The sequence below is a fragment of the Arthrobacter sp. MA-N2 genome, from assembly GCF_000517125.1.
GTDB lineage: Bacteria > Actinomycetota > Actinomycetes > Actinomycetales > Micrococcaceae > Arthrobacter > Arthrobacter methylotrophus.
Genome location: NZ_KI912155.1, coordinates 1,996,084 through 2,053,754, shown reverse-complemented (window position 1 = coordinate 2,053,754; position 57,671 = coordinate 1,996,084). Strand labels below are relative to the sequence as shown.

Annotated in this window: 44 protein-coding genes and 1 riboswitch (2 of these 45 only partly in view); of the genes, 19 read left to right on the top strand and 25 right to left on the bottom strand. The window is 63.4% G+C overall.

Annotated features, from left to right (window positions below):
- From A3M3_RS0110310 to A3M3_RS0110265, 9 genes are all read right to left on the bottom strand, one after another.
- Positions 1 to 375: the start of a DUF5107 domain-containing protein gene (locus A3M3_RS0110310; protein WP_231497225.1), read on the bottom strand. It extends 1,557 nt beyond the left edge of the window; the window shows 375 of its 1,932 coding nt (coding positions 1-375); it begins with the start codon at positions 373 to 375; the stop codon falls past the left edge of the window.
- Between the two features lie 385 nt (positions 376 to 760).
- Complete coding sequence (locus A3M3_RS0110300) at positions 761 to 1,177, bottom strand: acyl-CoA thioesterase (RefSeq protein ID WP_028266254.1); 417 nt, start codon at positions 1,175 to 1,177, stop codon at positions 761 to 763.
- Between the two features lie 95 nt (positions 1,178 to 1,272).
- The gene (locus A3M3_RS0110295) at positions 1,273 to 3,378 is read right to left on the bottom strand and encodes an ABC transporter ATP-binding protein (protein WP_028266253.1); all 2,106 of its coding nucleotides are present in this window, start codon (positions 3,376 to 3,378) and stop codon (positions 1,273 to 1,275) included.
- Positions 3,375 to 5,108, bottom strand: a complete 1,734-nt coding sequence (locus A3M3_RS0110290) for an ABC transporter ATP-binding protein (protein ID WP_028266252.1) — start codon at positions 5,106 to 5,108, stop codon at positions 3,375 to 3,377. Before A3M3_RS0110290 ends, A3M3_RS0110295 begins: the two co-directional genes overlap by 4 nt.
- Before the next feature lie 182 nt (positions 5,109 to 5,290).
- A complete protein-coding gene (locus tag A3M3_RS0110285) occupies positions 5,291 to 7,330 on the bottom strand; it encodes an MFS transporter (protein ID WP_028266251.1) in 2,040 nt (679 codons plus the stop codon).
- Positions 7,331 to 7,341: 11 nt separating this feature from the next.
- Positions 7,342 to 7,824, bottom strand: coding sequence for a MarR family winged helix-turn-helix transcriptional regulator (locus tag A3M3_RS0110280; protein WP_028266250.1), 483 nt, complete (start codon positions 7,822 to 7,824; stop codon positions 7,342 to 7,344).
- A gap of 179 nt (positions 7,825 to 8,003) precedes the next feature.
- Positions 8,004 to 9,689 (bottom strand): thiamine pyrophosphate-binding protein, encoded by a 1,686-nt coding sequence (locus A3M3_RS0110275; RefSeq protein WP_028266249.1) that lies wholly within the window; start codon positions 9,687 to 9,689, stop codon positions 8,004 to 8,006.
- Positions 9,686 to 10,750, bottom strand: a complete 1,065-nt coding sequence (gene speB, locus A3M3_RS0110270; RefSeq protein WP_028266248.1) for an agmatinase — start codon at positions 10,748 to 10,750, stop codon at positions 9,686 to 9,688. The genes A3M3_RS0110275 and speB overlap by 4 nt, the downstream gene beginning before the upstream one ends.
- 184 nt (positions 10,751 to 10,934) lie before the next feature.
- The gene (locus tag A3M3_RS0110265) at positions 10,935 to 13,667 is read right to left on the bottom strand and encodes an exo-alpha-sialidase (RefSeq protein WP_081736901.1); all 2,733 of its coding nucleotides are present in this window, start codon (positions 13,665 to 13,667) and stop codon (positions 10,935 to 10,937) included.
- A gap of 218 nt (positions 13,668 to 13,885) precedes the next feature.
- On the opposite strand from A3M3_RS0110265, the gene A3M3_RS0110260 reads away from it, so the two are divergent.
- A complete protein-coding gene (locus A3M3_RS0110260; RefSeq protein ID WP_028266246.1) occupies positions 13,886 to 15,859 on the top strand; it encodes an APC family permease in 1,974 nt (657 codons plus the stop codon).
- 137 nt (positions 15,860 to 15,996) lie between these two features.
- Here A3M3_RS0110260 and A3M3_RS0110255 read toward each other — a convergent pair whose 3' ends face one another.
- From A3M3_RS0110255 to A3M3_RS0110245, 3 genes are all read right to left on the bottom strand, one after another.
- Positions 15,997 to 16,338: a P-II family nitrogen regulator gene (locus tag A3M3_RS0110255; protein ID WP_028266245.1), complete on the bottom strand. Its 342-nt coding sequence runs from the start codon at positions 16,336 to 16,338 to the stop codon at positions 15,997 to 15,999.
- Positions 16,335 to 17,747: an ammonium transporter gene (locus tag A3M3_RS24640; protein WP_051423104.1), complete on the bottom strand. Its 1,413-nt coding sequence runs from the start codon at positions 17,745 to 17,747 to the stop codon at positions 16,335 to 16,337. The genes A3M3_RS0110255 and A3M3_RS24640 overlap by 4 nt, the downstream gene beginning before the upstream one ends.
- Before the next feature lie 248 nt (positions 17,748 to 17,995).
- On the bottom strand, positions 17,996 to 18,571 hold the full coding sequence (locus tag A3M3_RS0110245) for a helix-turn-helix domain-containing protein (protein WP_028266244.1): 576 nt from the start codon (positions 18,569 to 18,571) through the stop codon (positions 17,996 to 17,998).
- A gap of 293 nt (positions 18,572 to 18,864) precedes the next feature.
- On the opposite strand from A3M3_RS0110245, the gene A3M3_RS0110240 reads away from it, so the two are divergent.
- Complete coding sequence (locus A3M3_RS0110240; RefSeq protein ID WP_028266243.1) at positions 18,865 to 20,397, top strand: sodium:solute symporter; 1,533 nt, start codon at positions 18,865 to 18,867, stop codon at positions 20,395 to 20,397.
- 126 nt (positions 20,398 to 20,523) lie between these two features.
- A riboswitch (SAM riboswitch) is annotated at positions 20,524 to 20,643 on the top strand.
- A gap of 15 nt (positions 20,644 to 20,658) precedes the next feature.
- A complete protein-coding gene (locus A3M3_RS28050) occupies positions 20,659 to 20,982 on the top strand; it encodes a hypothetical protein (protein WP_051423103.1) in 324 nt (107 codons plus the stop codon).
- 52 nt (positions 20,983 to 21,034) lie between these two features.
- Here the strand turns inward: A3M3_RS28050 and A3M3_RS0110230 are convergent, their stop codons facing one another.
- Positions 21,035 to 21,223, bottom strand: coding sequence for a hypothetical protein (locus A3M3_RS0110230; RefSeq protein ID WP_028266242.1), 189 nt, complete (start codon positions 21,221 to 21,223; stop codon positions 21,035 to 21,037).
- Between the two features lie 236 nt (positions 21,224 to 21,459).
- Here A3M3_RS0110230 and A3M3_RS0110225 point away from each other — a divergent pair, with 236 nt between their 5' ends.
- From A3M3_RS0110225 to A3M3_RS0110215, 3 genes are all read left to right on the top strand, one after another.
- Entirely contained in the window at positions 21,460 to 22,701 is a 1,242-nt protein-coding gene (locus A3M3_RS0110225) for an integrase catalytic domain-containing protein (RefSeq protein WP_081736900.1), read from the top strand.
- Between the two features lie 154 nt (positions 22,702 to 22,855).
- Positions 22,856 to 24,019, top strand: a complete 1,164-nt coding sequence (locus A3M3_RS0110220) for a VIT1/CCC1 transporter family protein (RefSeq protein WP_028266240.1) — start codon at positions 22,856 to 22,858, stop codon at positions 24,017 to 24,019.
- Between the two features lie 47 nt (positions 24,020 to 24,066).
- On the top strand, positions 24,067 to 24,981 hold the full coding sequence (locus A3M3_RS0110215; protein WP_442853100.1) for a matrixin family metalloprotease: 915 nt from the start codon (positions 24,067 to 24,069) through the stop codon (positions 24,979 to 24,981).
- Positions 24,982 to 25,282: 301 nt separating this feature from the next.
- On the opposite strand, the gene A3M3_RS0110210 is transcribed toward A3M3_RS0110215, so the two are convergent.
- Complete coding sequence (locus A3M3_RS0110210; protein ID WP_028266238.1) at positions 25,283 to 26,809, bottom strand: purine-cytosine permease family protein; 1,527 nt, start codon at positions 26,807 to 26,809, stop codon at positions 25,283 to 25,285.
- A 109-nt stretch (positions 26,810 to 26,918) separates the two neighbouring features.
- On the opposite strand from A3M3_RS0110210, the gene A3M3_RS0110205 reads away from it, so the two are divergent.
- Positions 26,919 to 28,439, top strand: a complete 1,521-nt coding sequence (locus tag A3M3_RS0110205; protein WP_028266237.1) for a PucR family transcriptional regulator — start codon at positions 26,919 to 26,921, stop codon at positions 28,437 to 28,439.
- Positions 28,440 to 28,570: 131 nt separating this feature from the next.
- Here A3M3_RS0110205 and purU read toward each other — a convergent pair whose 3' ends face one another.
- The 7 genes from purU to glyA are packed head-to-tail and all read right to left on the bottom strand — an operon-like array spanning position 28,571 to position 37,375.
- Complete coding sequence (purU, locus tag A3M3_RS0110200; protein ID WP_035741596.1) at positions 28,571 to 29,470, bottom strand: formyltetrahydrofolate deformylase; 900 nt, start codon at positions 29,468 to 29,470, stop codon at positions 28,571 to 28,573.
- A gap of 2 nt (positions 29,471 to 29,472) precedes the next feature.
- The gene (locus A3M3_RS0110195; protein ID WP_028266235.1) at positions 29,473 to 30,864 is read right to left on the bottom strand and encodes an L-serine ammonia-lyase; all 1,392 of its coding nucleotides are present in this window, start codon (positions 30,862 to 30,864) and stop codon (positions 29,473 to 29,475) included.
- A complete protein-coding gene (locus A3M3_RS0110190; protein WP_028266234.1) occupies positions 30,864 to 31,508 on the bottom strand; it encodes a sarcosine oxidase subunit gamma in 645 nt (214 codons plus the stop codon). The genes A3M3_RS0110195 and A3M3_RS0110190 overlap by 1 nt, the downstream gene beginning before the upstream one ends.
- Entirely contained in the window at positions 31,501 to 34,446 is a 2,946-nt protein-coding gene (locus tag A3M3_RS0110185; RefSeq protein ID WP_028266233.1) for an FAD-dependent oxidoreductase, read from the bottom strand. Before A3M3_RS0110185 ends, A3M3_RS0110190 begins: the two co-directional genes overlap by 8 nt.
- Positions 34,443 to 34,757: a sarcosine oxidase subunit delta gene (locus A3M3_RS0110180; protein WP_028266232.1), complete on the bottom strand. Its 315-nt coding sequence runs from the start codon at positions 34,755 to 34,757 to the stop codon at positions 34,443 to 34,445. Before A3M3_RS0110180 ends, A3M3_RS0110185 begins: the two co-directional genes overlap by 4 nt.
- Positions 34,758 to 34,781: 24 nt before the next feature.
- Positions 34,782 to 36,002 (bottom strand): sarcosine oxidase subunit beta family protein, encoded by a 1,221-nt coding sequence (locus tag A3M3_RS0110175; RefSeq protein WP_028266231.1) that lies wholly within the window; start codon positions 36,000 to 36,002, stop codon positions 34,782 to 34,784.
- Positions 35,999 to 37,375, bottom strand: coding sequence for a serine hydroxymethyltransferase (gene glyA, locus A3M3_RS0110170; RefSeq protein WP_028266230.1), 1,377 nt, complete (start codon positions 37,373 to 37,375; stop codon positions 35,999 to 36,001). Before glyA ends, A3M3_RS0110175 begins: the two co-directional genes overlap by 4 nt.
- Before the next feature lie 154 nt (positions 37,376 to 37,529).
- On the opposite strand from glyA, the gene A3M3_RS0110165 reads away from it, so the two are divergent.
- On the top strand, positions 37,530 to 38,201 hold the full coding sequence (locus A3M3_RS0110165; RefSeq protein ID WP_028266229.1) for a GntR family transcriptional regulator: 672 nt from the start codon (positions 37,530 to 37,532) through the stop codon (positions 38,199 to 38,201).
- A 265-nt stretch (positions 38,202 to 38,466) separates the two neighbouring features.
- On the opposite strand, the gene A3M3_RS0110155 is transcribed toward A3M3_RS0110165, so the two are convergent.
- The gene (locus A3M3_RS0110155) at positions 38,467 to 39,204 is read right to left on the bottom strand and encodes a VOC family protein (protein ID WP_028266228.1); all 738 of its coding nucleotides are present in this window, start codon (positions 39,202 to 39,204) and stop codon (positions 38,467 to 38,469) included.
- A 132-nt stretch (positions 39,205 to 39,336) separates the two neighbouring features.
- Here A3M3_RS0110155 and A3M3_RS0110150 point away from each other — a divergent pair, with 132 nt between their 5' ends.
- Positions 39,337 to 40,161: an IclR family transcriptional regulator gene (locus tag A3M3_RS0110150; RefSeq protein ID WP_028266227.1), complete on the top strand. Its 825-nt coding sequence runs from the start codon at positions 39,337 to 39,339 to the stop codon at positions 40,159 to 40,161.
- Between the two features lie 30 nt (positions 40,162 to 40,191).
- On the opposite strand, the gene A3M3_RS0110145 is transcribed toward A3M3_RS0110150, so the two are convergent.
- Both A3M3_RS0110145 and A3M3_RS24630 read right to left on the bottom strand, forming a co-directional pair.
- Positions 40,192 to 41,328, bottom strand: coding sequence for an aromatic ring-hydroxylating oxygenase subunit alpha (locus tag A3M3_RS0110145; protein WP_028266226.1), 1,137 nt, complete (start codon positions 41,326 to 41,328; stop codon positions 40,192 to 40,194).
- A gap of 45 nt (positions 41,329 to 41,373) precedes the next feature.
- A complete protein-coding gene (locus A3M3_RS24630; protein WP_197023189.1) occupies positions 41,374 to 42,570 on the bottom strand; it encodes an NAD(P)/FAD-dependent oxidoreductase in 1,197 nt (398 codons plus the stop codon).
- A 234-nt stretch (positions 42,571 to 42,804) separates the two neighbouring features.
- Between A3M3_RS24630 and A3M3_RS0110135 the strand changes: the two genes are divergently transcribed.
- The 10 genes from A3M3_RS0110135 to A3M3_RS0110090 all read left to right on the top strand — a co-directional run bounded on the left by A3M3_RS0110135 (position 42,805) and on the right by A3M3_RS0110090 (position 57,142).
- Positions 42,805 to 43,155, top strand: coding sequence for a bifunctional 3-phenylpropionate/cinnamic acid dioxygenase ferredoxin subunit (locus A3M3_RS0110135; protein ID WP_028266225.1), 351 nt, complete (start codon positions 42,805 to 42,807; stop codon positions 43,153 to 43,155).
- A gap of 136 nt (positions 43,156 to 43,291) precedes the next feature.
- Entirely contained in the window at positions 43,292 to 45,799 is a 2,508-nt protein-coding gene (locus tag A3M3_RS0110130; protein ID WP_028266224.1) for a GcvT family protein, read from the top strand.
- A 57-nt stretch (positions 45,800 to 45,856) separates the two neighbouring features.
- Positions 45,857 to 47,617: a choline dehydrogenase gene (betA, locus tag A3M3_RS24625; RefSeq protein ID WP_051423102.1), complete on the top strand. Its 1,761-nt coding sequence runs from the start codon at positions 45,857 to 45,859 to the stop codon at positions 47,615 to 47,617.
- An 8-nt stretch (positions 47,618 to 47,625) separates the two neighbouring features.
- Positions 47,626 to 49,146 (top strand): aldehyde dehydrogenase family protein, encoded by a 1,521-nt coding sequence (locus A3M3_RS0110120; protein WP_051423100.1) that lies wholly within the window; start codon positions 47,626 to 47,628, stop codon positions 49,144 to 49,146.
- Entirely contained in the window at positions 49,143 to 50,177 is a 1,035-nt protein-coding gene (locus A3M3_RS0110115) for a quaternary amine ABC transporter ATP-binding protein (RefSeq protein WP_028266222.1), read from the top strand. The genes A3M3_RS0110120 and A3M3_RS0110115 overlap by 4 nt, the downstream gene beginning before the upstream one ends.
- Entirely contained in the window at positions 50,177 to 52,210 is a 2,034-nt protein-coding gene (locus A3M3_RS24620) for an ABC transporter permease (RefSeq protein WP_051423098.1), read from the top strand. The genes A3M3_RS0110115 and A3M3_RS24620 overlap by 1 nt, the downstream gene beginning before the upstream one ends.
- Positions 52,211 to 52,266: 56 nt before the next feature.
- Entirely contained in the window at positions 52,267 to 53,241 is a 975-nt protein-coding gene (locus A3M3_RS0110105; protein WP_081736765.1) for an ABC transporter substrate-binding protein, read from the top strand.
- Positions 53,242 to 53,520: 279 nt separating this feature from the next.
- The gene (locus A3M3_RS0110100) at positions 53,521 to 54,927 is read left to right on the top strand and encodes an MFS transporter (protein ID WP_028266220.1); all 1,407 of its coding nucleotides are present in this window, start codon (positions 53,521 to 53,523) and stop codon (positions 54,925 to 54,927) included.
- Between the two features lie 31 nt (positions 54,928 to 54,958).
- Positions 54,959 to 56,215: an aminopeptidase P family protein gene (locus A3M3_RS0110095; protein ID WP_028266219.1), complete on the top strand. Its 1,257-nt coding sequence runs from the start codon at positions 54,959 to 54,961 to the stop codon at positions 56,213 to 56,215.
- A 123-nt stretch (positions 56,216 to 56,338) separates the two neighbouring features.
- Complete coding sequence (locus A3M3_RS0110090) at positions 56,339 to 57,142, top strand: IclR family transcriptional regulator (protein WP_028266218.1); 804 nt, start codon at positions 56,339 to 56,341, stop codon at positions 57,140 to 57,142.
- Positions 57,143 to 57,340: 198 nt separating this feature from the next.
- Here A3M3_RS0110090 and A3M3_RS0110085 read toward each other — a convergent pair whose 3' ends face one another.
- On the bottom strand, positions 57,341 to 57,671 hold the end of the coding sequence (locus A3M3_RS0110085; protein WP_028266217.1) for an LOG family protein. It continues 803 nt past the right edge of the window; 331 of the gene's 1,134 nt are visible here — the last part of the coding sequence; its start codon lies beyond the right edge, outside the window; its stop codon occupies positions 57,341 to 57,343.

Here is a 57,671-nt window from a genome sequence, read left to right as displayed (position 1 = left end):
CCAGACCTTTCGCAGCGCGATATTGGCGAACTGCATGGTCCCGTGGGTGTGGAGGAGATGCTTTCCCGACGCCTTGTCGAAGAGCTCCCACAGCCGGCCACCCAGGGTGGGAAGCACAACGGCACGCAGTTTGCTGTTCTCCAGCACCACCGCGGGCACTTCGCGGGCTGTCAGCTCCCGCGAGTACCCGTCCTGCATCAGGTACGGGAACATGTTCGGCACTTGCCCGTAGCGGGCCGCGGCCTGCAGCTCTTCGGGGACATCGTCGCCGATTCTGTATGGCTGGTCCAATTCCGCGATGACCGCCGGCAACGGGTTGCGGGAGCCCAACTCCGCCATGTTCAGGGTGATAGTGGAGAAGCTCAGGATTTGCATCTTTATGACTCCTAGATGGCATTTTCAATCGTGATGTTTCATCTACCTTAACCCAAGGCGCTGCCGTGTAAAGGGTTATTGCGAATCGCAATCCGAGTCTTTCAGTGGCGATCGCCCTTTACACGGCGCTGGGAGGCCTACTTGTGGATGGGCTTGGTCAAGGCCAGGCCGATAGTCTGGCCGGGCAAGAGCTCACCGGACGGTGGGTCGGCGAATTCGTACCAGACCGAGGCGGTCCCTTCGCACCCGTGATCGGAACCGGAGCGGGGATGAGGCGAAGCTTCGTAGGGGACGTCACTAGCGACCCCTACGAAGCCCGTTGAATTCGGCAAGAGTGGGTCCCCGGCCACCGAAGGTTTTCCCAGGTCAGCCGAGCGGGCGCGCCCTAGGCGCGATAGGGCTCCAGCTGCTGTTTTTGCTCCGGAGTGAGCCTGCGAACCCTACCCGTGGACTCATCCACAAAGGCTAAATGCGTGCTGGCTTTGACGCAGTCCTGGTCCGTCACCGGATCTTTGATGAGGTAATGGAGGTCAAAGCTGGCCCCTTTCAGGGCGCCGACCCAGATCTCAACAACTGCCGGAATGTTCCGGTATTCCAAGGTGCGGATGTACCGGACCCTGTGCTCCACCACAAGGGTCATGACCCCATCTTCGACATCGTTGAAGATCGAAACCGGTGGTTCCGCCCCGGGCAATCCGGCACCACGGGGCGGACCGAAGGCCGCGATACGGGCCTCCTCGAGCATGCGCACGATCTGGACATTGTTGATGTGCCCGTAGGCGTCCATGTCTCCCCAACGCATGGGCACGAGCACCTTAATGCGCTGGCCCGGGGCTGGCTCCCGCGTTTGCGTAGCGCCCGGCTCCTGGGTCGTCGCTGCAACTCCGGAATCCGCGTTCAGCTGTGCACCGCCGTCGAATCATCCACAACGGCTTCCTCAGCATCCTCACCGGCAAACTGCGACATGTACAGGCGATAGTACGCGCCCTGCAATGCGAGCAGTTGGTTGTGGTTGCCCTGCTCCACGATGCTGCCGTCTTCCATCACCAGGATAGTGTCAGCGTCGCGGATGGTGGACAAGCGGTGGGCGATGACAAAGCTGGTGCGGTCTGTGCGGAGAGCGGCCATGGCTTTCTGCAGCAGCAGTTCGGTTCGCGTATCAACGGAGCTCGTGGCCTCGTCGAGGATCAAGAGCGAGGGATCAGAAACGAAGGCCCGCGCAATGGTGATGAGCTGTTTCTCGCCCGCGCTGACGTTGTTGCCTTCCTCATCAATAATGGTCTGGTACCCATCCGGCAAGGCCCGTACGAAACGGTCCACATAGGTGGCCTTGGCCGCTTCCATGATCTGTTCCTCGGTGGCGTCGAGGTTGCCGTACTTGATGTTGTCGTAGATAGTGCCGCCAAACAGCCACGCGTCCTGGAGCACCATGCCCACCTTGGAGCGAAGCTCGGAACGGCTCAACTCCTTGATGTCCACGCCGTCCAGGGTAATTCGGCCCGCGTTGAGTTCGTAGAACCGCATGACGAGGTTGACCAAGGTGGTCTTACCCGCGCCCGTGGGTCCGACGATTGCCACCGTGTGTCCTGGCTCAGCGCTGAGGGAGAGGTTCTCGATCAGCGGTTTGTCGGCAACATAGCTGAAGGAAACGTTCTCGAATTCAACGTGACCGTCCGTGCGCGGGGGCAGGTGACGGGCTGCGTTCTCCGGCATCTCCTCATCGGCATCGAGGAACTCGAAAACGCGTTCAGCCGAAGCCACACCGGACTGGAGCATGTTGGCCATGCCCGCGATCTGGCCGAGGGGCTGGGTGAATTCACGCGAGTACTGGATGAACGCCGTGGCATCGCCGAGGCTCATGGAACCGGAAGCCACCCGCAAACCACCGACGACGGCGATGCCCACGTAGCTGAGGTAGGAGACGAAGTTCATGGCCGGGAAGATGATGCCCGAAACAAACTGCGCCCCGAACGAGGCCTTGTAGAGGGCTTCGTTGCGCTCGTCGAAGCGTTCCAGCATGTCAGCATCGCGCCCGAAGACCTTGACGAGTTCGTGGCCCGAGAACGATTCCTCGATCTGGCCGTTGAGGGAACCGGTGTTCTTCCACTGGGCGGCGAAGAGCTTCTGGCTGCGCGAGCCAATCACGCCGGCAAGGACGCCCGAAAGCGGCAAGGCAACCAACGCGATCAGTGCCAGCTGCCAGGAAACAATGAACATCATGATGGTGATGCCGAAGACCGTCAGCACCGAGCTGACCAGCTGCGCGAACGCCTGCTGCAGTCCTTGCTGGACGTTGTCGACATCGTTGGTCACGCGGGAGAGGATGTCGCCGCGCTGGCGGGTGTCGAAGTAGTTCAGGGGCAAGCGGTTGAGCTTGGCTTGAACGTCATTGCGGAGGCGGTTGATGACCTTCATGACGATCTTGTTCAGGATGAAGCCCTGGGCCCACAGGAAGATGTTGGCCACGAAGTACATCAAGAGCACGATCGAGATCAGGAACGTCAGCTTGGAGAAGTTGATCCCGTTGGTGAGCTCCATCTTGGAGACCATGTCCGCGAAGTTGTTCTGGCCCGCTTGGCGGAGGCCTTCTGCGAAGGCCTCTTGGCTCACGCCGGGGGGCAACTGCTTGCCCATGACCCCGCCGAAGATCACGTCCATGGCGCTGCCGAGGATCTTCGGAGCGATGACGTTCAGGACCACCGAGACCACCACGAGGCCGATGACAAAGACCACGCCCGCGGCCTCGGGCTTAAGCAGTCCCAGGAGCCGCTTGGCCGATGGCCCGAAAGCCTTGGCTTTCTTGGCCGGCAAGTTGCCGAACATGCCGCCGTCGGCCTCACCTGGCGTGTATTCGGTTTCTTCGATGTCGTCATCGTCTGCCACGATCACGGCACCGGCCGCGTCTGCGTCCTTCGCTTCCGCAGTTTCCCGAGCCGACCGTGCCGCTTTCGCTGCTTCGGCTTTCGCGGCCCAGCCACGCTTTTGCTGATTCTGTTCGCTCATGCCACTTCCTCCGCGCTCAGCTGGGATTCGACGATCTCCTGGTAAGTCGGTGACGTGTCCAGGAGCTCCTCGTGCGTGCCCCGGTCAACGATTCTCCCGTTGTCCAGGACCAGGATCTGGTCCGCATCCGCAATGGTGGAGACGCGCTGCGCCACGATGATCACCGTAGCGTCCTGCGTCTTTTCCTTAAGGGCCCGGCGAAGGCGGGCATCCGTAGCCACATCCAGGGCCGAGAAGGAATCGTCAAAGAGGTATACCTTCGGCTGCGTCACCAGGGCCCGGGCGATGCAGAGGCGCTGCCTCTGGCCACCGGAGACGTTGGTGCCGCCCTGAGCTACCCTGCGGTTGAGCCCGGAAGTCTTCTCCATGACGAAGTCCTTGGCCTGGGCTGTTTCCAAGGCATCCCAGAGTTCCTGGTCCGTGGCATCAGTCTTGCCAAAGCGTAGATTGTGCTCGATGGTTCCGGAAAACAAGTACGGTTTCTGCGGCACTGTGGCCACCCGGCTGGTGATTTCCTCGCGGTCCAGGCTGGTGACCGGAACGCCGTCGAGCAGGACGTCGCCGGACGCGACGTCATACAAGCGCGGCAGCAGCGACACCAGGGTGGTCTTCCCGGCGCCGGTGGAACCGATGATCGCGAGGGTCTGGCCCGGCTCCGCGGTGAAGGAAATGTTGCTCAACACGGGCGCCTCAGCGCCCGGGTATTTGAAGGTGACATCGCGGAATTCGACGCGGCCCTTCTTCTCCGCCGGCGCTACTGGCGCCTCGGGATCGTGAATGGAGGGTTCGACGTCGAGGACCTCGCCGATGCGGTCCGCACACACGGAAGCGCGCGGGATCATCATGGCCATGAAAGTACCCATCATGACTGCCATGAGGATTTGCAGGAGGTACTGCAGGAAGGCGGTCAGGGAACCCACCTGCATGTTGCCCGCATCCACCCTTTGGCCGCCGAACCACAGCACTGCTGCCGTGGAAAGGTGCAGGATCATTCCGATGGCCGGGAACATCAAGACGAACAAGTTACCGATCTTGACCGAAACCAAGGTGAGGTCCTTGTTGGCGTCACCGAAGCGCTTGGCCTCGTACGGTTCGCGGACGAAGGCCCGCACCACACGGATGCCAATGATCTGTTCCCGCAAGACGCCGTTGATGGCGTCGATCTTCTTCTGCATCGAGCGGAAGAGCGGCATGAGCCTGACCACCAGGTACCCGACCACGGCCACGAGGACCGGAACTGAGACCCAGACGAGCCAGGACAGGCTGAGGTCCTCGCGCAAGGCCATGATGATGCCACCGACACACATGATGGGTGTGGAAACCATGAAGTTCAGGCCCATCAGCATGAGCATCTGCACCTGCTGAACGTCATTGGTGCCGCGGGTAATCAACGTGGGTGCGCCGAAGCTGTTGACGTCCTTAGCGGAGAAGCTGCTGACCTTTCGGAAGACGTCCCTGCGCAAGTCGCGGCCCATGGCCATGGCTACGCGGGAGCCGAAATAGACCCCCGCGATGGCCGCAATAACCTGGCCGAGGGCGACGGCGAGCATCAGGGCACCGGTCTGCCAGATGTAGTTGGTATCCCCCCGGGATACCCCTTCATCGATGATCTTGGCGTTAAGGCTTGGAAGGTACAGAGTCGCAATGGTGGACGCCAACTGGAAGATGATGACGGCCGTTATCTGCGGCAAATACGGCTTGGAGTAGCGCCGTATCAGGGTGACAAGCATGCCCACGGATCCTTAATGAGAGAGTGCGCGAATGGGTTGAGAACCTATGAGTAATACAGATACCAACAGGCGCTGACAGTATCAGTCCCCCAACTCTACGAAATCCGTTGACTCAACAAAATATCGATAGTCAAATATCATCCCTGCGACGTACGTGGCCTGTATGGTGCGCGATACCCCCGTTAGCCCGCGTGCCGGCCGGTTTCCGCTGACCTCGAGGCATCGCCTGCAAGCAGCAGCAGGGCTGCCCTTTCTTGGCGGCGACGCTCGCGTTTGAGCTCTCTGCGCAGCGCGGCCAGCTCTTCGGCGGTCCGTGCCTGTTGTTCAGCGGTGGCAAGTTGTTCGTGCACCCGCGCCTGGAGCTCCCGCTGTGCCTTGCTCAGCTGAAGCTGTTGCTCGGCAAGCAGCCGCTGGGTCCGGGCGAGCTGGTCCTGGACTTCGCGCAGGCCAGCGGCAGGGTCCGGCCGCTCCTGCGTCAGGATCCGGGCGAACTCAAGATCCAGGTCGTCGTGCTCCTTCTCGGCTGCAGCACGGGCACGGCTGGCACCCAAGGGGGTGCCTCCGTCGTCGGCCGCTTGGGAAAGGTCCGTGGATTCGACAATCGGCATCGCAGAGGTGTCCAGTGTCATGGCGGCCTCGCCGGAAGCGTTCGCCAGCAGTTCTTTCTCCGGTGAAGCGTCCACGGTCTTCCGCAGCGGGACTTCCTTGATGAACAGCACGGCGATGAACGCGACCAGGGCAATGACTGCCGAGATCATGAAGATCTGGGCGGTCGCATCGCCATAGGCGGCTCGCATGATGTCCCGGATCGGGGCGGGCAAGTCCGTCAGATCCATGCTTGCATCGCTGGAGCCGCCACTCACCGGGATATGGGCCGCGGCGAATCCCTGGGTAGCAAGGTCCTTGACGTGGGTGGCCATGATGGCACCGAGCACCGACACGCCGATCGCGCCGCCCACGGAGCGGAAGAACGCGACGGATGCGCTGGCCGTGCCGATGTCCTGGGCCCGGACGGTGTTCTGGACCGCGAGGACCAGGTTCTGCATCAGCAAGCCAAGGCCTAGGCCGAAGATCGCGGTGTAGCAGCAGGTGACCCACAGCGCGGTGGTGTGGTCGATAGTGCCCGTGAAGGCAAGGCCGCCGGCGAGCAGCACGGTGCCTGCCAGGAGGAAGCGCTTCCATTTCCCGAAGCGGCTGATCAGCTGGCCGGACGCCACAGAACCCAAGAGGTTGCCTGCAATCATGGGCAGCGTCAGAAGGCCGGCCTCGGTGGGCGTAGCGCCGCGGGCCACCTGGAAGTACTGGCCCAGGAACGTGGAGGAGCTGAACATTGCGATACCGACGGCCACGGAGGCCAGGATCGCCAAAGCGGTGGTGCGCTGCGAGATGATCTTCAGCGGGATGATGGGCTGGGCCACCTTGGATTCGACCAGCACCAGCAGGGCCAGCAGAAGTACGCCGCCGCCTACCATGAGGGCGGACTGCCAGGAGATCCAGTCGTAGTAGTCCGGGTTGCCGGCGAAGGAGACCCAGATCAGGAGCAGGCTGACGCCCGAGGTCAACAGAATGGAACCAAGCCAGTCGATCTTCGCCGGGCGCTTGATGTGCTGGATCTTGAGGGTCACCTGGAGCAGGATGAGCGCGACGACGGCGAGCGGCACGCAGACGAAGAAGGTCCAGCGCCAGCCGAGCGGGCTATCGACGATGAATCCACCGAGCAGCGGTCCGCCTGCGGTACCGACCGCCATGACGGCGCCCATGTAGCCCGAGTACTTGCCACGGTCACGCGGCGGAATCATGGTGCCGATGATCGCCTGGGCAAGTGCTGTGAGGCCGCCCAAGGCGATGCCCTGGACAACTCGGGCGGTCAGCAGGAAGGGAATGCTCTGGGAAAAGCCGGCCATGACGGAGCCGGCCACGAAGATCACGATGCTCAGCTGGACAAGCAGCTTCTTGTCGAAGAGGTCGGCGAGCTTGCCCCAGATGGGTGTGGTGGCGGCGTTGGCCAGCAGCGCAGCGGTGATGACCCAAGCGAAGTCCGTTTGTGTGCCGTGGAGATCGGACATGATGGTCGGCAGTGCGTTCGCCACGATGGTGCTGCTCAGGATGGCGGTAAAGAAGGCCGCGAGGAGGCCTGTCAAGGCTTCCATGATTTGGCGGTGCGTCATGGGCGCGGATGATGCCGGCACCGCCGTCGAACGTTCTTGTATTCGGGTTGCCATTGCTGCTGCTCCTAAGCTGTGTGGTTCAAGTGGTGGGAGCCGGCCGCCGTTGCCCGGACTGAGTGGTTGAGCGAAGTGGTGAGTTTCGCCAGGACCTGCCCTGCCTCCAAGGCGTCTTCCTCGCTCCACTCCGCGAGGTAGGCCCGCAAGTTGAGGCTGCGCTGTTCTTCGAAGGCCCTGACCTTTTCGATGCCGGCTTCGGACAGGGCCACCAACTGGGCCCGGCCGTCTGCCGGATCGGGGCGCCGGACCACCAGACCGAGTTCCTCGAGCTCGGCGATGTGCCGGCTGAGGACGGGCGGGCTGACGCCGAGACGCGAGGCGAGATTCGTGGCCCTGGACTCCCCCTCCCCGATGAAGCGCATTACCCCTTGCAGGGCGAACCCGACGTCGGCATCCTTCGCGATGTTTGCGGTCACGATGCAACGCAGGACCCGCTGAAGATCGAAGATCTGATGGACGAGTTCGGTTGCCGTGCTGGATGCGACAGCCATGAAAGACACCTCACTTTTGCTTGCCTAAAGCAACTATACGCCGATTTGGTTACTTTGGGAAACTAATGAAGTGTGAGATGCCTTAAACCCCAAGCGCGAGCTGGCAGCTAATGCCCTCATTTTTCGAAAAACGGGTCATTAGCTGCCAGCTCGCGCTGGAGGGTGGAGTGTCTGGAGCGTCAGTCGCCCAGGTGTGTGGGGCCGAACATCTTCAGGAGGGTTTCAACCACGACGACGTTGGGACCGTCCGCGGCGAAACCTTCCCGAAGCGCGTCCCCGACGTCCTCCGGGGCCACTCTGCGGGCCGGCACCCCGAAGGCCTCGGCGAGCTTGACGAAGTCCGGGCGGGCAAGCTCGGTAGCCGTGGCCTTGCCGAACGCGCCCACCATGTATTCGCGCAGGATGCCGTAGCCGCCGTCGTCCACGATCAACCACGTGACCGGGATGTTGTGTTGCTTGGCTGTGGCCAGCTCGGAGATTGAGTACATGGAGGAACCATCACCGGAGACCGCCAGCACGCGGCTGGGTTTGCCGACAGTTTCCAGACCTACCGCGCCGCCGAGGGCTGCCGGGAAGCCGAAACCGAGGCCGCCGGCACCTTGGGCTGAGTGGAACTGGCCTTCGCGGGAATCCCAGCAGCTCCATCCCCAGTAGGCCGAGATGGTCATGTCCCAGAAGGTCTGCATGTCGGCCGGAACGGCTTCGCGGATATCGGCCATGAACTTCAGTTCCTTGCCCAGGTCCTGCGATTCAAGGCGTGCCATGACCTTGGCCAACGACTCCTTGACCAGGTTCTCGGGCGTGGTGCCGTGCCAATTAGGGCCGACTCCGCCGGCCGCGCCAGCGCCGCCGAGCCCGGCCAGCGCCTCAGCCAAGGCAGAATCCAGGGCAACAAGAGCCTGCCCGGCGTCAGCACGGATGCCCAGCCCGGGCCGGTTCGATTCCAGGACCCGGGGTTCGGCGTCGATCTGGATAATCCGCCCGCGGGGCTCGAAGGTGAAGTAGTTGGACGTGACCTCGCCCAGGGAGGACCCGATGACGATCAGTACGTCAGCGTCTTCGAGGACGTCCGTCATGTGACGGTCTTCGATCCAGGACTGCAAGGACAGCTCATGGTTCCAAGGGAACGCTCCGTTGCCGCCCGGGGTGCAGATGACCGGTGCACGGAGTTTCTCCGCGATCGACAGGAGCGACTTCTCGGCCCGGCCACGGCGCGTGCCGCCGCCGGCGATGATCGCGGGTCGCTCCGCCGTCGAGAGCCAATTCACGGCTTCGCGGATCAACTCCACGCGCGGCGGGTTATCGGCAGCCTCGGCGAGGGCGTCCTCCACCGGCGGCACCATGATGGGGTCCAGGAGCACGTTCTGCGGAATCTCGATCCACACCGGACCCTGCGGGGACGAAATGGCTTCGGTCCAGGCATCCTGGATAGCCGAGGGAATCCCGGAAGCATGTTGGATGAGGCGCTGGCTCTTGGTGACGTTCGCGGCCGAGGCCTTCTGGTCATCGAGCTGGTGCAGCATGCCCTTCCGGCGCGCCCCCAAACCTTCCAAGGGAATCTGGCTCGCCACGACTACCATGGGCACGCCCGTGGCATACGCTTCCTGCAAACCGGCCAGGGACGTCAAAGCACCGGGCCCGGTGGACAGGAAAAGCACCCCGACCTCGCCCGTGGCCCGGGAATACCCGTCCGCGGCGAAGGCCGAATTGTTCTCCACGCGGGAGGACACGAAATGGAGATTGCCGCGGCCCATCGCGTCGAACAGTCCCAGGGCGTGCTGGCCCGGGATCCCGAAGACCGTCTTTGCGCCGAGCGCTTCAAGGGTCTCGACGACGAGGTCCCCGCCGTTGCGCTGGTCCGTCACTTCGTGACCGCCGGGGCGAAACCGGCCGGGCGCCGGGATTCCTGGCCCAAGGCCTGGGCGGCGTAGCCGTTAAGGGCGCCGTGCCGGTTGCCTTTGACGGCGTTGTCGGCCATGAGGGTGACAAGTTCGTAGGCAACGTGGCTGCCCGCGACGCCGGTGATTTCAGCGTGGTCGTACGCCGGCGCGACCTCGACGATGTCCGCGCCCACGAGGTTCATGCCACGGAAACCGCGGATGATTTCGAGGAGTTCGCGGCTGGTGATGCCGCCGGCTTCAGGCGTGCCGGTACCAGGCGCGTGGGCCGGATCCAGGACGTCGATGTCCACGGAAATGTAGAGCGGGCGGTTGCCGATGCGGTCGCGGATCCTGGCTACGGTTTCCAGGACGCCCTGGTAGTAGACGTCTGCGGAGGTGACAATACCGAAGCCGAAGCGGTGATCGTCGTCGAGGTCCTTTTTTCCGTAAAGCGGGCCGCGGGTACCAACGTGGCTGATGGCCTCGGTATCCAGGATCCCTTCTTCGACGGCGCGGCGGAACGGCGTGCCGTGCGTGTACTCGGCGCCGAAGTAGGTGTCCCAGGTGTCCAGGTGGGCGTCGAAGTGCAGCATGGCAACGGGCTCACCTGCGCGTTCGGCGGCAGCGCGGAGCAGCGGCAGCGCAATGGTGTGGTCACCACCGAGCGTCACGAGCTTGCTTCCGTTGGCGGTCAGATCCAGCGCGTTCTGCTGGATGGTCTCAATAGCTTCGTTGATATTGAACGGGTTCACCGCCATGTCCCCGGCGTCGGCAACCTGGATGTTCTCAAAGGGGCTAACGTCCCAGGCCGGGTTGTACGGGCGTAGCAGACGGCTGGCTTCACGCACGTGGTTGGCACCGAAACGGGCACCGGGACGATAGGAAACACCGGAGTCGAAGGGGACGCCGACCACCGTGACATCGGCCTTGGACACTTGGTCCAGCCGGGGCAAGCGGGCATAGGTGGCAGCACCGGCGTAGCGCGGGATTCGGGCCGAATCTATGGGACCAAGGTTGCCGTTGGCCTCAATGCGAAGCTCTTCCAAAATGCGCCACTCCTTTAGTGAGTAGGTAAGAGGGGGTAGTGACTGTGACACCAATCATACACTCAAAGTTGCCTTATATGCATCACTTGTTTACGTCTGCACTATGCATCCGAATCCGCGCAGCAAGACTGGGCCGGGCTCCCCAGCGCCCGGCCCAGCTTCTCACTTCATCTCCCCTCCCGGGCTACTTACTCCCGAAGGGGGTCACCTGGAAGTCCCCGAAAGACACCTGGCGGCCTTCCGCGTCCAGCACCACGAGGCTGTCCAGCCCGTTCTTCACGTCGTCCGGCAGCACGAAGGAAAGGGTGTTTTGCCGGGTCGGGAAGAACCAGCCCAGACGGTAGCTCCGTTTGTTCAGGTAGACGTAGTACCACTGTCCGTACTCGACATTGTGGACCGTCACCGTCTGTCCGGTGCGGTATTTGTCCGTTCCGAGCCCCAGGTCAAGCGTCGGATTCTTGCCGAGCAGCTCCTGGGAAGCCAAGACGGGATCCGAGGTGGGCTTGGCAGGCTTGACCTTCAGCGCGACCGCCTCCCTGACCAGCTGGAGGGAAGCAGCCTTGGAGCCGTTGCCCGCGGTGACCGGGATAGTCGCTGCCGGGATCTGCTTGGCCGCGATATCGGCGTCCGTCAGAATGTAGCTCGAGGTGAAGCTGACGGACTCTCCCGCGGCGAGCGCCGAGCGGTACAGTCCAATGGCCGGAGCCGAAAGGTTCGTCAACGCCACATTGCCGGTGTTGGTCACTGTATAGCCGAACGTCACCGTATCGCCGGGACCGGCAAACGCATCCCCGTCAACGTCATTGAAGCTCGACACCACCGATCCGCCCAGCTGGGGATTGCGGACCAGCAGGTCCACCTCATCCCCCGTGACGGTGTAGTTCTGGGTGGCGGCCCCGGTGCCCGTTACCTGCCAAACACTGCTGGGCACGAAGAATCCTTGGGCAACTTCATCTGCCGTTACGGTGTGCTGTGGCGTGCCGCAGAGGAAATTGCCCCACACTCCCAGGGCACTAAACCGGCAGTTCCCGGAGCCTGGCGGCAGGAACGGCTGGAAATTGCCGGACTGCGGAACAACGGACTCCGTGACGTTGCCCGTGCTGTACACCCGGAACTTGTAGGGTACCGCGCTCCCTGCCGCATACGGGTGGCTTGCGAGGTCTCTTCCGGCGTCATTGCGAGCGCCGAAAATATAGGCACCCACCACGTTGCCAGCGGAACCACCCGTCACCGTCACAGAGACAGGTGCGATCATCGATGATCCACCGGCGTTCAACCTGGCGGTCAAGGGAACCGCACCTGCTTTGGCGTACGACGGCGCCGTGACACTCAGCTGGACAGTCGCCGAGGCGCCCGGATCGAGAGCGGCGAGGTCCGCCGTCGTCGACGTCCAGTCCTGCAAGGCATCAAGGCCGACAGTGGCAGCCGGAAGCGGCGAGCTGTCGTTATTGGTGACCGTCACACTCAACTGGGCGGTTCCACCGTTCGCGACCGTGGCGCTCCCCGGGACAAGAGCTGCCGCGATCGGGTTAAGCCAGGCCCTGTCAAACTTCCCGAAGGTGATGGTGTTGTTGTCGCCTTCATAGAGGACGCCGAAAGTGCCGTCCGACAGGGGACTCAGGGTGGAGTAGGACATACTTCCGGGTTTGAAGATCCGCGAGGAACCCCAAGTCTTGCCGTCGTCAGCCGAATAGCGGATGGTGCCGTCCACGCGCGCGCCGCCGGCAGTGGGAGTGGGCGAGTTGGAGAACAGCAGCTTCTTGGCATCGGCCGATCCCGCCGGCGCATCCGGGTACATCCGCGTGATGGAGCCGTTGTTCCGCGGATCCGGAAGCTGGCTCTCCGCGACCGGGGTGCTGTAGGTGACACCGCCATCCAAGGAATACGCCACCTTGCGGAAGTGCGGGTTGGCGCCGGAACTGTCCCTTGAGTTCAACATGACGCGGCCATCGGACAGCTCAACCGTCTTGTTCTCATCCATGCCCGTTCCAGTAGGCGTGCCCATCTTCCAGCTCTTGCCATGGTCATCGGAATAGACGCTGTAGGCCTGGATCTGGCGGCTACCGTCGGGCTGGACAATGGTTCCGGCGAACTGCTGGATGAGTCGTCCGGCGTGGGCTCCGTAGTTGAGCTGGATTCCCTCGCCGGAGGAGGCGAACATGCTGACGACACCACCGACATTGGGAACGCCATTGACGGTATTGCCGTTTGGCTTGATGGCGTTGGTGATCAGCGGACCCGCAAAAGCGGAGTAGGCCGAACCGGCAGGATAGCTGGACGGGACCGGCAGGCTCGGCTGGTTAGCCGGATCCGTGGACCAGGTGAGTCCGCGGTCGGTGGAGACGGATACCTGCGAGCTGATCACGTTGGCGTCGGTATCGTCGTTGCCGAGCACGCTTCCCCCGAACCCTTGGTTCTTGGAGTACACGTGGAAGTTGAACACCGTCCCGGTAACTTTGTCCACGACGTAGCTGGGATCGCTGAAACCGTATTTCTGCACGCTCGCGGAGCCCATTTGCCCCCGCGCGATGAAAGTGGGGCTCCCCCAGGTCTTCCCGCCGTCGATGCTGCGCCGCTGGACGATGGAGTTGGCGGAAGGAGAATCGCCCCCATCGGGGCGGCCATCGTAGGAGGCCAGGAGGACTCCGTCACCCAAGTCCGCCAACGCAACTATCCGGTAGTACTTGCCCAGGACCGGGTCGATGGCGTTGTCGCCGTTGGAAGCAAGGACCTGCTCGGTGTAGCTTCCCGGGGGATTTGAAGGAACGTTGGGATTCGGGAACGGTTCCAAGGCGGCATATGCCGGCATAACCGTCGACGCCATGAGAACTGCTGCGGCTGCCGCTGAGACGGCAACTCTTCCCTGCGTCCATCGCAACCTCCTCCTGGCCCTGTCACTGAGTAGCGGGTCATTCATGCGTAGCCCTTTCGTATTCTTCGTCACATCCAACATAGGACGTTCTATATGCTACGTGATGCCGCTCACATGCCAAATGGTGAAATGCAGAAATGCGACGCAGGTGTAGGTGACACCGCTCACAGCCGGCGTAAAGATTCCATAAAAACGGCCAACTGGCCCTTTGGAGCACCCGTACTCTCCATCTGGAGCAGCAACCCGCTGCACGAAAGGACCATGTGACAACGCTGACCAGGCCGCCTGCCGACCCCTCAGACCAGCGCAAACCCGCGGGCGAGTTCAAACGCTGGCTGCTCGACGGCATGCCGGAGACCTCCGGAAAGCGCCAAGGCCCCCATGGCAAGCCCGACGAGGACCACACTCCCCAGTCCTGGTGGAAGGTCATGTGCCTCACCGGCGTCGACTACTTCTCCACCCTCGGCTACCAGCCCGCCATCGCGGCACTCGCTGCCGGGATCGTCTCACCGCTCGCCACGATCGTGCTGGTCGCCGTGACGCTGCTCGGCGCGCTGCCGGTCTACCGCCGGGTCGCTTCCGAAAGCGCGCACGGCGAAGGCTCCATCGCAATGCTCGAACGGCTCCTCCCCCGCTGGGGCGGCAAGCTCTTCGTGCTCGCCTTGCTGGGATTCGCCGCCACGGACTTCATGATCACCATGACCCTCTCTGCTGCCGATGCAAGCGCCCACGCGATCGAAAACCCCTTTGCACCGGAATGGCTCCACGGGCAGGAAATCACCATCACCCTGGCGCTCATCGCCGGGCTTGGCGTGGTGTTCCTCAGGGGATTCAAGGAGGCCATCAACGTCGCCGTCGTCCTGGTGGGCGTCTATCTGGTGCTGAACGCCGTCGTCGTCGCCGTCGGCTTGGTCCACGTGGTGACCGAGGCACACGTGGTGACCGACTGGTGGGCGGCTTTGAACCAGCAGCACGGCAACCCGTTGATCATGGTGGGCATCGCGCTCCTGGTCTTCCCGAAGCTTGCCCTGGGCCTCTCAGGATTCGAGACCGGCGTCGCGGTCATGCCACAGATCAAGGGCAGCCCCAGCGACACGGAAGAAGACCCCGCCGGCCGCATCCGCGGCACCCACAAACTGCTCACGACGGCGGCGCTCATCATGAGCGCGTTCCTGGTGGCCTCGAGCTTCATCACCACCTTCTTGATTCCGGCCGCGGAATTCCAGCCGGACGGGAAGGCCAACGGGCGCGCCCTTGCTTTCCTTGCCCACCAATTCCTGGGCGACGGATTCGGCACGGTCTATGACATCAGCACCATCGCGATCCTTTGGTTTGCCGGCGCCTCCGCCATGGCCGGCCTGCTGAACCTCGTGCCGCGCTACTTACCCCGCTTCGGCATGGCACCCGCATGGACCAAGGCCGTCCGCCCCCTGGTCCTGGTCTTCACCGCCATTGCCTTCATCATCACGCTGGTCTTCGAGGCAAACGTGGAAGCCCAAGGTGGTGCCTATGCCACCGGTGTGCTGGTCCTCATGACTTCGGCCTCGATCGCTGTCACGCTGTCGGCCCGGAGGAAGCAGCAAAAACGCAAGACGATCGCTTTCGGCGTTGTCGCCGTCGTCTTCGCCTACACCACCGTGGCCAATGTGGTGGAACGCCCGGACGGCATCAGGATCGCCGCGCTTTTCATCCTCGGCATCGTCCTGGTGAGCTTCGCCTCGCGGGTACGCCGTTCCTTCGAACTACGCGCCACGCATATCAAGATGGACCAGATGGCGCTCGAATTCACGGCCGCCAATGAGGAAGGCCCCATCCGGATCATCGCCCACGAGCCCAAGCGGCTCAGCGCCGACCGGTACCAGTTGAAGTTGCAGCATGCCCAGCAGGCCAACCACTTGCCGGTAGACAGCGACGCTCTTTTCATTGAAATCATTGTGGACGACAGCTCCGACTTCGAGCAGGAACTCCTCGTGGAAGGCAAACGCCGCCACGGCTTCAAGATCCTGGAGATCCACAGCAACAACGTGCCGAACACGCTGGCCGCAGTGCTCCTCCACATCCGAGACGTCACGGGGCTCATGCCGCACATCTATTTCCGCTGGACCGAGGGCAATCCGATCGCCAACCTGAGCAAGTTCCTGTTCTTCGGCGAAGGCGAGATTGCCCCGGTGACCCGTGAAGTGCTGCGTGAAGCCGAACCGGACATCACGCGCAGGCCATGGGTGCACGTGGGCTGAAACATGACAGTGTTGGTGCCGCTCGCGGAGCGGCACCAACACTGGAAGCGACACCAACACTGTCTTTCTAATCGGCGCTGTCTTTCTAGTCCGCACTGTCTTTCTGACCAATTTCGGAGGCTGGCTAATGGCGGAGGCTAGCTAATGGCGGAGGCGCCACGTTCCCCGGTCCGGACGCGAACTGCCTGGGACACCTCAACGGTCCAGATCTTGCCGTCCCCGAACTGGCCGGTACTGGCGCCGGAGATGATGGCTGCCACTATGCCGTCCACCAGATCGTCGGTAGCCAGGACCTCAACCCGGATTTTAGGGAGGAGATCGGAGCTGTATTCCGCGCCCCGGTATACCTCCACGTGTCCCCGCTGCTGGCCGTAGCCGTTGGCCTGACTCACGGTCATCCCGTTGATTCCAAAACCTTCCAGTGATTCCCGGACCTCATCGATCCGCTCCGGCCGGACTATGGCCGTGACCAGCTTCATGTCGTGGCCTTGCTGCGGATCCGTCCTGTCTTCCCGTTGACGCTTGCTTCTTGCTCACCGCTGGAGGTCGGCGGGGTTTTGCCGCCCTGATCACCTGGATGGAACGTTCCGCCAACCATCGCCAGCTCGTAGGCTGTTTCGGCGTGCTCCGTGATATCGATTCCGGCCAGTTCTTCGTGCTCCTTGACGCGCATGCCCACAGTCTTGTGGATGGCCAACCCAATCAGCGTGGTCATCACCGCCGTCCAGACCGTGACGATCAGCGCCGTCAATATCTGGGGCCAGAACTGGGTCAGGCCGCCACCGTACAGCAGGCCGCCTTCAGTCTTTGAGGAGGGGACAGCGAAGAATCCGAGGGACAAGGTCCCCCACAGGCCACCGACAAAGTGAACGGCAACCACGTCCAGGGAGTCGTCCAATCCGATCTTGAACTTCAGCCCGATGGCCAATGCGCAGACGGCCCCCGCGAGGACACCAATGAGGATCGCGCCTACAGGGTCCACGAATCCACACGCCGGGGTGATTGCCACCAAGCCCGCGACCGCGCCGGATGCCGCGCCGAGGGAGGTCGCGTGGCCGTCCCGGAGCCTTTCAATGAGTAGCCAGCCCAGGAGCGCGGCGCTGGTCGCCAAGAGGGTGTTTGTCCAGGCAAGGGCTGCAATTCCGTCAGCAGCCAGTTCCGAACCGGCGTTGAATCCGAACCAGCCGAACCACAGCAAACCGGCCCCAAGCATCACGAAGGGGAGGTTGTGCGGCCGGATGTTGGGGTCTTTCATGAATCCGAGCCGTTTGCCCAGTACTACTGCAAGCATGAGCCCTGCCATGCCCGCATTCATATGGACTACCGTGCCGCCAGCAAAGTCGAGAGCTGAGATCTTGCTGCCGATGATGCCTGTGGATCCAAAGAGCCCACCACCCCAGACCCAGTGCGCAATAGGCGCATAGACGATGGTGACCCAAAGGCCGGCAAACAGCAGCCATGGGCCAAAACGGACGCGTTCGGCTACGGCTCCACTGATCAGGGCAACCGTGATGATGGCGAAGGTGGCTTGGAATCCTATGAAGACCATGTCCGGCAGCCCGGGGGCTTTCCCGCCGATGACGGTGGCCAATCCGTTGAGTCCGAAGTTCGCGAAGGGGTCACCGATGAAGCCGCCGAGGGTATCCGGGCCGAACGCGAGCCCGTAGCCCCACAGGGCCCAGACGACCGCGACCACGCCCATGGCGCCAAAGCTCATCATCATGATGTTAAGGACGGATTTCATCCGGACCAGGCCGCCGTAGAAGAACGCCAAACCTGGCGTCATGAGGAGGACGAGGGCAGATGCTGCAAGCATCCAGGCCGTGGAGCCGGGATCGAGGGTCTGGGGATTGACATCCAGCCCTACGCTAAAAAATGCTGGGTTCATTTCGGGAGCCTTCCTGCATATACGGCGCTCCATGGCGCCCGCACGGCGAGACCATTGTTAAAACGAACAGGTCCTGGTAGCCCACGGGATACCGACCTTGACGAGTTGCCTTGACTCGAAGGTACAGTCGCCCTGTTTCAGCATTCGGCACAATTCATTTCGCGCAAGTAACACGCCGGAGCCGTGGGTTAAATCCTGAAGTCGCTCAGGTTTCCGATGTGTTAAGCGCCGGGTGGCCGCGGCCAACCTCAGCGGCTGGCTGCGGGCACCAGGATCCAGAGCACCTCAACGGGCTCGTCCGTGGGATTGACCCAGGTGTGGGGTTCGCGGCCCGGGAAGGACAGCGTGTCTCCCTCCTCGAGCTCGTATTCCTCGTTTGTAAGGATCAACTTGATGCGTCCCTTGACGACGTGCAGGACATCGACGTCGCAATCAACGGCGTAAAGCTCGGATTCTCCCCGACCGCGGGGCTCGATGGATGCCTGCAGAATCTGCAACCGCCGTTCGGAGCGGGCGGTCAGGAGCCGCTCCACGATCCCCTGGCCACCAAGCGAGATCCGCGGACCGTCGTCGCGGCGGGTCAGGTGCGTCTCGGGAGCCGCGAAAAGATCGCCAATGGACACGGAAAGGACTTGGCAAAGGGTTACCAGGGATGCGACCGAAGGCGACGTCAGGTCCCGCTCCACGCGGCTTAGGAACCCCTTGGTGAGGCCCGTGGCGTCCGCAACCTGCTCGATGGTCAGCCGCTGCGACTGGCGGGCGGCACGGATTCTGGAACCGATGGCAACGGGTATGTTGCTCGGTTCAACGGGGAGAGCCTTCATTCACGAACCTTTCAGGCCGTTTCTGCGGCCCTGTCATTGCAGCAATAGTATCCGGAGCAGCCATCCAATAGGCCTTCCGGGGCGCCGGGGCGTCCCCCGGCGGCAGCGACATCTTGACTGTTACTCGCATCACTACGTATCCTCATAGGCAACAAGTGTTGTTTGTGAGTTACACGTCACAGGCCGCTTTCCCCAATCACTAGCGCAGGGACCTTCTGCAAGCCGCGAGGAAATCAAGCGGAACCGCCGTCGGAATCCCTGGAAGCCCTGCGCATCACCCTCAGGAGCCAACCGTGGACTCTTCGTTCATCAATATTGCGATCGTGGTGGTGTACCTGCTTGCCATGCTGGCCTTCGGCTGGTGGGGCAAATCGCGCACCAAGAACAACAGCGACTTCCTGGTGGCCGGACGCCGCCTCGGTCCGATGCTCTACACCGGCACCATGGCCGCAGTGGTCCTCGGTGGTGCATCAACCGTTGGCGGCGTCGGCCTCGGCTACAAGTTCGGCATCTCCGGGATGTGGCTGGTAGTGGCCATCGGTTCGGGCGTGCTCCTCCTGAGCCTGCTCTTCGCCGGCACCATCCAGCGTCTGAAGATCTACACCGTCTCCCAAATGCTGAGCCTGCGTTACGGCCAGCGCGCCACGCAGACGTCCGGCATCGTCATGCTGGCCTACACCCTCATGCTGTGCGCCACGTCCACGGGCGCCTACGCCACCATCTTCGTTGTCCTCTTCGGCTGGGAACGTTGGCTAGCCATCGCCGTCGGCGGTGCAATCGTCCTGGTCTACTCCACCATTGGCGGCATGTGGTCCATCACCCTCGCCGACCAAGTGCAGTTCATCATCAAGACGGTTGGCATCTTCTTCCTCATGCTGCCGTTCGTCCTCAACGCCGCAGGCGGCTTCGACGGGATCCGCGCCCGCGTTGACGCCAGCTTCTTCCAATTGGACGGCATCGGAGCCCAGACCATCATCACGTACTTCGTGGTCTACACCCTTGGCTTGCTGATCGGCCAGGACATCTGGCAGCGCGTCTTCACTGCCAAGACCGCCACCGTGGCCCGTTGGGGCGGTGCCACTGCAGGTATCTACTGCGTCCTGTACGGCGTCGCCGGCGCCCTGATCGGCCTGGCCGCCCGGGTTGCCCTTCCCAACATCGACGTCAAGGCCCTCGGCAAGGACGTGGTCTACGCCGAAGTGGCAACCCACATCCTGCCGATCGGCATCGGCGGCCTCGTCATGGCCGCCGCAGTCGCCGCCATGATGTCCACCGCCTCCGGAGCACTCATTGCCGCAGCCACGGTGGCCCGCGCCGACGTTGTGCCGTTTGTGGCCAGCTGGTTCGGCAAGACCATCAACACGAACGACAGCGAAAACCCCGAGCACGACGTCAAGGCCAACCGCTACTGGGTCCTTGGATTGGGTGTCGTGGCCGTGTTGATCTCCATGGCGGCGCAAGACGTCGTGGTGGCCCTGACCATCGCCTACGACATCCTGGTGGGTGGCCTGCTGGTGGCCATCCTGGGCGGCTTGATCTGGAAGCGCGGCACCGGCATCGCCGCAGCGTGGTCCATGGCAGTCGGTTCCGTCCTGACCTTGGCATTGCTGATCGCCTACACCACGGGAATCATCCCCAGCGAAGACGGCGTTTACGCCAACGATCCCATCTACTGGGGCCTCGGCGCCTCGCTGGTCATCTACATCGTCGTCTCCGTGCTGACCCCTCCCACGGACCCCGAAGTCCGCGCAGCCTGGGACCGTCGCGTTGCAGGAGCGGCCGCGGAAGAACTCCCCTTGGAAGCCCACCCGGTAGCCATCCACTAAGGATCACAGAGTTAAGCACGACGGCGGTGCCGCACCTTCTCGGCGGAGGATGCGGTGCCGCTGTTTGTACCGGTGCCTGTGCCGCAGTCATACCTGTACAGAGTCATACCTGTACAGTAGGAAGAGCTTCAAGAGATGTGGCGCCAAGCTCCGACTTGCCACACGCCAACCCCATGTTCACGGGTGGTTCGGATGAAGAAGCGGCCCGATCCGGACCAGAGACAACCGAACGGGCAAGAGCAACTCCACCAGGAGAAGGCAATGCCTTTGGAAACCGGCGGCGCTACCGCCACAGTCAGCCACACCACACAGCCAAGCCCCGTACGCGTCCCGCGCGTCCGTCGGGTGGACGAGTTCGTCCGGGTGATTCCCGGCGTCGACCTGTCCCAAGGCTCCATCACGTTCGTGGTGGATGGCCATCTTGAACGCCATTGGCATCACGAGCCGCGACTCATCACCGAAGCGCTGTCGCAAGCAGTCCAGCCTGCGCGCTGGTTCCCGGCCACGCGGAAACTCACCCTCACGGTGGCGGCGACCGGTCACCGGGCAGGCGTGCAACGGCACTTCATCCTGAGCGCGTTTTAGCCACCTTTTAGCCCCTGCCCAACTGGGCGAAGCGGCGCCCGCCTCCTCAGGCCTATTCGAACTCTTCGTCCTCGCGGTGTTCGTCGGCGTCTAGCGGGACCACCCGTTCATCGTCGTCCAGGACCTCGGGTTGTTCCTCCAAGTCCTCGTCCACCTCCAGGTCCTCGCTGTAGTCGTAGCCGGGATCGGCCTCGACCGTGGGACGATCCGGGTGTCGGGCGTGGGTCTCGGTGCTGTCCATGGTGCAACCTCCGTTCGACGTGCCGCTGAGCCCATCGCGCAAGCGGATCAGGCAGCCAGTCACCACGCCGCCGGCGCCCCTTCGTGGACCCTGTCCATCCATCCCAGCACTGCCCCATCCGGTGGTCAAGGCTTCGCGTTGACTCATAAAAAACCTCCGCGTAGCCGCATACGTTGCCTCATGGGAAAAGGTCCGGGAAGGGTGGCCGCGGAGATCCTTGAGGGATGGGATTGACGATGGGTGAACGCAAAGCCGTGACGAAGCACCTGGCCGAGTCCTACCGGGCCGGTGACCGGGCCAGGAAGGGGCGGATCCGGGATGAGCTTGTCGAGCTGACCGGCTGGCACCGGGACCATGCGCGGGCGGTTTTGCGGCATGCGCTCGATCCGCCGCGGCCACGGCCCGTCAGGCCGGGACGCGCCCCGGTGTATGGGGCCGACCTGCAGGACGGTCTCGTGCTGTGCTGGGCGGTGCTACGGGGCCCTGCGGGCAAGCTGCTGGCCCCCATGCTGCCGGATCTCGTGCCGATGCTGCGGGCAGAGAAGGTCCTGGACATTACCGACGGGCAGGCAGCGATGCTCGCCCGCATGAGTGCGGCGACCATTGACCGGCGGCTGGCCGGTCAGCGGGCGAAGCTCCTGCCGCATGGCCGGTCCCATACCAAGCCCGGATCTTTGCTGAAGTCCCAGATCCCGATCCGCACCTGGGCCCAGTGGGACAACGCTGTGCCGGGTTTCGTCGAGATCGATCTGGTCGGCCACGAGGGCGGCGCCGCGTCCGGGCAGTACTGCTTCACCCTCACGGTCACCGATATCGCTACCGGGTGGACGGTGAACCGGTCCGTGCCGAACAAGGCACAGAAGCACGTCTTCGCGGCCCTGCGGCACGTCCTGGCGGTCTTCCCTTTTCCCGTCATCGGCATCGATTCGGACAACGGCAGTGAGTTCATCAACAACGAACTCTTCGAGTTCTGCCTCGAGCACCGCATCACCTTCACCCGGTCCCGCCCGAGCAACAAGAACGACGGCGCCCACGTCGAACAGAAGAACTGGTCCAGGGTCCGTGAGCTTGTCGGCTACCTGCGCTATGACACCGCCGCGGAACTGGAGCTGCTCAACGAGATCTGGGAGCTGGACCGGATTTTCACCAACTACCTGCTGCCCCAGCAAAAGCTCATCGCCAAGGTCCGCCACGGAGCCAAGGTCAGCAAAACCCACGACCGGGCGACGACCCCGCACAGGCGCGCCGTAGCAGACCCCGCCGTGGCACGGATGCCCGTGATCCGCATGAACGCCCAATACAAGAAGATCAGGCCGGCCGCGCTCTCACGGCAGATACTGGCCCTCACCGGCCGGCTTGAAGCCATCGCCACCGCCAAACAACCGGCACCGATCAAACCCGCTGTGAACGAACGATGGAACCACACCAGCCGGAGGTTTTCACATGAGGCAACGAATCAACCTTCCCGGAGGTATTGACGTGAGGCAACAGGGGCTTCGCTGAAGCCTCTCCGTTTTTAAGGCGCACCTAAAATATCCGCTGAGGATCACCAGCCGAAAAACCGCGAAAATTGGGGATAAAGTGGACATGCAACGAGGCGATGAAGCCCGCCCCAGCAACCCAGGAGTCCCGGTGCATCCGCACGCAAAAACCCCGCATTCAGACAGTCCGGCAGACTCAAGCAGTCCATCGCAAGACGCAGAAGCCACCAAGACGCAACCTTCGTCGTCGGACATCAAGCGCTGGCGCCAATACTTGGCGGACGAACGCGCAGAGGCTGCCGTATACCGTCAGCTGGCGCAGCGCCGGGATGGCGAGGAACGCGAGATTCTTCTGGCCCTTGCAGAGGCCGAGGGACGCCACGAGGCACACTGGCTCAAGCTCCTCGGTGAACATGCCGGCATGCCCAAGGCGGCTTCCACCCGCAGCCAGATGCTTGGATTCCTGGCCCGGAACTTCGGATCAGTGTTCGTTTTGGCCCTCGCCCAACGCGCAGAAGGCCGCTCGCCTTACGCGAAGGATCCCGCGGCAACCCGCGCCATGGCCGCTGACGAACAAATCCACGAAGAAGTGGTGCGCGGACTGGCAACGCGCGGCCGCAACAGGCTTTCCGGCACCTTCCGCGCCGCAGTCTTCGGCGCCAACGACGGCTTGGTCAGCAACCTCTCCCTCGTGATGGGCATGGCGGCCACCGGCGTGCCCGCCACCGTGGTCCTCTTCAGCGGCATCGCCGGCCTGTTGGCGGGCGCCCTGTCCATGGGTGCCGGCGAATACGTCTCGGTCCGCTCGCAACTGGAGCTCCTCAGGGCCACCCGTCCCACCCAAGCGACGTTGACCGCAGCTCCGGCCCTGGACATCGAACACAACGAGCTGGTCCTGGTGTACCTTGCCCGGGGCATGTCCCGCGAGGCCGCCGAACACCGCGCCGCCGAACGCATGGGCCTCTACAGCTGCGATTGCGATCCCAGCCTCTCGCTCCGGCCCGAAGCGGATGAACCCGTGAACGAGCACGAGGCCGTGGGCTCCGCTTGGGGTGCCGCCATCTCCAGCTTCTGTTTCTTCGCCTCCGGGGCCATTGTGCCGATCCTGCCATTCATCTTCGGCATGACGGGCTTCGCTGCACTTGCCGTAGCCGGTACTCTGGTGGGCATCGCGCTTCTGTCGACCGGCGCCGTCGTCGGGCTGTTGTCCGGAACCTCGCCGCTGACCCGCGGCCTCCGGCAGCTCGCCATCGGGCTCGCCGCGGCCACGGCCACATACGGGCTGGGGCTCGTCTTCGGCGCCGTGATGGGGTAGGAACACCGGCCCACTGGGGTGCCGGGAGCAGGGATTTGGGGGAACACGTGCATTCAAACTACGGGTACGACGGCGGTCCGCCGCCCAGGCGTCCAAGTACCGCGCTGGCGCTGGTCCGGAACCTGATGCTCGTAGCAGTCGTTGCAGCCGTGGCCGTGCTGGTCAGCGGTTTCCTGCGGGGCGACCCTGGTATCACCGGCTTGCTTTCGAACCTGGGTCCTTCCGCCCACCCCGTAAATTCCAGGCAAGGCACGGATCCGGGGCAGGCGGCACCAAGAGCCACCCGCGCCCCCGACACCCCGCCTCCCGGCTTGGAAGAAGCAGGCCACCCACTTGGCTCCCCTGCCAAACCAGCTGTAGCCAGCAACTCCTACAAGTTCCTGGCGACGAATGCCGATGGCACGCCCGTGAGCTATTCTCCGTGCCGGCCTTTGCACTACGTGGTGAACGCGGCTCTCGCCCCGGCAGGCTCCGAGGGGCTCATCGCCGACGCCATCGCCAAGATCTCTGCGGCCACCGGCTTCAAATTCGTCGACGACGGCGCCAGCAAGGAAAGTCCTTCCGAGAAGCGCATGCCATACCAGCCTGCGCTCTATGGAGATCGCTGGGCACCCCTGCTGATTTCCTGGACCACCCCCGAGGCTGCCCCGGGATTGGCAGGATCGGTCATCGGCACTGGCGGAAGCACCATGTACAGCTTCGGCTCGGGCCTCAAGAGCTACGTGACGGGGAGCCTGGACCTGGACGCCCCGCAGATTATGGAACTCCTGCATGTCCCCGGCGGTGCCCGATACCTGTCGGCCGTGGTGCAACACGAACTGGGCCATGTAGTGGGCCTTGACCACGTGGAGGATCCAATCCAGCTCATGTACCCGGAGATCGGCGCCCCTGATGGTTTGGCAGCCGGAGACTTGAACGGGCTCTACAAACTCCACTCTGCTCCCTGCCGCGCCGACCTTTAGCCCGCATCCGCCGCGCCCACCACTGGACATGCCCAGCCAACCCGCCGCGCCCACCACTGGACATGCCCAGCCCTAGGTTCAAGCAGTGGACATATGAGTACTATGTCCACTGCTCCTAGCCAAGGCTGGGCATGCTCAACGGGATTACAGGGTTATGCTCACTGCTGTTGGTTAGGGCTGGGCGATGGTGCAGGATTCAGCGCCGACGTCGAAACTGAAGGACGCCGCGGACTTGAAGCCTTCGGGCCAGGTGATCAGGCGTGTCTCGTCAGGGAAGCCTCAGTGGTCATCGGGTTTCCATTCAGTCGCTGACCAGATTGGCAACGGCACCGTCCGCGAGCAGCGGCGACGCAGTTGCGGAAGGTGCGGTGGCCGTGGAAGCCACCGGCAAGTATCGGGCATGCACCCGCGGGCCCAGTGCGCCGTAGACGCCAGCGGCAACAAGTCCGCCCGCCAGCCAGGACAGGTCAATTCCGCCCATGGCCGTGGCGATGGGGCCTTGCATGATTGGCAGGACGCCGTACATGAACAGCCAAGTGGCGAAGATGCCCACCACTAGTGCGGTGAGTCCGGCCCAGTTGAAGGCCGGAAGCCGCCGGGTGCCCACGGGATCGAAGAGGCGCTCGACACCAACCGGACGACGTTTGTCCACCCACAGGTAGTGCACCAGCATGATGCCTCCCCATGCGGCCACCCATGCCACGAGCCCGCCGAGCCACGTGCTCAGTGTCGAGGCGAAGTCCGACTGGACGATGAAGAATACGACGCCGATCAGGGCCAGGATCCCTACAAAGAGGTTCAACGAACGGCGCTTGGCCTTGATGTCCAAGGCCTGGGCGGCGACGGAAAAGGTGTAGATGTTCAGGATGTTCGTTGCGATGGGACCGTGCAGCACCAGGAAAAGCACCGGGATGGCCAGGACGCCGAAGTTGTCGACGATCAGGTGGCCGGGGTCGGCCGTACCGCTCTTCGTGGCAAGGCTGGCGCCAAGGATGCCGAGCCATACCACCGGCAGGAACTGGCCGAACACGGAAGCGAGGTAGACCTTGTGCTTCGGAACGGACTTGCTGACGAAGCGTGAATAATCGGCCGCGTAGGTGAACCAGGTGATCCCCCAGCCGATGCCGATCACGGTCATCACGGTGGTCATGGCGGCGATTCGCGCGCCGCCTTCAAGGACAGCACCGGGAGGGCCTGCGTAGCCCCAGTCGATATTCATGCCGAACCAGGAGAAGGCGGACATGGCGATCAGGACCACGATGGTTGGCGGGACAGTCCACTTTTCAAACGCCGCGATCGCCTTGTAGCCGAACCAGGCGATGGTGACCTGGGCTGCCATGATGACGAAGGCCACAATGATCTTTGGCCCCACGTTGGGCTGCTCCGGGTCGACCATGCCCAGCTTGCCGAGGAGGGCCATCACCAGATCCAGGATGATCCAGGTGTTGACGGCGCACCAACCGATTCCAAGGAGGGCTTGGATGGCGCTCGGGAGGTAGTTGCCACGGCGGCCGAAGACAGCGCGGGCGAGGACCATGCCGGTGGCTCCGGTCCTTTGTCCCAAAAGGACAAAGATGCCAAAGAGTGCCATGCCGATCAGGTTTCCCACCACCAGGACAGTGACAGTATCGGCAAAACCCAATCCAAGCTGGACGCCGAGGGCCCCAAGGACCCAGTTGATGGGGGCAAGGTTCGCGCCGGCCCAGATCCAGAATTGCCCCGCTACGCTGCGGGTGCGGGCCGATTCGGGAATGGACTGCAGGTTCTGCTCGACGTCGGTCTGCGCCGTTGCAGCCCCTGGCGTCGCAGTGGATAAGTTCTCGTGCATTGGGGGGATCCTCCATGTAGGAAAGGGACTACTTCAATGTATGTGCCCCACATCACAAAACCAAGATACGATGTGTACGATATTTAGCCGAAATTAGTTACGGAGTGTCATGTCATTACTCCTTTCCGACGCCTTCGAACACGAGAGCCTGAAAGCAACTGAGCCCGTCCTGCGGACGGATGTGCCCGAGGCCCTGTCCCGGCAACTCCGCTGGGTCCATTCGAGCGAAGTGCTGGACATCGCTCCACTGCTGCGCGGCGGCGAGCTGCTACTGAGCGGCGGGCAGGCCCTCGCCCTGGCTTCCGAGGAACGGCGCGTGGACTACGTCCGGCAACTGGCCGACCGCGGGATCACCGCGTTGGCCATCGAAACGGGCCCGCTCCTGCCCGCCATACCGGAATCCATGCTCGACGCCGGCCAGGACGCCGGGCTTCCGATTATCGAGTTGCGCAAGGTGGTCCCGTTCGTGGGCATCATGCAAGCCATCAACTCTCTCCTGGTCAGCGAATCGGTGGCCCTATTGCAGTTCGGAGACGAAACGAGCCATGCCATGGCGGCAGAACTGGCTCATGGCGGCGGACTGGACCAGCTCCTCGCCGTGCTGGCGAGCCGGACAGGTGCCAGCGCCAGGCTGCTCTCGCCGTCGGGCATCACGTTGGGAAGCGCGACGGCGCAGGGCGCCGCACTGGAGACCACGTCACCGTCCTGCAGTGTCACCACAGTCGATGTCCCCGTCCGCGGCGTACTGGCCGCCCGCCTGGAGTTGGAAGTGTCCGACGGCGGCGAGACCAACCGCGCGCGGGTAGCCGGCGAGCGTTGCGTCGACATCCTCGGCTTGGCGTTACTGCAGCGCATGCCGCCCGGACTCAAGGAGCTCGCGGGCATAGAACTCATGCGGGCCATCAGTTCGGGCACCCAGTCATGGCGCCTCCAACAACTGGGGCCTGCCTCCGGCTTTACCGCCAGCGGTCCGGTTGCCGCCGTCGTCGTGCGCTCACCGGCGTCAGGTCAACTCCGAACTGAGCTTGACAGCATCCTGCACGACGCAAGCCCGCAGAGCGCGAGCTACGCGGACAACTCTGAATTGATCGCATTGGCGGCGCTCGCCCCGTCCGAGGCAGTGGCTTCGCGTTTCTCGCTCGTGCAGGCACTGAAAGCCTTGCCCGTCCCGGACGGCTCAATCATCGCCGTCGGTCCCTTGGCACAGGGAATCGGCGAGGCGCCTTGGTCCATGGCCGAGGCACGCCGGACGCTTGAGCTGATGTCGAGTGCGGCACTCGGACAGGGAGAGGGGGCAGGAACCGGAAGCGGCGTGGTCGATGCCGAGGACTTCGCGGTGGAGCGCTTGGCGGAAGGAAGTCTCGACCGGACCACGCGTGAGGGATTTGTGCGACGGCAGCTGGGGGCCGTCGTCGAGCATGATGAGCAACGCCGTTCGGAGCTGATGCGGACGTTGGCAGTGTGGCTCGATACAGGTTGCAATACGGCGCAGGCGGCACGGGAACTGCACTTGGAACGGCAGTCGATGCATCACCGGCTCCAAAGGATCTTCGAGCTGTGTGGTGGGGACCCCCGGGGAACGGGCCGGCTGGCCGCCCTTCATCTGGCAACCCGCCTGGCCCGGCTCTAGACGGAGCTGATGGGGGCCTTCATGCACGGGCGCATCACCCATGACGGCCTGGTCGATTACTGAAAACACGAAAAGGACTGAACGGCCCACCGTTTGGTGAGCCGTTCAGTCCCTGTTTTTTCATTCATTCCCTACTTGAGCACCACGGTCCTGTTCCCCTGCAGGATGACGCGGCCTTCGCAGTGCCAGCGCACGGCGTTGCTGAGGGCTTTGCATTCGGTGTCGCGACCGGCTGCCACAAGGTCATCTGGACCGAAGGTGTGGTCCACCTCGACCACTTGCTGGGCGATGATCGGCCCTTCGTCCAATTCCCCGTTGACGTAGTGCGCGGTGGCACCCACGGTCTTGACGCCTCGCGCGTAGGCCTGGTGGTACGGCTTCGCGCCTTTGAAGCTGGGCAGGAACGAATGGTGGATGTTGATGGCCCGGCCGTCCAGCTTGCGGGCAAGGTCGTCGCTGAGGACCTGCATATAGCGCGCAAGGACCACCAGTTCAACGTCGAGGCGATCGATGAGGTCAAGGAGTTGCCCCTCGGCCGCCGCCTTGGTGTCCCGGGTGACGGGCACGTGGAAGAACGGAATGCCGTGCCATTCGACGGTCCGCCGGTGGTCCGGGTGGTTGGAGACGACGCCGACAATGTCGACGGGCAGTTCCCCCACGCGGGCCCGGAACAAGAGGTCGTTGAGGCAGTGCTCGAACTTGGAGACCATGATGAGCACGCGCCGCTTGGCTCCGTGGCGGTTCAGCTCCCAGCGCATGCCGAACTTCTCGGCAACAGGGGCAAAAGCCTCCCGCAGCGAGTCAATCGTCGACTCGTCACCTTCCGATGCGAAATGGACCCGCATGAAGAAGTGGCGGTCCATTTGAGAGTCGAATTGCTTGCTGTCAATGATGTCGCAGCCGTGTTCCAGGAGGAAACCGGAAACAGCATGCACGATTCCGCGCGTTTCCGGGCAATCGAGCGTCAGGACATGTTCCACGGTGGTAGCCGGCAGTGTCGCCGCAACGGTTTCGTTTTGGGTCGCAGTCATGGCTAGCACTCCACCACGTTGACGGCGAGGCCTCCGCGGGAGGTCTCCTTGTACTTGCTCTTCATGTCCGCTCCTGTCTCTCGCATGGTTTTGATGGCTTTATCCAGGGATACTTTGTGGCTACCGTCGCCGTGCAAGGCGAGGCGCGCGGCATTGATGGCCTTGACGCTGGCGATCGCGTTGCGCTCGATGCACGGGATCTGCACCAGCCCGCCTACCGGATCGCACGTGAGGCCGAGATTGTGTTCGATGCCCACTTCCGCAGCATTCTCCACTTGCTCGGGAGTGCCTCCGAGGACCTCGCAGAGGCCGGCGGCGGCCATCGAACAAGCAGAACCCACCTCGCCTTGGCAGCCGACTTCGGCGCCGGAAATGGACGCATTGATCTTGAACAGGATCCCGACGGCGGCCGCGGCGAGCAAGAAACGGACCACGCCGTCGTCGTCGGCTCCTGGTACGAACTTCGCGTAGTAGTGCAGCACTGCGGGCACAATGCCGGCCGCCCCGTTGGTGGGTGCAGTGACGATGCGGCCGCCCGCGGCGTTTTCCTCGTTGACGGCCAGGGCGAACAGGTTCACCCATTCCATGGCGAGCAGCGGGTCGGCCGAGCTTGACCCTTGCAGACCGGCGTCGGTGGCAGCGAGGGTCTTGAACAACGACGGCGCCCGTCGCCTGACGTTCAAGCCTCCCGGGAGGATTCCTTCCGCAGCGCAGCCGTTGTCCACGCATTCGCGCATGACGGCCCAGATCTGTAGCAGCCGCTCGCGAAGTTCGGCTTCGCTGCGCCACACGAGCTCATTGGCAAGCATGACGTCGGAAATGGACATGTCCTCCCGTGCGCAAATCGCGAGGAGCTCGTCTGCGGTGGTGAAAGGGTACGGCAGCACGGTGTCGTCGGCGACGACTTTGTCGCTCCCGGAAGCATCACCGTCCACTACGAACCCGCCGCCAATCGAGTAGTAGCTGCGTTCGCGCAGCACTGCGCCAGTATGGTCGATTGCCCGGAAAGTCATGCCATTGGGATGCGCGGGCAGGGATTTGCGCCGGTGCAGGACCACATCGTCGTCCCAGTTGAAGTCCACGCGGTGGTGTCCGCCGATCCTCAATTCAGCGTCAAGGGCCGCGGCGGCAACCTGGTCATCCGCGGTCTTCGTGTCGACCGTCTCCGGCACCTGGCCTTGCAGGCCCAGAACCACGGCCTTGTCCGAACCGTGGCCGCGGCCGGTGGCGCCCAGCGAGCCGAAAAGCTCTGCCTGGACGCGCACCGTTGCCGCGAGTTGCCCGGAGGATTCCAGGCCATCGGTGAACTGCTTCGCCGCCCGCATCGGGCCGACCGTGTGCGAAGACGACGGCCCGATGCCAATGGAAAACAGGTCAAGCACACTCAGTGCCATCAGGGGACCTCAGGAGAGGCGAATTCCCTCATGCCATCAAGCAGCCAACGCCCCAGGAAGTCGGCGAACGAAGCCCGCGGGAAGATCAGGAAACTGTCTTCTCCGGTCTTCAGCAGCATCGCCGGGATGTTGCCGATTTCCGTCGCCAGAGCTGTTCCGGGGCGGAAGGCGCGGGGGTGCAGGTCCAGCGAGCAACCCTTTTCAAGGACGTCCCGGGCACGGATCCCGGACAGCTCGAACGTGGTGCGGTTGGCAGACAAGTCCACCACCTGGCCCTGGTCCTCGCCCAGCGCCTCCACCAAGGCCCGGACAAGGTCTCCGCCCAGGGAATCGTGCGCCATTTCCGGTGCCACCACCAGGAATTCTTCCGGGCCGAGCCACAAAGTCGTGGCCCTTTCGGTTCCGGTGACCTCACCGCAAGCGGCCGGCAGGCCGCCGGTCACGGACGCGAGGCGAGCTCCGGCGTCGGACTCCCGGTTAACCCGGATACCCACCATGGTCTGGAACGGGATTTCCTTCAATGCCACCGTTCCGGCCACGGAACCGGACTCGAAAGCCGATGCCAAGTGCGATGCCGGGCTGCGGCGTGCCGCACGGAGTTTGTCAGTGTTTACGGTTTCTGCGGGTGTTGCTGTTTCAGCCATCTTTACGGGTCCCTTCAGCGTCGAAAAGTACGGTTTCGCCCACAACGACGTCCAGCAGCTGATCGCCGACGGCGGCCACCAGAGTTTCGCCGATCCTGTTGCGGCCGTTGGTGATCAGTGCCAGGCCGAAAGAGCGGCCCAAGGCGGCACTGTGGTAGCTCGAGGTCACGAAGCCCTGCATCGGTACGGGGCCGTAGGCCGGGTTGACCGGAATGCCCTTTTCCACGAGCTGGGTTCCTTCCGGAAGACGGAGCGAGTGGTCCGCCGGGAGGACACTGACCAGGTGCTTGCGGTCGGTACGGACGGCGTCCTCGCGGTTGTAGGAGCGTTTGCCGATGAAGCCCTTGGCCTTGGAAACGATCCACTCCATCCCTGCATCCTGCGGGGTCACGGTGCCGTCCGTGTCCTGACCGACGATCGGGTAGCCCTTCTCGGCACGCAGCACGTGCATGGTTTCGGTGCCGTATGGCGTGATGTTGAACTCGGCTCCTGCCGCAGCAACGGATTCCCAGGTGCTGAGCCCGTACCAGGCAGGCACATTGATTTCGTAGGCCAATTCGCCGGAGAACGAAATCCGGCAAATCCGAGCCTGCACGCCAGATGCCAGCGTGGTTTCCCGGAACGTCATGAACGGGAACGCTTCGGCCTCCAGGCCGCCGTCGGCCGCCAACTGCGGCGCCACCTTGGCGAGTACCGCGCGGGATTTGGGTCCGACGACGGCAATCGTGGTCCACTGCTCGGTCACCGAGGTGCAGTGAAGGTCGAGTTCCGGCCATTCGGTCTGGTGCCACTCCTCGAGCCAGTCCAGGACCTTCGCTGCGCCGCCGGTGGTGGTGGTCATGAAGTAACGTCCCTCGTCGAGGCGCAGGGTCACGCCGTCGTCGAAGATCATGCCGTCCGGGGTGCACATGACACCGTAGCGCGCCGAGCCGGGGGCAAGTTTCTTGAACGCGTTGGTGTAGATGCGGTTCAGGAATTCGCCGGCATCCTTTCCACGGATCTCGATCTTGCCCAGCGTGGTGGCGTCCATGAAGCCCACGGAATCCCTGACCGCGGCGCATTCACGGAGCACGGCTGCGTCCATGTCCTCGCCTGTTTGCGGGTAGTACCACGGCCGCTTCCACTGGCCGACGTCCTCGAAGAGCGCGCCCTGGGCAACGTGCCAAGGGTGGACGGAGGTGACGCGGGCGGGATCGAACAGCTCGCCGCGCTGGCGTCCGGCCAACGCTGCGAAGGCCACCGGGGTGAACGGGGCCCGGTACGTAGTGGTTCCGATCTCGCCGATGCCGCGGGGTGCCTCGCCAGCCTGGTTGAGGGCCGCGGCGATGACGCCGATGGCGTTGACGCCGGAGGTCTTGCCTTGATCGTTGGCGGTGCTGATGGAGGTGTACCGCTTGACGTGTTCCACCGAGCGCATGCCGGCCCCGGTGGAACGGAGCACGTCAGCCACGGACTGGTCGCGCTGGAAATCAACGAAGTGGTGGTGCCACTCCCCCGCGTTTCCACTCTGGCCCGGAACGAGCCACAACTGGCGGGTGGGGGCGGAGGCAACCGGTGCCTTCGGCACGACGGGAACCGTCTGGGTGCTGAATCCTGCGGCGATGGCTGCAGCTGCACCGGCGGATACGCCTTCGCCGAGGCAATCCTCCAGTTCGTAGCTTCCACGGCCGGCGCCGACGACCTGCTGGTCCTTGACCACCGAGCTCGGTACGAATCCGGCCAGGTCCTCGTCCCAGCGTGCCTTGCCTTGGCGCTGGCTGTGGAGGTGGACCACGGGGCTCCAGCCACCGGAAACGGCCAGAAGATCGCAAGCGATGCGTTCGACGCCGGAGGTGACTTCGCCGTCGTCGTTGAGGCTTCGGACGGTGACGCCGTCGATCCGGCCGTTCTCGCCCGCACCGGACGTATCGGCGACAGCACTCCCGACAAGGATGCGAATCCCGCTTTCGGCGGCGGCAGCAGCCTTGTCGCTGAGCTTCGGACGGGCGTCGACGACGGCGGCGACCTTGACGCCGGCGGCCAGCAGATCGGCGGCGAGCAGGTAGGCCGAATCGTTGGTGGTGCCGATGACTACCCGGCGCCCGGCGGCGACGGCGTAGCGGTTGAGGTAGCTCCGGACGGCCGAGGCGAGCATTATGCCGGGGCGATCGTTGTTCTCAAACACAAGCGGACGTTCATGCGCGCCGGGAGCCAGGACAACCTGCTTGGCACGGATGTGCCAAATACGCTGGCGGGAGACGCCGTCGGCGGCCGGGGTGCCGAGGTGGTCCGTACGGTTCTGTGCCGCGATCACGTAGTTCGCGTCGTAGGAGCCGAAGGCGGTGGTGCGGTTGAGGACGGTGCATTCGGCGGCAGAGACAAGCTCGGCCTCCACGTCCGCGATCCATTCCAAGGCCGGCTTGCCCTCGATAACCTCGCCCAGTTCCGGATCCGTGGAAACGGAGAGGAGCGAGCCCCCGAGTTCGGGCTGGTCATCGATCAGGACGACGCGGGCGCCGGTGCGGACCGCTTCGCGGGCTGCCGCGAGACCGGAGACGCCGCCGCCGACCACCAAGACATCGGTGTGGACGTATTTCTTGTCGTATTCGGCGCGGTCCTCGTTGGGATCCAGCTTGCCGAGGCCGTTCAGGAACTCAGCGCTGAGCCCGTCCACGAGGGACACGGCGGTCGCGGGAAGCATCGACTCGGCGACGTGGCCCGGGAAGCGGGCGGCCACCTTGACCAGGGCGTTGGATTCCTCCACGCCAGCGGACATGATGCCGCGGGGGCGGTCCTCGTAGAGGGAGTTGCCGACGTTGATCCGGCCGTTGGCGAGCAGTGCCGAAGCAAGTGTGTCGCCCGGGTGTCCGGTGTATTCCTGGCCGTCAACGGTGAACCGCCAGGCGATGCTGCGGTCGATGCGGCCGCCGGTGGCGAGGCGGGCGTTCTGCGGGGTCACTTCTTTGCTCCTTCCGGAGTGGTGGCTGCGGTGGTGTTCACATCAGGGCGCGGTTCGCCCATTTTGTAGATGGCCTGGATGTCGTAGCTGACAGTGTCACGGAGCATGTTGAACCATTGGCGGCAACCCGTGCTGTGGACCCAGCGTTCGGCGAAGGCACCTTTCGTGTTGTCGCGGTAGAACAAGTACTCGGCCCACTGGCGATCCGTCAGCGCATCCGGGCTTTCCGGATACGCCACGTGGGCCTGGCCGCCGTAGTGGAATTCGGTTTCGTCTCGTGGCCCGCAATTGGGGCAGCTGATGAGCAGCATTGTTGGTCTCCTAAAGGGCTGCGGCTAGTGGGCGACGGCGGCGGCGCCGTGTTCATCGATCAGGGCACCGGTCTCGAAGCGTTCCAGTGCGAAGGGCTTGTTGAGCTCGTGCGGTGCGCCGGTGGCGATGGTGTGGGCGAAGGTCAGGCCGGCAGCGGGCGTGCCCTTGAAGCCGCCTGTTCCCCAGCCACAGTTGACGAACATGTTCTCCACCGGGGTGGTGCCGATGATCGGCGAGGCATCCATGGTGGTGTCCACGATTCCACCCCAGGTCCGGAGCACGTGGGCCCTGGCGAAGATCGGGAACAGTTCGACGGCGGCAGCCATCTGGTGCTCGATCACGTGGAAGGAACCGCGCTGGCCGTAGCCGTTGTAGGAGTCCACGCCGGCACCCATGACCAGTTCGCCCTTGTGCGCCTGCGAAACATAGACGTGCACGTGGTTGGACATGACCACCGTGGGGTGGACGGGCTCGTGCAGTTCGGATACCAACGCCTGGAGCGGGTGCGACTGGATCGGGAGGCGGAAACCGGCCATTTCGGCGAGGACCGAGCTGTGGCCCGCCGCGGCGAGGCCCACCTTTTCGGTGTGGATGGTGCCTTGGCTGGTCTTGACGCCCACCACACGGTTGCCTTCCTTGAGGAAGCCCGTCACTTCGCAGTTCTGGATGATGTCCACGCCGAGCTCATCGCACTTCCGGGCGAAGGCCCAAGCGACATGGTCGTGCTTGGCGATCCCGGCGCGCGGCTGGTACGTGGCGCCCATGACCGGGTAGCGGATGTTGTCGCTGATGTTCAGGATGGGGCAAAGTTCCTTGACCTGCTGCGGGTCCAGCCATTCGGCGTCGACGCCGTTGAGCTTGTTCGCGCCGACGCGGCGGACGCTTTCGCGGACGTCACCCAGGGTGTGGGCGAGGTTCATGACGCCGCGCTGGCTGAAGAGGAAGTCGTATTCGAGCTCCTCGGGCAGGATTTCCCACAGCTTCAAGGCGTGCTCGTAGATTGCGGCGCTCTCGTCCCAAAGGTAGTTGGAACGGATGATGGTGGTGTTGCGGGCCATGTTGCCGCCAGCAAGCCAGCCCTTTTCCAGGACGGCGATGTTGGTCATCCCATGGTTCTTCGCCAGGAAGTACGCGGTGGCCAAGCCGTGGCCGCCACCACCGACGATCACGGCGTCATAGGAAGCTTTGGGCTCCGGGTTCCGCCAAAGGAAATCCGGGTGTTCCGGCAGGTGGTCTGCGCTCATTGGGTTGCTCCAATCATTTCTGTCTCGAGTTCGGTGACCGCGGCGTCGCTGCCGGGCTTACTGCTGTCCTGGGAAAGATGCGGGTAAAGGGGGAACTTCTCCGCCAGCGCGGTGACCCGCGCGCGGAGCTCGACGACGGTGTTGTCGCCAAGGGTGCCGGCATCGTTCGTGCCGCTGGATGCGGCGGCGATGAGCGCCGTCGCGATGATGTCGGCTACCTCGATGAATTCCTCGGCCCCGAAGCCGCGGGCGGCGAGTGCCGGGGTGCCGATCCGGAGACCGGAGGAAACCATCGGCGGCCGGGGGTCGAAGGGGACCGCGTTGCGGTTGACGGTTATCCCGATGCGGTGAAGCGTGTCCTCTGCCTGTTGGCCATCCAGTTCGGAGTGGCGCAGGTCGACCAGGACCAGATGGACATCGGTGCCACCGTTGACCACTGAAATTCCTGCTGCAGCGACGTCATCTTTGAGGAATCGCTCCGCGAGGAGCTTCGCGCCTTCCAGGACCCGCACTTGGCGTTCCTGGAACTCAGGCTCTGCCGCCATCTTGAATGCGACCGCCTTGGCCGCGATCACGTGCTCCAGCGGGCCGCCCTGCTGGCCGGGGAAGACTGCACTGTTGATTTTTCGTGCGTACTTCTCCTTGGAGAGGATCACCCCGCCGCGCGGACCGCCGAGGGTCTTGTGGGTGGTGGTGGTTACGACGTCGGCATACGGCACCGGGTTGGGGTGGAGGCCTGCAGCGACGAGGCCGGCGAAGTGGGCCATGTCCACCATGAGGTATGCATCCACGAGGTCGGCGATGCGACGGAATTCGGCGAAATCCAGGTGGCGCGAATACGCGGACCAGCCGGCAACGATCAGCTTCGGGCGGTGCTCAAGGGCCAGGGCTTCGACCTCAGCCATGTCCACGCGGAGGTCGGATTCGCTGACGTGGTAAGGGATGACGTTGTACAGCTTGCCGGAGAAGTTAATGCGCATGCCGTGGGTCAGGTGGCCGCCGTGTGCGAGGTCGAGGCCCATGATGGTGTCCCCCGGCTCAAGGAGGGCGAACATGGCTGCGGCGTTGGCCTGGGCGCCGGAGTGCGGCTGGACGTTCGCGGCCTCGGCACCGAACAAGGCCTTGACGCGGTCGATGGCCAATTGTTCGATGACGTCCACGTGCTCGCAGCCGCCGTAGTAGCGCTTGCCCGGGTAGCCTTCCGCGTACTTGTTGGTCAGGACCGATCCCTGCGCCTGCATGACCGCGGCAGGTGCGAAGTTTTCGGAGGCGATCATTTCCAGCGTGGACTGCTGCCGGATGAGTTCCTGGGCGATCGCTTGTTCAACCTCCGGGTCCGCCTCGATGAGTGGACGGATCAGCGGTTCAACCATCGTGTTCTCCTTTGAAATACTTATGTTTACCGACTAATAATCAACTGATATATTAGAACTGTTGCCATAGTATGTTGAAGATCACACAGCCGTCAACAGCCCGGCAGCACGGGAAGAGCCAGACTTGGAATTGCGGCACAACGGGAGAGAGCATATGAGCACGGCATTGGAAGCACTAGACACCGGCATCCAGGGAACGTCCTTGGCTGACAACGCCTACCTGCTCTTGCGCGACCGGCTCATCATGATGGAGATCAAACCCGGAGACCCCATCAATGACGGGCAGATTGCCGCGGAACTCGGCATCGGACGAACACCTGTCCGCGAGGCAATCAAACGGCTCGAAAGCGACCACTTGGTGGTGTCCTATCCCCGCCGCGGAACCTTTGCCACCGGCGTCGACATCACCCAACTGGCGGATGTCTCCGAAATCCGGGAGCTGCTCGAGCCCTTGGCATCAAGGCGGGCGGCCCGCTTGGCAAGCCCCAAGCTGCGCCAAGAGCTGCGTGACGTCGCTGCCGCCATCAGCAGCCTGGAAACCCACGACGCCGCACAGCAGGAACTCATGCGCTACGACATCCAGGTGCACCGGCTCATCTACAAGGCCGCCGGCAATCCGCATCTGGAAGACGTGTTGATCCGCTACGACAACCTGGCGACACGGATTTGGTGCTACATGCTGGACAAAATGCCTTCCGTATCAGGCCACGTCACCGAGCATGCCGAACTGCTCACCGCCATCGCAGACGGCCAGGAAGACCAGGCGGCCGCGCTCGCCCTGCACCACGTGGTGAGTTTCGAAGAGACCATCCGGAAGGTGCTCTAGCCCCGGGCATGGCGCTAGCCGTCCTTCTTCCAGTGCTTGGGCCACTTCACGTTCAACAGCAGCAGCCCCAGCAAGAGCGAGTCGACTGACATTACTCCCGCCATCAAATAGGCCCAAGCGATAATCATGGTCGGTTCACCGCCAGCCTGCCGCCAGATGTGCAGGGTTCCTCAAGAACGCGCATACCAATCTCCTGACCCGGATCCCCCCAGTCACTCGATAGTTCACCAAGTGTGGCACGACGACGCCTAAGAAGAAACGGCCTTTAGCCGGGAGTGAGGACGCAGAATTCGTTGCCCTCCGTGTCGGCGAGGCATACCCACGGCACATCGCCTTGGCCGACGTCGGCGTCCGTGGCGCCGAGGGCCCGCAGCCGGGCCACCTCTGCCGCTTGGTCATCGCCGCGATACGGCCGCAGGTCGAGATGGACACGGCCGGACACGGCATTCGCGGCGGGTGTGCGGACGAACTCCAGATAAGGCCCGACACCCATGGCCGAACGCAGCCTCGCAAAATCGTCAGTCACCTCGAGCAGGGTCCAGTCCGTCGCGCCGCTCCAGAACCGGGCCATGGCCCGTGGATCCGCACACTTGACCACCACTGCGGCGATCGGCCCGGTGTCCCGGTAGATCGGCCGAGGCTCCAGTACGCAGAACAGGTTGCCTTCCGGGTCGGCCAGGACGGTCCACGGCACATCTCCCTGGCCAATGTCGGCGGGCGTTGCGCCGAGCTTCAACAGGCGTGCCACGAGCTCCGCTTGATGGGCCGCAGAGGTGGTGGCGAGGTCCAAGTGGGCGCGGTACCCCACCGTCTCAGGGTCCGGAACGGTGACCACATCGACACACACGGCAGCGGGGTCCGGCCCGACAAAACCCAAAGGTTCAACATTGGTCACACCGGGCCCTTCGCTGGAAACACCCCAGCCGAGCGCCTCCGCCCAAAACCGGCCCAGAGCCAAGTCATCCCGGGCCTTGAAATTCACCTGAACAAGTCGCAGTGCCATACCGCCCGATTTTATAACCAGGCAGTACAGGATAGACGGCAGTACCCCAGGACACGAAGCCCAGGACACGCAGCCCAGGACACAAAGCCCCGAAAGACCGCTCACTTGACCGCGTTTGAGACGATGAACCACATGGACGCTGACGCAAGCCTTGCCAACGACCCCGATACCGATTCCGCCGGAGCGCAACACGCCGGCGTGCAGTCCGTGGACCGGGCCATCACGGTGCTCGAAATCATCGCCCGCAACGGCGATGCCGGCGTGAGTGAGATCGCGGAGGAAATGGGCGTCCACAAGTCAACGGCGTCGCGACTGCTGAGCGCCTTGGACGCCCGTGGCATGGTGCAGCAGAACCACGAACGCGGAAAATACCAACTCGGATTCAACATCCTGCGCTTGGCCAGTGCCATTCCGGCCCGTCTTAGCTTGGTCAGGGAGGCCCGGGAAGATCTCGAAGCCCTGGCGGAGAAGTTCGCTGAGACTGCCAACCTGGCGGTGCTGCGGTCAAACTTCGCGGTCAATGTGGACCAGGCCATTGGCCCCAACACGCTTGGCACGCAGGACTGGATCGGTGGACTCACCCCGCTCCACGCCACCTCCAGCGGCAAGGTCATGCTTGCTGCCCTGCCGCCTGCGACGCGTGACCGCGTTCTCAGGGAAGCCGGCCAGGCGCGGTACACGCCACAGACCATCACCGACCGCGACGAGCTGGAGAAGCAAATGCCGGTCGTTGCAGAGGCCGGGTACGCCGCCACGTATGAAGAACTCGAACGCGGACTCAACGCTGTCGCCGTTCCGATCCGCAACCACAACGGCACGGTGATCGGAGCCATTAGCCTTTCCGGCCCGGCCTTCCGTTTCGAGCCGGAAAAAATACCCGGCCTGCTCGATGCGCTCAAGCAGGCCGGGTATTCAATCAGCGTCAAGATGGGCTACACCGCAACCAGCGGCGCCTAGGGTCCGTCACATCGAAAAACATTCCTCAGGCTAGCTGTCGGCGGGGACTTCGGCGATCTTGCTGGTGACCCAGCTGTGGAACGCCTCAATGTGGTGCTCGCTCGGTACCAGGACGCCACCCTTGGCGTAGATCTTGGAACCCATGGCTGGCTGGCAGCGTTCGCAGGCGTCGAAGTCCTGCTCGTTGACCCGGTGGAAGAGCTCCACCGAAGCGCTCAGGTCCTTGCCGGATTCCACCACACTGGGCACGTACAGCCAATCGCATTCAACGATCGTGTGGTCCGCTGCCAGCGGGAACATGCGATGGATGATGACGTGGTCCGGAACCAGGTTGACGAAGACATTCGGCTTGATGGTCACTGCGTAGTACCGGCGGTCCTGGTCATCGCCCACTCCCGGAATTCGATCCAGTCCCTCGGAACCGTCAATCGTGAAGCCCTTGATGTCGTCACCGAACTCGGCGCCGTGGCCCACAAAATACTGCGCCGCCAGGCCGTCGGCGAACTCAGGGAGGACTTCGGTGAGTTCGGGGTGGATCGTGGCGCAGTGGTAGCACTCCATGAAGTTTTCGATGATGAGCTTCCAGTTGGCCTTGACGTCGTACTTGATGCGCCGGCCAAGGCTCAGGTTCGCGATGTCATAGTCGTCAACAGCCCGCAGGTCCCCGAGTCGCTCCTCGATCGCACCCATGACGTCTTCCTCGAACGACGGTGGCTCATCCGCGAGGCAAACCCAGACGTAGCCCATGTATTCGCGGACGTGGACCTTGACCAGTCCGTATTCGTTGCGGTCGATATCCGGCATCTTGGTGAGGTTGGGGGCCGCGATGAGCTTTCCCTCAAGATCGTAAGTCCAGGCGTGGTACGGGCACTGGAACGAGCGGTTGGCCTCGCCGGACTCCTCCATGCACAGCTTCACGCCGCGGTGCCGGCAGATGTTGTAGAACGCGCGGATTTCCCCTTTGCGGGTGCGGTTGATGAGCACGCTCTCGCGGCCGATCTGTACCGTTTTGAACGAACCGGCCTTTTCCAGGTCCGCGGTCCGCGCTGCGCAGAACCACATTTGTTCGAAGATGTGCTCTTGCTCGGCGCGGAAGATGTCTTCACTGACATATGTGTGGCCAGGGAGAGTGGGGATCAGGCTGGGGGAAACAACTTCAGTGGTCATGCTGACTCCTATTCAGTGATGAACGTGGTTGAGGCTTGGGAATGTTTATGGGGTTGCCAGGACGGGCGGGGCGTTGCGGGCGTTGAGTTGTCGGCGCCAACGGGTGAACAGCCGCGGTTGGTTCACACCCAGAACGCCCACCGGTTCCTTGCCCCGGTAGTACACCGCAAGGAAGCTGTGGTTCTCGAGCTGCCCCGCCTCGATCTCGACGCGCTCTGCGTCCCGCGCGTGGCCGGCGAACTGGAGCTTCACTCCGTACTGGTCAGACCAGAAGTACGGCACGTTGAGAGGAAGAGGCGCGGCAGAGTGATCCAAGAGTCCGGCCACGGCCAGGGCGGCACGTTCCTGGGCGCCGCTCCAATGCTCCACGCGATGGTGCCGCCCGCTGCGTGGGTCGAACCAGGCCGCGCAGTCTCCCACGGCAACTACGCCGGGGACGTTGGTCCGTCCCATCGAATCGCACGTCACGCCGTCGTCGAGCTCCACGCCCGAACCGGCCAGCCACCCGACGTTGGGTACCGCACCGATACCGAGGAGTACGACGTCGGCGGAACGGTACTGTCCGTCGCCGAGCCGGACGCCGGTCACATTTCCTTCGTAGCCGTAATACGAGTCGATTCCCGTGTCACAAATCAGCTCCACCCCGTTCATCCCATGGAGCGTGGCCATGACGGCAGCCATCTCCGGACCGAGCGGAGCGCTCAGCGGCATTTCGCTCTTGCAGATGATGGTGACGTCCATTCCCAAGCCCTTGGCGGTGGATGCGACTTCCGCCCCGATAAAGCCGGCACCCACAACCAACAGGCGGCCGCCGGCAACGAGTTCCGGGGCCAGATCCTGGGCATCTTGGAGAGTCCGCAAGGTGAAAACATTGGCTAGGCCCGCAAGTTCGGACAGCGTGCGTGCGGAGGCTCCCGTGGCAATCACGACGCCGTCAGCCACCACAGTGCTCCCGTCGCCTAGCGTGATGGTCCTGGTGGCGGCATCGAAGCTTCGTGCCGGCGAGCCCAGCAGCCATTCAGCTTGGAGCGGGTCAGCCGAATCCGCCTCCTCAGCTTCCAACATGACGTCCTTGATACCGATTTTTCCTGCCAGGAACTCCTTGGACAGGGGCGGGCGGTCATAGGGCCGCTGCTGCTCATCGCCAATGATGAGCAGCCGGCCGGAAAAGCCCTGCGCCCGGGCAGCGCGGGCGGCGGAAAGACCCGCCAATGATGCACCCACGATCGCCAATGTCTCCATGGCTTCCTCCTCGCCGAGCCGTTCGGAAATTTATTGCGCCATACGCAACAAACTTCATTATGCGAAACAGCGTGACCGACTTCACATCGCGTGTCAAGGAATCTGCGCAGGAAGTTCAACCCCCTTGACAAGCCACTGTGATGTCAATCACCCTGTTGCGTATTGTGATCAGCGTTGATCATGAGACAACCGCCCCACAGGTTTCGACCAGCCCGGTGAAAGAAGGTTCGTGAGATGCACAGTGCTTGCCCGCTCAGCTCGTTGGCTCCAGGGGACGCGATTCGACTCGAGACGTCTCCGCCCATTGCCGTATTTCACACCGAAGAGGGCGAACTCTTTGCCCTCGACGACACCTGCACCCACCAAGACGCCTCACTCGCCGACGGCTGGATAGAGGACTGCTGGGTAGAGTGCCCACTCCATGCTTCAAAGTTCAACCTCCGCACGGGAGCCGCCGACGCGCCTCCCGCAAAATTGCCCGTCCGGGTCCACGAAGTCCTGGTGGTGGATGGCCAGATCATGGTCAAAGAATCCGCGGACGCTCCCAACCTTCCCCCCGGGTTGACCGTCGACGGCCACGTCTAGGGTCCATCCACCGTTGTTTCGGCATTGTCAGTACCGGGTGTCGCACAACAGTTCCAGGACCGTCGTCTTCCGCTATTCATGCCGACCGTCCGGCGAGCCCCAAACTTCCACACCACTTACTCCAGGAGCAACACGCATGTCCACATCACCCCGCGTCGTCATCATCGGAGCCGGCATCGTCGGCGCCAATCTCGCGGATGAGCTGTCCACCCGCGGCTGGACCAACATCACCGTGGTCGAGCAGGGACCGTTGAAGTTGGCGGGCGGCTCAACTTCGCACGCCCCCGGCCTCGTGTTCCAGACCAACGCCTCCAAGGCCATGACCCAATTCGCGTCCTACACCGTGGACAAGCTGCTCTCGCTCAGCGAATCCGGCGTCTCCTGCTTCAACCAGGTGGGCGGCCTCGAGGTGGCCACCACTCCGGAGCGCCTGGAGGACCTCAAGCGCAAGCTGGGCTACGCGGCGTCGTGGGGTGTCGAAGGCAGGCTCATCGATCCGGACGAGTGCGCCAAGCACTACCCGCTTCTCAACCAGGAAAAGGTGCTCGGCGGACTCTACGTCCCCTCCGACGGCTTGGCTTCCGCAGCCCGCGCCGTCCGCCTGCTCATCGCCAAGGCGAGCGCCGCAGGGGTCACGTTCCGCGGTTCCACTCCCGTCACCGGCATTGAACAGGCCGGCGGCAAAGTCACCGGCGTAGAAACGCCCGACGGCGTGATCCCGGCAGACATCGTGGTTTCCTGCGCCGGGTTCTGGGGACCCAGGATCGGCGCCATGGTGGGTATGTCCGTGCCACTCCTCCCCTTGGCCCACCAGTACGTCAAGACCACCTCCGTGCCCGAGCTCGTGGGCCGGAACGATGCCTCGCGGCTGCTTGACCCGGGCAACGGCGCCTGGATGCCCATCCTCCGCCACCAGGACAAGGACCTCTACTACCGCGAACACGGGGACCGGATGGGCATCGGCTCCTACGCCCACAAGCCCATGCCCGTGGACCTCCGGGAGCTGCCCGAGGTTGCCGCCGCTGACATGTCCGAGCACCGGATGCCGTCCCGCTTGCCGTTCACGGAAGAAGACTTCCTGCCGTGCTGGGAAGACTCCAAGGAACTCCTTCCGGCACTCGCCGGCGCCCGGATTGCCGATGGCTTCAACGGGATCTTCTCCTTCACCCCCGACGGCGGTCCCCTCGTGGGCGAGTCCAAGGACGTTGACGGTTTCTTCGTGGCCGAGGCCGTATGGGTGACGCACTCCGCCGGTGTGGCCCGCGCCCTGGCGGAGCGCCTCATCGAGGGCCAGTCCCGGATTCCGCTCCATGAATGCGAGGTCTCGCGCTTCGAAGAAATCCAGACCGCAGAGAGCTACGTCAGCGAAACCTCCCAGCAGAACTTCGTGGAGATCTACGACGTCCTGCACCCGCTGCAGCCGAGGCTCTCTCCGCGTGAGCTGCGCGTGAGCCCCTTCAATGCCCGGCAGAAGGAGCTCGGGGCGTTTTTCCTCGAAGCCCACGGTTGGGAGCGCCCGCACTGGTTCGAAGCCAACCGCGGTTTGCTCGAAGAGCTCCCGGAAGAATGGCGTGCACCGGAGCGCGAGCCCTGGGCCGCCATGTTCCACTCCCCCATTTCCGCGGCCGAAGCATGGAAGACGCGCACCGCCGTCGCACTCTATGACATGACCCCGCTCAAGCGGCTGGAGGTTTCCGGCCCGGGCGCCGTAACCCTCTTGCAGCGCCTCAGCGCCGGGAAAGTCGACAAGAAGCCGGGTGCGGTGACGTACTGCCTGCTCCTCAACGACGACGGCGGTATCCGCAGCGACATTACGGTGGCCCGGCTGGATGAGACCACGTTCCAAGTGGGCGCGAACGGCAACATCGACTTCGACTACTTCACCACCGAAGCCCGTAAGCAGACCGCCGAGGACGTCAGCCAGTGGGTCCAGGTCCGCGACATCACCGGTTCCACGTGCTGCGTTGGGCTTTGGGGGCCGCTCGCCCGCGAAGTCATCGCCAAGGTGAGCGACGACGATTTCAGCAACGAGGGATTGAAGTACTTCCGCACCAAGAAGGTCCGGATCGGCGGGATTCCTGTCACCGCGATGCGGCTGTCCTACGTAGGCGAGTTGGGCTGGGAGCTGTACACGACTGCGGAAAACGGCCAAAGGCTCTGGGACCTGTTGTTCCAGGCCGGCCAGGAGCAGGGCATCATCGCGGCCGGCCGCGGCGCGTTCAACAGCCTGCGCCTGGAGAAGGGCTACCGGCTGTGGGGCACGGACATGACCCCGGAGCACGAGCCCTACCAAGCGGGCCTGGGCTTCTCCGTCGGCAAGGACAAGGAAGGATACATCGGCGCCGAGGCCCTCAAAGCCCGCCGCGAACTGCCCGTCAACCGCCGCCTGCGTTGCCTGACGGTCGACGACGGCACGTCCGTGGTGTTGGGCAAGGAACCCGTCTATTTCCGGGGAGAGCCTTCCGGCTACGTCACAAGCGCGGCCTACGGCTACACCGTCCGGAAGCCCATCGCCTACGCATGGCTGCCCGCAGAAGCAGGCGAGGGTGACGCCGTCGAGATCGAATACTTCGGCAAGCGGATCCCGGCCACCATCTCCGCCGATCCCCTCGTGGATCCGACCATGGAAAAGCTGCGGGGCTGACGCCCCTCGCGGCTGCCGGACACAAGCAATGGGGATCACTTCAAAGGAGTTCGACTAATGGCCAACGAAAAGTTTGACTACGTCATTGTGGGTGGGGGCAGCGCCGGATCGGTGCTCGCGGACAGGCTGAGCGCTGACGGCACCAAGACCGTCCTGGTCCTGGAGGCTGGCCGGAGCGACTACCCCTGGGACCTGTTCATCCAGATGCCCGCTGCGCTCACGTTCCCTAGCGGGAACAGGTTCTACGACTGGCGCTACCAATCCGATCCCGAGCCGCACATGCACGGACGGCGGATCGCCCATACCCGCGGCAAGGTCCTGGGAGGCTCCAGTTCCATCAACGGCATGATCTTCCAGCGCGGCAACCCTTTGGACTACGAACGCTGGGGAGCCGACGCCGGGATGGAGACCTGGGACTTCGCGCACTGCCTCCCGTACTTCAACCGCATGGAGACCGCCCTCGCGGCGGATCCCGGCGATGAGCTGCGGGGACACAACGGACCGCTGGTCCTTGAACGCGGCCCGGCGCGCAATCCCCTCTTCCAGGCCTTCTTCCGCGCCGCCCAACAAGCCGGATTCGCACGAACCAACGATGTCAACGGGTACCGGCAGGAGGGCTTCGGTCCCTTCGACCGCAATGTACACAAGGGCCAGCGGCTCTCCGCCTCCCGCGCCTACTTGCGGCCGCACCTCGACCGGCCCAACCTCACAGTGCGGACCCGGGCACTCGTATCCAAGATCAACTTCGACGAGACTGGTACTTCCGGCGTCAGGGCCACGGGCGTCCGCTACCGACGCAATGGCAAGCAGCACAGCGTGGACGCCCAGGAAGTCGTCCTGTGCGGAGGAGCCATCAACACCCCGCAACTCCTGCAGTTATCCGGCGTCGGGGACTCCACTCACCTCAAGTCCCTCGGGATCAGGCCCGTAGTTGACCTCCCCGGCGTCGGCGAAAACCTCCAGGACCATCTGGAGGTCTACATCCAGCACGCCTGCACCCAGCCGGTGTCCATGCAGCCGAGCCTGAGCCTGTGGCGCTATCCGTGGATAGGGCTGCAGTGGCTGTTCGGGCGCAAGGGGCCTGCGGCCACCAACCACTTCGAAGGGGGCGGCTTTGTGCGCTCCAACGAGGACGTTGCCTACCCCAACCTGATGTTCCACTTCCTACCGGTGGCCGTCCGCTACGACGGCCAGAAGGCCGACGCCAAGCATGGCTACCAAGTGCACATCGGGCCCATGTATTCCGACGCCCGGGGCAGCCTGAAGATCACCTCCACGGATCCAACCGTCCACCCGTCCATGAAGTTCAACTACCTTTCCACGGACCAGGACCGGCGCGAGTGGGTCGAAGCCATCCGCATTTCCCGGAACATCCTGGAGCAGTCCGCCATGGCGCCTTTCAATGGCGGCGAGCTCTCCCCCGGTCCAGCGGTCCAGACAGATGAGGAAATCCTCGACTGGGTAGCCCGCGACGCAGAAACCGCCCTGCACCCTTCCTGCACAGCCAAGATGGGTCCGGCCACCGATCCCATGGCCGTGGTGGACCCGCTCAGCATGAGGGTACATGGCACCTCCGGGCTGCGGGTGGCTGACGCTTCGGCAATGCCCTACGTGACCAACGGCAACATCTACGCGCCGGTCATGATGCTGGCCGAGAAAGCCGCGGACTTGATTCAAGGCTACGAACCCCTCGCGCCGATCACCGCCGAGTTCTACCGGCACGGCGCGGTTCCGGGAAACGGCGCGATTCCGGGCGCCGACCGGCCGGTTCCGGACACCATGGAAAGCCATCCCGAGGCCACTTCGGCAAGGAACTAAGGAGGGGCATGAACAGCCCACAACTTTCGCAGATCCACACGGTGCGCGGCAGCTACGTCGACGGCGGCTGGCGGCAGTCCAGCGGAAGCACCCGGAGCATCAGCTGCCCGGCGGACGGCACGCACGTTGCCGACGTCGCGGAGTGCACCCCGGCCGATGCCGAGGCCGCGGTGGCGAGCGCCCGGAAAGCGTTCGACGACGGCCCCTGGCCAAGCACGCCGGAACAGGAACGCGGCGCGATCCTGCTCCGCGTGGCCGGGCTGCTGCAGCGGGACAAAGCCGTATACGCGGCCGCTGAAGCCCTCGACACCGGCAAGCGGCTGATTGAAGCCGAATACGACATCGACGACGTCATAGCCTGCTTCCGCTACTACGGCAGCGTGGCAGGCACGGACGCGGGCCGCGTGATCGATACCGGGCGGCCCGGCGCCATCAGCCGGATCGTCCACGCACCCGTGGGCGTCTGCGGCCTCATCACACCGTGGAACTATCCGCTCCTGCAAGCTTCGTGGAAAGTTGCGCCTGCACTCTTGGCCGGCAACACTTTTGTCCTCAAGCCCAGTGAGCTGACTCCCTCCACGTCAATCCTGCTCATGGACACGCTACGGGAAGCCGAGGTGCCCGACGGCGTCGCGAACCTCGTGACCGGAACGGGACCGGAAGTGGGGGCGGTACTTAGCTCGGATCCCAGGGTCGATCTGGTCTCCTTCACGGGCGGGCTGGAAACCGGCAAACGGATCATGGTTGCCGCAGCGCAGACGGTCAAGCGCGTGGCCCTTGAGCTCGGCGGCAAGAACCCGAACGTCGTGTTCGCCGACGCCGACCGGGAAGCCGCTATCGACAACGCCTTGACGGCCGTCTTCCTTAATTCCGGCCAGGTTTGCTCGGCCGGGGCCCGGCTGATTGTCGAAGAGTCGATACACGAAGAGTTCGTGGCCGAAGTGGTGCGCCGTGCACGCCAGATCCGGCTGGGCGGCCCCTTCAACCAGGAGGCCCAGACAGGTCCGCTGATCTCCGCGGCCCATCGTGACAAGGTCCACGCCTACGTGCAGGCGGGGATCGCGGAGGGCGCCCGGCTGTTGTGCGGGGGCTTCATTCCGGACAGCCCGGAGCTGGCCGGTGGCAGTTTCTACCCGCCCACCGTGCTGGACGGGTGCAGCACCTCGATGCGCGTGGTCCAAGAGGAATCCTTTGGCCCCGTCATGACGGTGGAAACATTCACCACCGAGGAAGAGGCCGTCCGGCTGGCGAACGACACCGTCTACGGACTGGCCGGCGCTGTGTGGACGGCAGACGCTTCGAAGGCCCAGCGGGTTTCCGAAGCGTTGCGCCACGGGACGGTCTGGATCAACGACTACCACCCGTACGTTCCGCAGGCCGAATGGGGCGGCTTCGGACAGTCCGGCAATGGCCGTGAATTGGGGCTCGCGGGCTTGGCCGAATACCGAGAAACGAAGCACATCTGGCAAAACATCAGCCCCGGGCCCAGCCATTGGTTCGAGCCGTCACAGGCAGGAGTACAGCAATGAGCAGTCCTGACATATCAGTGCGCAACCTCTGGAAGGTCTTCGGACCCGGAGGTGAAAAGATCCCCAAGGATCGCGAACTCTCGGCTTTGAGCTCGGCCGAATTGCTTGAACGCACCGGGTGCAATGCTGCAGTACGCGACATGAACTTCGACGTCGCGAAGGGCGAGGTGTTCGTCGTCATGGGCCTGTCCGGATCAGGAAAGTCCACCCTGATCCGGTGCCTCACCCGGCTGATCGAACCGACGTCGGGTTCCGTCCTGGTGGACGGCAAGGACGTGATGCAGGCAGGAACCGGCGAGCTTCGGGAGCTGCGCCGGCGGAAAATGTCCATGGTCTTCCAGCATTTCGGCCTCCTGCCGCACCGCACCGTGCTGGACAACGTGTCCTACGGGCTGCAGATCCGTGGCGCCGCCAAGAACGAGCGCTACGCCAGGTCCCGCGAAATCATCGAGCTTGTAGGCCTCAAAGGTTACGAACAGCATTTCCCCGATCAACTCTCCGGCGGAATGCAGCAGCGCGTCGGACTTGGCCGCGCCTTGGCGGGCGATCCGGACACTATCCTCTTCGACGAGCCGTTCTCTGCCCTGGACCCGCTCATCCGGCGCGATATGCAGGCGGAAGTCATCCGGCTGCACAAAGAAATGGGCAAGACGATGGTTTTCGTTACCCACGACCTTTCCGAAGCGCTCAAACTCGGGGACCGCATCCTGATCATGCGGAACGGGGAGACGGTCCAATGCGGCACAGGCGATAATCTCGTCGGATCGCCTGCGGACAAGTACATCGCCGACTTCGTCTCCGAGGTGCCTCGTGCGGATGTCCTGACACTCAAGTGGATCACCGATCCTTTAGCATTGGGCACTCCTGGGGATGCTCCTGTCCTGAGCGCAGGCACCATCATCCGCGACGCCATTCCCACCGTCATGAACTCTTCGTGTCCCGTTCTGGTGGAAGATTCCGGCAAGATCACCGGCCAGATCGATCGCGACAGCATCTTGTCGGTCATCCGCAACACGGAAGTTGCGGCGTGATGTCCGCACTCGTTCGCGATCGTGCCCCGGTTCAGACCGGCCTCGTTTCCGTCCGAGCGCCGCGCAAGCGGCTTAGCCGCCGTACCCTGCTTCTGGGCGGGGCCGGCGTCGTCTGGCTCGTCGGATTCCTTTTCCTCCACGGCACTGCGACCCTCACGCTGCCGGCGTCGGAGCTCACTGACCTCCACCGCTCCCTCAACCAATTCAATGCCTGGGTGGCCTCAAACCGGGCCGACAATCCCGTCTTCCAGTACGTTTTCACACCTCTCCGGGCCGCCGTCGATGCGGTCGCAAACCTGTTCATCGGTATTTTCGCCGCCAGCTCCACCGGGCTTCGCCTGCCGGAAATCGGCTGGCTGGGAACCGTCGCGCTGCTCAGCTGGATCGCCTTCGCGGTGGGCAACGCCCGCGTGGCGCTGCTGACAGCAGCCGTCTTCGTGTTCTTCGGCCTTCAGGGGCTGTTTACGGAAGCGGCTTACACCTTCGCCCTCGTCCTCACAGCCGTGCTGTTCAGCCTCCTGATCGGCATCCCGCTCGGGGTCTTGGCCGGAATCTCCGAGCGGGTTTCCCAAGTGATCACTCCGGTCCTCGACTTCATGCAGATCCTCCCCACGTTCGTCTATCTGGCTCCGTTGGCCCTCATCTTCCTGATCGGCCCTGCCTCCGCGGTAATCGCCACGGTGATCTACGCGGTGCCTCCGCTCATTCGATTGACGGCACACGGAATCCGGAACATCCCGGAGAACACCAGGGAAGCCTCCGATTCCTTGGGCACCACGGGGTTGCAGCGACTTCTGACCCTGCAACTCCCTCTGGCACGGCGCACCATCGTCATGGGAATCAACCAAAGCACCATGGCCGCCCTGTCCATGGTGACCATCGCGGCGCTGATCGCAGCGCCCGGGCTGGGACAGGTGGTTATCCGCGCCCTGCAGTCGCTCGACGTCGGCACGGCGGTCAACGCCGGCCTGTCGATCGTCCTCTTGGCCATTGTGCTGGACCGCGTGACCACGGCCGCCAGCCGCCGGGCCGAACCCGGAGCAAACCGCAAACGCCGGATATCGCGGCGAACGCGTTACATTGTGCTGGCCGTCAGCTTGCTTGTGGTGCTCGCCGTTGTCCAGTTGTCCCGCACGATGCTCTGGGCCGCAGCCTTTCCTAAGAACCTCAACTTCGGCCCGGACATCGTCAGCGGAGTAGGCGCTGCCAGCGAATGGCTGCAGACAAACCTCTCACTGTTTACGGTGTCATTCCGCGAGGCCCTGACCAACGGAATCCTCAACCCGTTCCAGTCCCTTCTGACCGATACCCCCTTTTACCTCCTGATCGCGGTTCTCCTCGTGGCGGCTTACGCACTCGGTGGTTGGAAGCTGGCACTGGTCACCGCCTCATGCCTGGCCGCGATCATCTACCTAGGCCTGTGGAGCGATGCCATGGTTACTCTGGCAAGCACCCTTGTTGCCACAGCCGTGGTCATGGTCCTGGGCATCATCTTCGGTGTGGCGATGGGCAGGTCCAACAAGGTGGACCAGGTCATGCGGCCCATGCTGGATGCCGGACAGACCATGCCAGCTTTCGTCTACCTCGTTCCATTCCTGGGCCTCTTCGGCGCCACACGGTTCACCGCCATCATCGCCGGCATCATCTACGCGGCACCCGTGGCCATCAAGATCACGGCCGACGGCATCGCTGCAATTTCCCCCACCGTCATGGAAGCTGCGGTATCCAGCGGCTCAACCCCCTGGCAAGTCATCACCAAGGTCCAGCTGCCCATGGCGCGGCAATCGCTGGCCCTGGCGGCCAACCAAGGCCTGATCTACGTCCTCGCCATGGTGGTAGTCGGAGCGCTGGTCGGAGCAGGCGGCCTCGGGTACGACGTCGTCGCCGGCTTTGTCCAAAGTTCGCTGTTCGGCAAGGGTCTCGCCGCAGGCCTGGCCATCGTTTTCCTCGGCATCCTGTTGGATCGCATGACCCAGGCTGTCGCAGCCAACCCCGTCCGAAAAGTCCCTTCGGCAAAATCACCCGCCCACTAACGGGCTCCGTCTCACGCAATCCCCCAACACACTGCCCCACCCAAGGAGATCCAACCATGAGTAAAGCTGGACTGCTGTTGAAACGAACAATTCCCACGCTCGCCGGAACCGTGGCTGCCGCCCTGTTGCTTGCCGGCTGCGGCGGCGCAACAGTCAACCAGGCGGCCGCAGCCGGTGCTTCGGGCACCCCCTGCGGAACCGTCAACGTGGCCCTCAACGCATGGGTGGGCTACACGGCAAACGCGGCTGTTTACAGCTACGTAGCCCAAAACAAACTCGGTTGCACGGTGGTTCAGAAGGACCTGTCGGAACAGATTTCCTGGCAGGGCTTCGGCTCGGGTGAAGTCGACGTCATTCTTGAGAACTGGGGTCACGAGGACCTCGCAAAACAGTACATCACGGACCAAAAAGTCGCGGTGGACGCCGGCCCCACCGGCAACGAAGGGCACATCGGCTGGTACGTACCACCATGGATGGTCCAGAAGTACCCGGACATCCTGGACAGCAAGAACCTGAACAAGTACGCCTCACTCTTTGCCACCTCCGAATCCGGTGGCAAGGGCCAGGTCCTGGACGGCGACCCGGCGTTCGTGACCAACGATGAAGCCCTCGTCAAGAACCTAGGCCTCGACTACAAAGTGGTCTTCTCCGGTTCGGAAGCAGCATTGATCCAGTCGTTCCGTACGGCCGAGAAGAACAAGACGCCGCTACTGGGGTATTTCTACGAACCGCAATGGTTCCTCTCCGAAGTCCCCCTCAAGAAGGTCAGCCTGCCCGCCTACACTCCGGGCTGCGATGCCGACGCCGAGAAGGTGGCCTGTGACTACCCCGATTACAAACTGAACAAAGTGATGGCCAAGAAGTTTGCGGACAGCGGTTCTCCCGCCGCGAAACTGCTCAAGGCCTTCTCGTGGACCAACGCGGACCAGAACTCCGTCGCAACGGACATCCAGGGCGGCATGAAGCCCGACGCCGCCGCCAAGAAATGGGTGGATGCCCACCCCGACGTCGTGGCTGCCTGGCTCAAATAGCCCTTTCGCGTTGCTTTGAAGCTCCCCGGATCCTTGGATCCGGGGAGCTTCTTTTTTGCATTCCGGAGCGGGATTACACTCACTCACCGCAACCATGTTGCAGTGAGTGCGCCACCCTCTCCAACTAGCTCGCACTCGTTGTCGCTTAGGACGTCCAATACGACATTTACTGCGAGCTAGTTAGGTGGAAGCCGCAGCCCCTTGACGGTGATGCGGAACACATCTATTCTGGTGCAACAGCGTTGCGTTGAATGCAACCCCAAAATTCTTGGTGGATTCATGAAAAACGAAACATCCCCCGTGGCAGCAATCCAGGGAAGAGGTCATGCCGGATCCAAAGGCGGTTCCGGCGACCTTCCTGACGCAACAGCCACCCCGGCCAACCTGTCAAAGCCAGCCACCAACCACACGGTCAGCAAGGACACCCGCCGCCGCGTCATCACCGCAAGCTTCATCGGCAACTTCGTCGAATGGTTCGACTACGCCGTCTACGGCTACCTTGCCGGGATTATCTCGACCGTCTTCTTCCCCGCATCGGACCGGCAGACCGCCCTGCTCGCCACGTTCGGCGTCTTTGCCGTCTCATTCTTTGTCCGTCCACTGGGCGGATTCATCTGGGGCCACATCGGTGACCGGCTGGGACGCAAACAGGCACTCTCCCTGTCGATCGTGCTCATGTCCGTGGCAACGTTCTGCATCGCCCTGATCCCCGGCTACAACACCATCGGCGTCATGGCACCGGTCCTCCTGCTGCTCGTCCGCATTGTTCAGGGCTTCTCGGCAGCAGGCAAATACGCAGGTGCCTCAGCCTTCCTGGTGGAATACGCACCGGCCAATCGGCGCGGACTCTACGCCGCCGTCGTACCTGCCAGCACAGCAGCAGGCCTTCTGCTCGGTTCCCTGCTGGCGGCACTGCTCAGCTCGGTGCTGAGCGCCGAGCAGCTCGGTGAATGGGGTTGGCGCTTGCCCTTCCTCCTGGCCGCCCCGATGGGCCTGATTGGCCGCTACATCCGCACCAAGCTTGAGGACACCCCGGCATTCCGCGAAATGGCCGCGAAAGAAACCGAGGTCAAGGCGCCTGCATTCGCCATGTTCAAGACATACCGCAAGCAGCTCATCATCGCGACGGGCGCGGTGCTGCTCAACGCCGTCGGCTTCTACGTGATCCTCAGTTACATGCCTACCTACCTTTCGGAAGAACTCCACTTTGGTGCGGCAGAGTCTTTCCTGGCCACCACCATCGCCCTCCTGAGCTACATCGGATTCATCTTCCTGACCGGGATCGCATCTGACAGGTTCGGCCGCAAGCGCATGCTCATCACGGCTTCCGTACTGTTCGTGGTGCTGACCGTTCCGGCGTTCATGCTCCTCGACACCGGCAACTTCCTCGTGATCGTTCTGGTCCAAATCCTCCTGGGCGGCATGCTGACCCTCAACGATGGAACCTTGCCCAGCTTCCTGGCCGAGCTCTTCCCCACCAGAGTCCGCTACAGCGGCTTCGCAGTCAGCTTCAATCTGTCCAACGCCCTGTTCGGCGGCACCGCCCCCTTCATGGCAACCCTCCTGATCGGCCTCACCCACAACCAACTGGCCCCCGGCTGGTACCTCGTGGCGGCCTCCATCGTTTCCCTCATCGCAGTCCTCTTCGCCGTAGAGACTTCCAAGAAGCCCCTGCAGCAGGACTGAAACAACCCACCCATTGAAAGGAACACCACGCATGACCATCACCGAGAACGAAGCAGTCAACGACGTCTCCAAGCTTGAGCGCCTCAAGGTCCTCAACAACGGCGAGAAGGTCTCACTGACCTTCTCCGACGCGGAATTCGAGCGACGCCTCGCCGGACTTCGCCGGATCATGGCCGAGAAGGAACTGGACGCCGTTGTCCTCACCAGCTACCACTCCATCAAGTACTACTCCGACTTCCTGTTCACCTACTTCGGCCGTTCCTACGCCATGGTGGTCACAGCCGACGACACCGTCACCGTGACCGCCAACATCGACGCCGGCATGCCTTGGCGCCGCAGCTTCGGAGACAACCTGGTCTACACGGACTGGCGCCGGGACAACTACATCTTCGGCATCCAGGAAGTGCTGCGCACCCGCGGGATCAACGTCCGGCGCCTGGGTGTGGAGGACGATTCCCTTCCGCTGGACAACCGCAACAAGATCCAGGCTGCCTTCGAATCGGCTACCTTGGTGGACGTCGCACAGGCCGCGATGCGCCAGCGCATGATCAAGTCTTCCGAGGAAATCGAAGTCATCAAGCACGGCGCCCGAATCGGCGACCTTGGCGGCGAAGCCATCCGCAACGCCATCACGGCCGGCATCACCGAGTACGAGGTGGCACTGATCGGCACCGAGGCCATGGTGCACGAGATCGCCCGCACGTTCCCGAACTCCGAAATCCGCGACACCTGGGTTTGGTTCCAGTCCGGCATCAACACCGATGGTGCCCACAACTGGGCCACCACCCGCAAGATCCAGGAACACGACATCCTGTCCCTGAACTGCTTCCCCATGACCAGCGGCTACTACACGGCCCTGGAGCGCACCCTGTTCTACGGCGAACCGGATGCCCGCTCCCTGGAGCTGTGGAACATCAACGTCGAGGTACACGAGCGTGGTTTGGAACTCATCAAGCCCGGCGCTGTCTGCAAGGACATTGCCGCGGAACTGAATGAGATCTACGTGGGCCACGGCTTGCTGGCCAACCGCACTTTCGGCTACGGCCACTCCTTCGGCGTGCTCAGCCACTACTACGGCCGCGAAGCGGGGCTGGAACTGCGCGAGGACATCGACACGGTCCTGGAACCAGGCATGGTGGTCTCCATGGAACCGATGATCACGGTCCTCGATGGCCAGCCGGGTGCCGGCGGATACCGGGAACACGACATCCTGGTTGTCGGTGAAGACGGCGCCGAGAACATCACCAAGTTCCCGTTCGGCCCCGAATACAACATCATCGGCGCCTAGCACCCACCCCTCCTCTGGACATGCCCAGCCTTAGGCTCGAGCGATGGACATATGCTGCATATGTCCATCGCCTTGGGCAAAGGCTGGGCATGTCCCCGTTAAAAGAGCCATATAGTGACCATCATGACCCCAGCAACCACCAGCGACATCCCGGCCAACGGCGACTCCAAAGGCGCCTCGGTCCTCGAGAATGCTATCGCCGTGCTCCGCAGCTTCACTGCCGAAGAACCGCTCTTAGGAGTCACTGAGATCGCCAGCAGGATCGGCCTGCACAAAAGCACCGTGTCCCGCATTCTGGCGACCTTCGAGCAGGAACATTTAGTGGAGCGCGACGCCGATTCCCGCCGATTCCGGTTGGGCTTGGGCATGATCGCTTTGGCTGGTCCGCTTCTTGCCGAACTGGAAGAGCGTCGGGTGGCCTATCCGGTGCTGCGCGAGCTCAGCGAACGAACGGGCGAGACCAGCGCCCTCATGGTGTGGAACGGAAGTGAATCGATGTGTGTAGAACAGATCGCCAGCCGTCACCAGGTCAAGCACCTCGCACCGTTGGGGGCCCGTTACAATGAGGCACTCAGCTCCTCGGTCCAGGTCTTCCTAGCCTCCGAAGACCCAGACCGGGTGCGCAAGCTGATGCGCAGCGGCTCGATAACCCTTCCCGGACTCGACGACGAAACCCTCGAGGCCTACCTCCTTCGGCTTAAGGAGTCGGTGAACCGTGGCTGGGCCTTCAATTTCGGCGAAACATCCATCGAAGAAGTCGGGGTAGCATCCCCTGTCTACGACCACCGGGGTGACATTGTGGCCTCCGTGTTGGTCCCCGCACCCAAGTTCCGGGTCTCACAGGACACGCTCGCCAGCCTCGGCGAGGCATGCCAAGATGCAGCCCGGAAGATCACACGCCGCCTGGGTGGCCGCGCGCCTCAATAGACCGGCCCTTGCCCCGGGACATGCCCAACCCCAGTCCCCACCACTGGACATGTCCTCCTTGTCCCAGGGGACATGCCCTGCGCCAAGCCCAAGCACTGGACATATACGCAATATGTCCAGTGCTCCGAGCCACGGCTGGGCATGTCCCCTCGGCAGCACCGCGAGGGGGCATGTCCCCTGGGCCACCTCGGGAGGGGGCTACGCCGCGACGACGGCGAGCGCCTCCTCGACCGTGTCCACCAGGAAGACGCGGTCCTCCATCACTTTCCCTGCTGCCAGGCTCTGCAGCATGGGCCATGCGGGATACTTGTGCTCCCAATGGTCGCTCCCCACGAGGACCATGGGCGTGACCTTTTCCGGGGCACCGTAGAAGTTCTCGCACGCGTCCTGGAAGATTTCCTGTACGGTGCCGGCGGAGCCAGGGAGGAACACGATCCCGCCGTTACACAGTTCCAGCAGGATCGCTTCACGCATGGAGTTTGCGAAGTATTTGGCGATGTGGGTGGCGAAAAGGTTGGGCGGCTCGTGA

Excerpts from the sequence above, each read along its gene's own strand:
- A3M3_RS0110300 (WP_028266254.1), bottom strand. The coding sequence starts at position 1,177 with ATGCGTTGGGGAGACATGGACGCCTACGGGCACATCAACAATGTCCAG.
- A3M3_RS0110295 (WP_028266253.1), bottom strand. The coding sequence starts at position 3,378 with ATGAGCGAACAGAATCAGCAAAAGCGTGGCTGGGCCGCGAAAGCCGAA.
- A3M3_RS0110290 (WP_028266252.1), bottom strand. The coding sequence starts at position 5,108 with ATGCTTGTCACCCTGATACGGCGCTACTCCAAGCCGTATTTGCCGCAG.
- A3M3_RS0110285 (WP_028266251.1), bottom strand. The coding sequence starts at position 7,330 with ATGGCAACCCGAATACAAGAACGTTCGACGGCGGTGCCGGCATCATCC.
- A3M3_RS0110280 (WP_028266250.1), bottom strand. The coding sequence starts at position 7,824 with ATGGCTGTCGCATCCAGCACGGCAACCGAACTCGTCCATCAGATCTTC.
- A3M3_RS0110265 (WP_081736901.1), bottom strand. The coding sequence starts at position 13,667 with ATGAATGACCCGCTACTCAGTGACAGGGCCAGGAGGAGGTTGCGATGG.
- A3M3_RS0110255 (WP_028266245.1), bottom strand. The coding sequence starts at position 16,338 with ATGAAGCTGGTCACGGCCATAGTCCGGCCGGAGCGGATCGATGAGGTC.
- A3M3_RS24640 (WP_051423104.1), bottom strand. The coding sequence starts at position 17,747 with ATGAACCCAGCATTTTTTAGCGTAGGGCTGGATGTCAATCCCCAGACC.
- A3M3_RS0110245 (WP_028266244.1), bottom strand. The coding sequence starts at position 18,571 with ATGAAGGCTCTCCCCGTTGAACCGAGCAACATACCCGTTGCCATCGGT.
- A3M3_RS28050 (WP_051423103.1), top strand. The coding sequence starts at position 20,659 with ATGCCTTTGGAAACCGGCGGCGCTACCGCCACAGTCAGCCACACCACA.
- A3M3_RS0110230 (WP_028266242.1), bottom strand. The coding sequence starts at position 21,223 with ATGGACAGCACCGAGACCCACGCCCGACACCCGGATCGTCCCACGGTC.
- A3M3_RS0110225 (WP_081736900.1), top strand. The coding sequence starts at position 21,460 with ATGGGTGAACGCAAAGCCGTGACGAAGCACCTGGCCGAGTCCTACCGG.
- A3M3_RS0110210 (WP_028266238.1), bottom strand. The coding sequence starts at position 26,809 with ATGCACGAGAACTTATCCACTGCGACGCCAGGGGCTGCAACGGCGCAG.
- A3M3_RS0110205 (WP_028266237.1), top strand. The coding sequence starts at position 26,919 with ATGTCATTACTCCTTTCCGACGCCTTCGAACACGAGAGCCTGAAAGCA.
- purU (WP_035741596.1), bottom strand. The coding sequence starts at position 29,470 with ATGACTGCGACCCAAAACGAAACCGTTGCGGCGACACTGCCGGCTACC.
- A3M3_RS0110195 (WP_028266235.1), bottom strand. The coding sequence starts at position 30,864 with ATGGCACTGAGTGTGCTTGACCTGTTTTCCATTGGCATCGGGCCGTCG.
- A3M3_RS0110190 (WP_028266234.1), bottom strand. The coding sequence starts at position 31,508 with ATGGCTGAAACAGCAACACCCGCAGAAACCGTAAACACTGACAAACTC.
- A3M3_RS0110180 (WP_028266232.1), bottom strand. The coding sequence starts at position 34,757 with ATGCTGCTCATCAGCTGCCCCAATTGCGGGCCACGAGACGAAACCGAA.
- A3M3_RS0110175 (WP_028266231.1), bottom strand. The coding sequence starts at position 36,002 with ATGAGCGCAGACCACCTGCCGGAACACCCGGATTTCCTTTGGCGGAAC.
- glyA (WP_028266230.1), bottom strand. The coding sequence starts at position 37,375 with ATGGTTGAACCGCTGATCCGTCCACTCATCGAGGCGGACCCGGAGGTT.
- A3M3_RS0110165 (WP_028266229.1), top strand. The coding sequence starts at position 37,530 with ATGAGCACGGCATTGGAAGCACTAGACACCGGCATCCAGGGAACGTCC.
- A3M3_RS0110155 (WP_028266228.1), bottom strand. The coding sequence starts at position 39,204 with ATGGCACTGCGACTTGTTCAGGTGAATTTCAAGGCCCGGGATGACTTG.
- A3M3_RS0110150 (WP_028266227.1), top strand. The coding sequence starts at position 39,337 with ATGGACGCTGACGCAAGCCTTGCCAACGACCCCGATACCGATTCCGCC.
- A3M3_RS0110145 (WP_028266226.1), bottom strand. The coding sequence starts at position 41,328 with ATGACCACTGAAGTTGTTTCCCCCAGCCTGATCCCCACTCTCCCTGGC.
- A3M3_RS24630 (WP_197023189.1), bottom strand. The coding sequence starts at position 42,570 with ATGGAGACATTGGCGATCGTGGGTGCATCATTGGCGGGTCTTTCCGCC.
- A3M3_RS0110135 (WP_028266225.1), top strand. The coding sequence starts at position 42,805 with ATGCACAGTGCTTGCCCGCTCAGCTCGTTGGCTCCAGGGGACGCGATT.
- A3M3_RS0110130 (WP_028266224.1), top strand. The coding sequence starts at position 43,292 with ATGTCCACATCACCCCGCGTCGTCATCATCGGAGCCGGCATCGTCGGC.
- betA (WP_051423102.1), top strand. The coding sequence starts at position 45,857 with ATGGCCAACGAAAAGTTTGACTACGTCATTGTGGGTGGGGGCAGCGCC.
- A3M3_RS0110120 (WP_051423100.1), top strand. The coding sequence starts at position 47,626 with ATGAACAGCCCACAACTTTCGCAGATCCACACGGTGCGCGGCAGCTAC.
- A3M3_RS0110115 (WP_028266222.1), top strand. The coding sequence starts at position 49,143 with ATGAGCAGTCCTGACATATCAGTGCGCAACCTCTGGAAGGTCTTCGGA.
- A3M3_RS24620 (WP_051423098.1), top strand. The coding sequence starts at position 50,177 with ATGTCCGCACTCGTTCGCGATCGTGCCCCGGTTCAGACCGGCCTCGTT.
- A3M3_RS0110105 (WP_081736765.1), top strand. The coding sequence starts at position 52,267 with ATGAGTAAAGCTGGACTGCTGTTGAAACGAACAATTCCCACGCTCGCC.
- A3M3_RS0110100 (WP_028266220.1), top strand. The coding sequence starts at position 53,521 with ATGAAAAACGAAACATCCCCCGTGGCAGCAATCCAGGGAAGAGGTCAT.
- A3M3_RS0110095 (WP_028266219.1), top strand. The coding sequence starts at position 54,959 with ATGACCATCACCGAGAACGAAGCAGTCAACGACGTCTCCAAGCTTGAG.
- A3M3_RS0110090 (WP_028266218.1), top strand. The coding sequence starts at position 56,339 with ATGACCCCAGCAACCACCAGCGACATCCCGGCCAACGGCGACTCCAAA.